The sequence below is a fragment of the Streptomyces sp. TLI_146 genome (assembly GCF_002846415.1).
GTDB lineage: Bacteria > Actinomycetota > Actinomycetes > Streptomycetales > Streptomycetaceae > Streptomyces.
Window position 1 is genome coordinate 7,768,552 of sequence record NZ_PJMX01000001.1, and the last position, 57,671, is coordinate 7,826,222.

At 72.4% G+C, this 57,671-nt stretch carries 46 protein-coding genes (2 of these 46 only partly in view); 20 read left to right on the forward strand and 26 right to left on the reverse strand.

Annotation, left to right across the window (positions count from 1 at the left end; all coding sequences use genetic code 11):
* A protein-coding gene (locus tag BX283_RS34570; protein ID WP_101391336.1) for a DUF4232 domain-containing protein crosses the window boundary here: on the forward strand, positions 1 to 249 show its final stretch. 414 nt of this gene lie to the left of the window's left edge; the window shows 249 of its 663 coding nt (coding positions 415-663); its start codon lies beyond the left edge, outside the window; it ends in the stop codon at positions 247 to 249.
* A gap of 30 nt (positions 250 to 279) precedes the next feature.
* Here BX283_RS34570 and BX283_RS34575 read toward each other — a convergent pair whose 3' ends face one another.
* Positions 280 to 1,398, reverse strand: a complete 1,119-nt coding sequence (locus BX283_RS34575; protein WP_101391337.1) for a sulfite oxidase — start codon at positions 1,396 to 1,398, stop codon at positions 280 to 282.
* A gap of 240 nt (positions 1,399 to 1,638) precedes the next feature.
* On the opposite strand from BX283_RS34575, the gene BX283_RS34580 reads away from it, so the two are divergent.
* On the forward strand, positions 1,639 to 3,021 hold the full coding sequence (locus BX283_RS34580; protein ID WP_101391338.1) for an FAD-binding oxidoreductase: 1,383 nt from the start codon (positions 1,639 to 1,641) through the stop codon (positions 3,019 to 3,021).
* A gap of 12 nt (positions 3,022 to 3,033) precedes the next feature.
* Here the strand turns inward: BX283_RS34580 and BX283_RS34585 are convergent, their stop codons facing one another.
* From BX283_RS34585 to BX283_RS34610, 6 genes are all read right to left on the reverse strand, one after another.
* Positions 3,034 to 4,383 carry a VWA domain-containing protein gene (locus BX283_RS34585; RefSeq protein WP_101391339.1) on the reverse strand — a complete coding sequence of 450 codons (1,350 nt, stop codon included), beginning with the start codon at positions 4,381 to 4,383 and terminating at the stop codon, positions 3,034 to 3,036.
* Positions 4,380 to 5,249 (reverse strand): MoxR family ATPase, encoded by an 870-nt coding sequence (locus tag BX283_RS34590; RefSeq protein ID WP_101391340.1) that lies wholly within the window; start codon positions 5,247 to 5,249, stop codon positions 4,380 to 4,382. The genes BX283_RS34585 and BX283_RS34590 overlap by 4 nt, the downstream gene beginning before the upstream one ends.
* Positions 5,250 to 5,397: 148 nt before the next feature.
* Positions 5,398 to 7,671 (reverse strand): SpoIIE family protein phosphatase, encoded by a 2,274-nt coding sequence (locus BX283_RS34595; RefSeq protein ID WP_101391341.1) that lies wholly within the window; start codon positions 7,669 to 7,671, stop codon positions 5,398 to 5,400.
* 186 nt (positions 7,672 to 7,857) lie between these two features.
* Positions 7,858 to 9,246, reverse strand: a complete 1,389-nt coding sequence (locus tag BX283_RS34600) for a hypothetical protein (RefSeq protein ID WP_101391342.1) — start codon at positions 9,244 to 9,246, stop codon at positions 7,858 to 7,860.
* A gap of 196 nt (positions 9,247 to 9,442) precedes the next feature.
* Complete coding sequence (locus BX283_RS34605) at positions 9,443 to 10,492, reverse strand: SDR family NAD(P)-dependent oxidoreductase (RefSeq protein WP_101391343.1); 1,050 nt, start codon at positions 10,490 to 10,492, stop codon at positions 9,443 to 9,445.
* A gap of 34 nt (positions 10,493 to 10,526) precedes the next feature.
* Positions 10,527 to 11,891 (reverse strand): amidase, encoded by a 1,365-nt coding sequence (locus tag BX283_RS34610; protein WP_101391344.1) that lies wholly within the window; start codon positions 11,889 to 11,891, stop codon positions 10,527 to 10,529.
* Positions 11,892 to 12,049: 158 nt separating this feature from the next.
* Between BX283_RS34610 and BX283_RS34615 the strand changes: the two genes are divergently transcribed.
* The 3 genes from BX283_RS34615 (at position 12,050) to BX283_RS34625 (ending at position 15,240) form a co-directional block, all read left to right on the forward strand.
* Positions 12,050 to 12,871 carry a maleylpyruvate isomerase family mycothiol-dependent enzyme gene (locus BX283_RS34615; protein WP_101391345.1) on the forward strand — a complete coding sequence of 274 codons (822 nt, stop codon included), beginning with the start codon at positions 12,050 to 12,052 and terminating at the stop codon, positions 12,869 to 12,871.
* A 183-nt stretch (positions 12,872 to 13,054) separates the two neighbouring features.
* Positions 13,055 to 13,570: a hypothetical protein gene (locus tag BX283_RS34620; RefSeq protein ID WP_101391346.1), complete on the forward strand. Its 516-nt coding sequence runs from the start codon at positions 13,055 to 13,057 to the stop codon at positions 13,568 to 13,570.
* Positions 13,571 to 13,734: 164 nt separating this feature from the next.
* On the forward strand, positions 13,735 to 15,240 hold the full coding sequence (locus tag BX283_RS34625) for an alpha/beta hydrolase (RefSeq protein ID WP_101391347.1): 1,506 nt from the start codon (positions 13,735 to 13,737) through the stop codon (positions 15,238 to 15,240).
* Between the two features lie 64 nt (positions 15,241 to 15,304).
* Here BX283_RS34625 and BX283_RS34630 read toward each other — a convergent pair whose 3' ends face one another.
* The gene (locus BX283_RS34630) at positions 15,305 to 16,309 is read right to left on the reverse strand and encodes a helix-turn-helix domain-containing protein (RefSeq protein WP_101391348.1); all 1,005 of its coding nucleotides are present in this window, start codon (positions 16,307 to 16,309) and stop codon (positions 15,305 to 15,307) included.
* 52 nt (positions 16,310 to 16,361) lie between these two features.
* Between BX283_RS34630 and BX283_RS34635 the strand changes: the two genes are divergently transcribed.
* The 3 genes from BX283_RS34635 (at position 16,362) to BX283_RS34645 (ending at position 19,977) form a co-directional block, all read left to right on the forward strand.
* Complete coding sequence (locus BX283_RS34635; RefSeq protein ID WP_101391349.1) at positions 16,362 to 16,751, forward strand: cupin domain-containing protein; 390 nt, start codon at positions 16,362 to 16,364, stop codon at positions 16,749 to 16,751.
* Between the two features lie 195 nt (positions 16,752 to 16,946).
* Positions 16,947 to 18,749, forward strand: coding sequence for a S8 family serine peptidase (locus BX283_RS34640; RefSeq protein ID WP_257584069.1), 1,803 nt, complete (start codon positions 16,947 to 16,949; stop codon positions 18,747 to 18,749).
* A 418-nt stretch (positions 18,750 to 19,167) separates the two neighbouring features.
* The gene (locus BX283_RS34645) at positions 19,168 to 19,977 is read left to right on the forward strand and encodes an endonuclease/exonuclease/phosphatase family protein (protein WP_218976539.1); all 810 of its coding nucleotides are present in this window, start codon (positions 19,168 to 19,170) and stop codon (positions 19,975 to 19,977) included.
* A 3-nt stretch (positions 19,978 to 19,980) separates the two neighbouring features.
* On the opposite strand, the gene BX283_RS34650 is transcribed toward BX283_RS34645, so the two are convergent.
* The gene (locus BX283_RS34650) at positions 19,981 to 20,865 is read right to left on the reverse strand and encodes a RimK family alpha-L-glutamate ligase (protein ID WP_101391350.1); all 885 of its coding nucleotides are present in this window, start codon (positions 20,863 to 20,865) and stop codon (positions 19,981 to 19,983) included.
* Between the two features lie 93 nt (positions 20,866 to 20,958).
* On the opposite strand from BX283_RS34650, the gene BX283_RS34655 reads away from it, so the two are divergent.
* Positions 20,959 to 22,956, forward strand: a complete 1,998-nt coding sequence (locus tag BX283_RS34655) for a glycoside hydrolase (RefSeq protein ID WP_101391351.1) — start codon at positions 20,959 to 20,961, stop codon at positions 22,954 to 22,956.
* A 185-nt stretch (positions 22,957 to 23,141) separates the two neighbouring features.
* Positions 23,142 to 24,032 carry a polysaccharide deacetylase family protein gene (locus BX283_RS34660; protein WP_101391352.1) on the forward strand — a complete coding sequence of 297 codons (891 nt, stop codon included), beginning with the start codon at positions 23,142 to 23,144 and terminating at the stop codon, positions 24,030 to 24,032.
* Here BX283_RS34660 and BX283_RS40875 read toward each other — a convergent pair.
* Both BX283_RS40875 and BX283_RS34665 read right to left on the reverse strand, forming a co-directional pair.
* Positions 23,986 to 24,147, reverse strand: coding sequence for a hypothetical protein (locus tag BX283_RS40875; RefSeq protein WP_180357342.1), 162 nt, complete (start codon positions 24,145 to 24,147; stop codon positions 23,986 to 23,988). The genes BX283_RS34660 and BX283_RS40875 overlap by 47 nt on opposite strands.
* 83 nt (positions 24,148 to 24,230) lie before the next feature.
* On the reverse strand, positions 24,231 to 26,426 hold the full coding sequence (locus tag BX283_RS34665) for a hypothetical protein (RefSeq protein WP_101391353.1): 2,196 nt from the start codon (positions 26,424 to 26,426) through the stop codon (positions 24,231 to 24,233).
* A 241-nt stretch (positions 26,427 to 26,667) separates the two neighbouring features.
* Here BX283_RS34665 and BX283_RS34670 point away from each other — a divergent pair, with 241 nt between their 5' ends.
* Both BX283_RS34670 and BX283_RS34675 read left to right on the forward strand, forming a co-directional pair.
* Entirely contained in the window at positions 26,668 to 27,585 is a 918-nt protein-coding gene (locus BX283_RS34670; protein ID WP_101391354.1) for a MurR/RpiR family transcriptional regulator, read from the forward strand.
* A gap of 326 nt (positions 27,586 to 27,911) precedes the next feature.
* Positions 27,912 to 28,301, forward strand: a complete 390-nt coding sequence (locus BX283_RS34675; RefSeq protein ID WP_101391355.1) for a hypothetical protein — start codon at positions 27,912 to 27,914, stop codon at positions 28,299 to 28,301.
* A gap of 37 nt (positions 28,302 to 28,338) precedes the next feature.
* Here BX283_RS34675 and BX283_RS34680 read toward each other — a convergent pair whose 3' ends face one another.
* Both BX283_RS34680 and BX283_RS34685 read right to left on the reverse strand, forming a co-directional pair.
* On the reverse strand, positions 28,339 to 29,793 hold the full coding sequence (locus BX283_RS34680; RefSeq protein WP_257584437.1) for a YfcC family protein: 1,455 nt from the start codon (positions 29,791 to 29,793) through the stop codon (positions 28,339 to 28,341).
* Between the two features lie 221 nt (positions 29,794 to 30,014).
* On the reverse strand, positions 30,015 to 31,388 hold the full coding sequence (locus tag BX283_RS34685) for a M20/M25/M40 family metallo-hydrolase (RefSeq protein WP_101391356.1): 1,374 nt from the start codon (positions 31,386 to 31,388) through the stop codon (positions 30,015 to 30,017).
* A gap of 175 nt (positions 31,389 to 31,563) precedes the next feature.
* On the opposite strand from BX283_RS34685, the gene BX283_RS34690 reads away from it, so the two are divergent.
* A complete protein-coding gene (locus BX283_RS34690) occupies positions 31,564 to 31,830 on the forward strand; it encodes a hypothetical protein (protein WP_101391357.1) in 267 nt (88 codons plus the stop codon).
* An 18-nt stretch (positions 31,831 to 31,848) separates the two neighbouring features.
* Here the strand turns inward: BX283_RS34690 and BX283_RS34695 are convergent, their stop codons facing one another.
* The gene (locus tag BX283_RS34695) at positions 31,849 to 32,847 is read right to left on the reverse strand and encodes a LacI family DNA-binding transcriptional regulator (protein ID WP_257584070.1); all 999 of its coding nucleotides are present in this window, start codon (positions 32,845 to 32,847) and stop codon (positions 31,849 to 31,851) included.
* A gap of 341 nt (positions 32,848 to 33,188) precedes the next feature.
* Between BX283_RS34695 and BX283_RS34700 the strand changes: the two genes are divergently transcribed.
* Entirely contained in the window at positions 33,189 to 36,344 is a 3,156-nt protein-coding gene (locus tag BX283_RS34700; protein ID WP_218976540.1) for a GH92 family glycosyl hydrolase, read from the forward strand.
* Here BX283_RS34700 and BX283_RS34705 read toward each other — a convergent pair.
* The 5 genes from BX283_RS34705 to BX283_RS34725 form a co-directional block, all read right to left on the reverse strand.
* Positions 36,332 to 37,894: an alpha/beta hydrolase gene (locus BX283_RS34705; RefSeq protein ID WP_101391358.1), complete on the reverse strand. Its 1,563-nt coding sequence runs from the start codon at positions 37,892 to 37,894 to the stop codon at positions 36,332 to 36,334. The genes BX283_RS34700 and BX283_RS34705 overlap by 13 nt on opposite strands.
* A 55-nt stretch (positions 37,895 to 37,949) precedes the next feature.
* Complete coding sequence (locus tag BX283_RS34710; RefSeq protein WP_101391359.1) at positions 37,950 to 39,002, reverse strand: SIS domain-containing protein; 1,053 nt, start codon at positions 39,000 to 39,002, stop codon at positions 37,950 to 37,952.
* A gap of 334 nt (positions 39,003 to 39,336) precedes the next feature.
* Positions 39,337 to 40,788: an amino acid permease gene (locus tag BX283_RS34715; protein ID WP_101392763.1), complete on the reverse strand. Its 1,452-nt coding sequence runs from the start codon at positions 40,786 to 40,788 to the stop codon at positions 39,337 to 39,339.
* A 171-nt stretch (positions 40,789 to 40,959) separates the two neighbouring features.
* Positions 40,960 to 41,916, reverse strand: coding sequence for a hypothetical protein (locus tag BX283_RS34720; RefSeq protein ID WP_180357343.1), 957 nt, complete (start codon positions 41,914 to 41,916; stop codon positions 40,960 to 40,962).
* Between the two features lie 301 nt (positions 41,917 to 42,217).
* Positions 42,218 to 43,351: a glycoside hydrolase family 88 protein gene (locus BX283_RS34725; protein ID WP_101391360.1), complete on the reverse strand. Its 1,134-nt coding sequence runs from the start codon at positions 43,349 to 43,351 to the stop codon at positions 42,218 to 42,220.
* Positions 43,352 to 43,560: 209 nt separating this feature from the next.
* Here BX283_RS34725 and BX283_RS34730 point away from each other — a divergent pair, with 209 nt between their 5' ends.
* On the forward strand, positions 43,561 to 44,502 hold the full coding sequence (locus BX283_RS34730) for a DUF389 domain-containing protein (RefSeq protein WP_101391361.1): 942 nt from the start codon (positions 43,561 to 43,563) through the stop codon (positions 44,500 to 44,502).
* Positions 44,503 to 44,566: 64 nt separating this feature from the next.
* Here BX283_RS34730 and BX283_RS34735 read toward each other — a convergent pair whose 3' ends face one another.
* Positions 44,567 to 45,013, reverse strand: a complete 447-nt coding sequence (locus tag BX283_RS34735) for a hypothetical protein (protein ID WP_101391362.1) — start codon at positions 45,011 to 45,013, stop codon at positions 44,567 to 44,569.
* 213 nt (positions 45,014 to 45,226) lie between these two features.
* Between BX283_RS34735 and tgmA the strand changes: the two genes are divergently transcribed.
* Positions 45,227 to 45,418 carry a putative ATP-grasp-modified RiPP gene (gene tgmA, locus BX283_RS34740; protein ID WP_101391363.1) on the forward strand — a complete coding sequence of 64 codons (192 nt, stop codon included), beginning with the start codon at positions 45,227 to 45,229 and terminating at the stop codon, positions 45,416 to 45,418.
* 15 nt (positions 45,419 to 45,433) lie between these two features.
* Entirely contained in the window at positions 45,434 to 46,354 is a 921-nt protein-coding gene (gene tgmB, locus BX283_RS34745; protein ID WP_101391364.1) for an ATP-grasp ribosomal peptide maturase, read from the forward strand.
* On the opposite strand, the gene BX283_RS34750 is transcribed toward tgmB, so the two are convergent.
* A complete protein-coding gene (locus BX283_RS34750; protein ID WP_373979325.1) occupies positions 46,348 to 47,724 on the reverse strand; it encodes a cytochrome P450 in 1,377 nt (458 codons plus the stop codon). The genes tgmB and BX283_RS34750 overlap by 7 nt on opposite strands.
* Before the next feature lie 110 nt (positions 47,725 to 47,834).
* Positions 47,835 to 48,821: a LysR family transcriptional regulator gene (locus BX283_RS34755; RefSeq protein ID WP_101391366.1), complete on the reverse strand. Its 987-nt coding sequence runs from the start codon at positions 48,819 to 48,821 to the stop codon at positions 47,835 to 47,837.
* 145 nt (positions 48,822 to 48,966) lie between these two features.
* Between BX283_RS34755 and BX283_RS34760 the strand changes: the two genes are divergently transcribed.
* Positions 48,967 to 52,455, forward strand: a complete 3,489-nt coding sequence (locus BX283_RS34760) for a M28 family peptidase (protein WP_373979656.1) — start codon at positions 48,967 to 48,969, stop codon at positions 52,453 to 52,455.
* Positions 52,456 to 52,535: 80 nt separating this feature from the next.
* Here BX283_RS34760 and BX283_RS34765 read toward each other — a convergent pair whose 3' ends face one another.
* Positions 52,536 to 53,897, reverse strand: coding sequence for an FAD-dependent oxidoreductase (locus BX283_RS34765; protein ID WP_101391368.1), 1,362 nt, complete (start codon positions 53,895 to 53,897; stop codon positions 52,536 to 52,538).
* Between the two features lie 236 nt (positions 53,898 to 54,133).
* Between BX283_RS34765 and BX283_RS34770 the strand changes: the two genes are divergently transcribed.
* The gene (locus tag BX283_RS34770) at positions 54,134 to 54,430 is read left to right on the forward strand and encodes a DUF4031 domain-containing protein (RefSeq protein WP_218976541.1); all 297 of its coding nucleotides are present in this window, start codon (positions 54,134 to 54,136) and stop codon (positions 54,428 to 54,430) included.
* A 33-nt stretch (positions 54,431 to 54,463) separates the two neighbouring features.
* Here BX283_RS34770 and BX283_RS34775 read toward each other — a convergent pair whose 3' ends face one another.
* Both BX283_RS34775 and BX283_RS34780 read right to left on the reverse strand, forming a co-directional pair.
* On the reverse strand, positions 54,464 to 55,687 hold the full coding sequence (locus tag BX283_RS34775) for an MFS transporter (protein ID WP_257584072.1): 1,224 nt from the start codon (positions 55,685 to 55,687) through the stop codon (positions 54,464 to 54,466).
* Positions 55,688 to 55,871: 184 nt separating this feature from the next.
* Positions 55,872 to 56,378, reverse strand: coding sequence for a DUF664 domain-containing protein (locus tag BX283_RS34780; RefSeq protein WP_101392765.1), 507 nt, complete (start codon positions 56,376 to 56,378; stop codon positions 55,872 to 55,874).
* 269 nt (positions 56,379 to 56,647) lie between these two features.
* On the opposite strand from BX283_RS34780, the gene BX283_RS34785 reads away from it, so the two are divergent.
* Positions 56,648 to 57,505 carry an arylamine N-acetyltransferase gene (locus BX283_RS34785; RefSeq protein WP_101391371.1) on the forward strand — a complete coding sequence of 286 codons (858 nt, stop codon included), beginning with the start codon at positions 56,648 to 56,650 and terminating at the stop codon, positions 57,503 to 57,505.
* A gap of 110 nt (positions 57,506 to 57,615) precedes the next feature.
* Here the strand turns inward: BX283_RS34785 and BX283_RS34790 are convergent, their stop codons facing one another.
* A protein-coding gene (locus BX283_RS34790) for a DUF5997 family protein (RefSeq protein ID WP_101391372.1) crosses the window boundary here: on the reverse strand, positions 57,616 to 57,671 show its 3' portion. 349 nt of this gene lie beyond the right edge of the window; the window shows 56 of its 405 coding nt (coding positions 350-405); the start codon falls outside the window, past its right edge; it ends in the stop codon at positions 57,616 to 57,618.

A 57,671-nucleotide genomic window follows, 5' to 3' on the forward strand; every position in this document is an offset into this window, starting at 1 on the left:
CACATCGGCACCGCCTCCACCGTCACGCTCGCCCCGGGCGCCCACGCCTGGACGAAGCTCACCTTCGTCCAGGTCCAGGGCGAGGGCGACGGGTACTGCGTGTCCGGCTCCACGCCGCGCTCGTATCCGACCGTCGTCCTCGGGGTACCGGGCGCCGGGCACCACCAGACCGCCATGGACGACGGGGTGTTCGCCGAGTGCGAGGACACCGTGAAGGTCACCGCGCTCTCCGCCACGAAGCCCTCCTGAGCCTGACTTCGCGCGCACACACCGTCCGGCTCAGCCGTCCGGCGGGCAGAACACGCTGACCCGCTGGACGAGGTTGTTGGCGAAGCCGCCCCGGTTCCAGGGCTGGGTGAGCGGCTGGGTGGCACCGTCGGCATCGGTGGCCCGGGCGCTCAGGACGTGGCTGCCGGGGGTGGCCCTCCAGGGCGCCCGCCAGCGGCGCCAGGCCCAGGCGTGGCCGTCCGCCGGGTCGAGTTCGGCCTCGTACCAACCGCGCCCGCCGTCCGTGCTCACCTCGACCCGGGTGACCGGCGCCCGCCCCGACCACGCCCGGCCCTCCAGCGGCCAGGGGCCGGGGCGTACGACACGTGTGCGGGACATGAAGTCGGGGAAGCCGGGCGGGATCATTAGCGCGCGCGGGGCGATCCGGGTGACCGGCTCGCCCCGGTCGTCGGCGGACTGCCGCAAGCGGTAGGCCACTTGCTGCTGGAAGCCGGTGAACGGGGTCGCGGTGAGCGTGATGTCACGCAGCCACTTCACGTGTGCCATGCCGTACCACCCCGGGACCACGAGGCGCACCGGGTGGCCGTGCTGCGGCGGCAGCGGGCCGCCGTTCATCTCGTACGCCACCAGCACCTCGGGATCGGGCCCGAGCGCGTCCGCCAGCGGCAGACTGCGCTGGTAGTCCTGCTCCACCCCGCGCTCGACGCCGTGGTCCGCCCCGGTGAACACCGCCTCGACGGCGTCCGGCTCCACCCCCGCCTCGGCGAGCAGGGTGCGCAGCGGCACCCCGGTCCACTCGGCGGTCCCCACCCCCTCGACCAGCCACGGCTGGCTGACCGGGCGCGGGGAGAGCAGCGCCCGGCCGTTGCCCGCGCACTCCATCGTCACCCGGTGGGTGACCGCCGGGAAGGCGCGGAGCGCCGCCAGGCCGAAGGTGAGCGCGGTGCGCACCCGGCCGCCTACGGTGAGCTGCCAGTCGTCCGCGTCGGCGTACGGGATGTCGTAGTGGACCAGGACGTAGTGCAGTCCGGGCGGGGTGACGTCGTAGCGCAGAGCTTCCAGGGGCAGCCCGTGGTTGCGGGCCGCAAGGGCGAGTTCCTCGGGGCTGACGCCCGCCGCCGGGTCGGCGAGGCGCCCCGGTGTGCTGATGTCACCGAAAGGGCCGTCCATGCCCCCCATCGTGCGCCCGGGAGCGGGCCCGGTCATCTCCGGAGCCGGGCCGCGTCCGCCGGGGATTGCGAGTCTCCGCCCGCGGCGAGACGCTTGAGGTGTCAGCCCTGTGGCGTCCGTGCCCGGCCGAGACCGGTGGGACGCCGGGGCACCGGCGCGCGCACCGACCCACCGGCGGCCCAGCAGGGGAAGGGCCGGGCGGGATCACGGACCGTACCGTGCGCTTGCTAGGAGATCGCCATGGACGGCACGACGCTGGAGGCGATGCGGACCGTACTGCGCGGTCCGGTCATCGGCCCGCAGGACCAGGAGTACACGCAGGCCCGCACCATCTACAACGCGTCGATCGACCGGCGGCCCGCCGCGATCGTCCGGTGCGCGGACGCGGGCGACGTCATCGACGCGGTCGACTTCGTCCGCGACCACGGCCTCGAACTCGCCGTGCGCGGCGGGGGCCACAGCGGCCCGGGCCTGTGCCTGGTGGAGGACGGCGTCACCGTCGACCTGTCGCCCATGCGCTGGGTACGCGTCGACCCCTCGGCGGAGATCGCCCAGGTCGGCGGTGGATCCCTGCTCGGCGACCTGGACCACGCGGCGCACGCGTTCGGTCTGGCCACCCCGGCCGGCATCATGTCGACGACCGGCGTCGGCGGGCTGACGCTTGGCGGCGGCCACGGCCATCTGACCCGCAAGTACGGTCTGACCATCGACAACCTGCTGGCCGCCGACGTGGTGCTGGCGGACGGCAGTTTCGTCACCGCCAACGAGCGCAACCACCCGGACCTGTTCTGGGCGCTGCGCGGCGGCGGCGGGAACTTCGGCGTCGTCACCTCCTTCACCTTCTCGCTGCACCCGGTGCACACCGTGGTGCTCGGCGTCACCGTCTGGACGCTGGACCGCATCGGCGACGTACTGCGCTGGTACCGCGAGTTCCTGCCGCAGGCGCCCGAGGACCTCAACGGGTTCTTCGCGGTGCTCGTCGTCCCGCCCGGGCCGCCGTTCCCGGAGGAGATCCACGGGCAGAAGATGTGCGGCGTGGTGTGGTGCTGGACCGGCGACCCGGACCAGGCCGACAAGGTCTTCGAGCCGGTCGGCGAACCCGGCCCGCCCGCCTTCCACTTCACGGCACCCATGCCGTACCCGATGGTGCAGAGCATGTTCGACGAGCTGATCCCCAAGGGCCTGCAGTGGTACTGGCGCGGTGACTTCTTCGACCGGATCACCGACGGGGCCATCGACGTCCACGCCAAGTACGCCGAGGGCATCCCCACCGACCTGTCGACCATGCACCTGTACCCGGTCGACGGCGCCGCCCACCGGATCAAGCCGGGCGACACGGCCTGGGGCTACCGGGACGCCGTCTGGTCCGGCGTCATCGGCGGCATCGACCCCGACCCGGCCAACGCCGAGACCATCAAGCAGTGGTGCGTCGACTACTGGGAGGAGCTGCACCCGCACTCCATGGGCGGCAGTTACGTGAACTTCATCGGCGCAGGCGAGGGCCAGGAGCGGGTCAGGGCCACCTACCGCGACCAGTACGACCGCCTGGCCGCCGTCAAGCGCGCCTACGACCCGCGCAACCTGTTCCACGCCAACCAGAACATCGAACCCGCCGGCGGCTAGGGCCCATTCGGCTCAGACCGGCAGCAGCCGCGCGACCAGGCCGCCGAGCTGGTGCGCGTTGCGGCACACGTGCATCTCGACCAGCTCGGCGTAGGCGAGCGCGGCCGAGTCCCCGGTGCCCCACTGGGACGCCGGTTCGGGGTTGAGCCAGTAGACCCGGCGGGCGCGCTCGGCGATGCGCCGCAGCGCGGGCAGGTTCGGGTCGGCCATGTTGGTACGGGCGTCACCGAGGACGAAGACGGCGGTGCGCGGGCCGACCGCGTCGAGGTGGCGCTCGGCGAACTCCCCCAGCGAGGTGCCATAGTCGCTGCTGCCGTGCCAGCCGGTCACCGCCGCCTCACCGGCGATACGGTCACCGAGGCCCGCCGGGTCCGCCGCGCCCTTGCGCAGCAGCCCGGTGACCTCGTCCACGCGGTTGACGAACGCGAACACCCGCACCTTGCTGAACTGGTCGTGGAGCGCCTGGACGAGCAGCATCGTGAAGTTCGCGAACCCCGCGACCGAGCCGGACACATCGCAGAGCAGCACGAGTTCGGGGCGTACCGGACGGCGGCGGCGCAGCACCGGGCGCATGGGGACGCCGCCGGTCGACAGCGAGCCGCGCAAGGTGCGGCGCAGATCGATCCGCCCGCGGGCCGCGCGGCGGCGGCGCGCCGCGAGGCGGGTGGCCAGTTTGCGCGCCAGCGGGTGCACCGACCTGCGCAGCTCGTCGAGTTGGGCGCGGCCCGCCACCAGGAAGTCGACCCGGTCGGCGGTGGGCCGCAGGGCCCGGCGCGCGATCTCGTCCGCGCCGCGCCGCTCGGCGACCCGGCGGCGCGCCTCGCTGCCCACCCGCTGCCGGAACCCCTCGATGCGGCGGCGGATCTCGTCGTCGGTGAGCCGGTCGGTGAAGTCGGCGCCCCGGGCTCCCTGGGCGAGCGTGGCCCGTACCCGCGCGAGCAGCGTCTGGGGCCGCAGCCGGTCCAGCGTCTGGTGCGCGGAGAAGCCGTCCGAGCCGGGCGAGGCGCCGTACCCCCCGAGGCTGTCCACCGCCTCGGCCGCCAACTGACCGAGGGCCGCCTGGTCGTTGGCGGCGAGGGCCGCGGCCAGCCGCTCGCGCAGCCCGGCCGTGTCACCGTCCGACGCGGCCGGTGCGCCGACGCGCAGCGGGAAGTACAGGTCGAAGACGGGGTCGAAGACCGCCCGCTGCCCCTCGTGGTGCAGCAGCGCGGCCGCCAGCCCCTCCCGCACCCGCTCGCGGTCGCCGAGGCCGAGCACCTCCAGGGCGGCCGCGGCGTCGACGGTCTCGCCCGGGCCGATGCGAAGGCCGTGCGTCCGCAGCGTCCGGACCAGCTCGGTGACCCGGTCGGGGAGCGCGGTCACACGGCGTCCAGGTCGAGTTTGGCGGCGGCCTTCAGCATGTCGTCCTGGTGTTTGAGCAGGACGCCGAGGCTGTCGCGCACCACGTTCTCGTCGAGGGTGCCGGCGCCGAGCGCGAGCAGCGTACGGGCCCAGTCGACCGTCTCCGACACCGACGGCACCTTGCGCAGGTCCATTGCCCGCAGCGCCCCGACCACCCGCACCACGGACGCGGCCAGCGCCTCGTCGAGCCCGGGCACCTTCATCCGTACGATCCTGCGCTCCAACTCCTCCTCGGGGAAGCCGATGTGGAGGAAGAGGCAGCGGCGGCGCAGAGCCTCGGAGAGCTCTCGGCTCGCGTTGGAGGTGAGCACCACGAAGGGGCGGCGGGTCGCCGTGATCGTGCCGAGCTCCGGCACGGTGACCTGGAAGTCGCTGAGGACCTCCAGGAGCAGCCCCTCGACCTCCACGTCCGCCTTGTCCATCTCGTCGATGAGCAGGACCTTCGGGTCGCCGCCGCGGATGGCCGTGAGCAGCGGGCGGGAGAGCAGGAACTCCTCGCCGAAGATGTCCGTGCGGGTCTCGTCCCACGACTCGTCGCGGCCCGCGGTGATCCGCAGCAGCTGCTTGGCGTGGTTCCACTCGTACAGCGCGCGGGACTCGTCGACACCCTCGTAGCACTGGAGCCGGATGAGCTCGGCGTCCGCGACCTGGGCGACCGCCTTGGCCAGCTCCGTCTTGCCGACGCCCGCCGGGCCCTCGACGAGCAGCGGCTTGCCGAGCCGGTCGGCGAGGAAGACGGTGGTGGCGACGGCTTGGGAGGCCAGATAGCCGGTCTCGGCGAGGCGCGCGGAGACATCGTCCACGGACGTGAAGTACCCGGTCGTCATGGGGCGTTCTCCTGGTCTCCCGCTCGGCACAGCGGCTTCGCGGCGCGCTCGTACGTGATGTCGTACGTACTTGATCAGCTCCCCGGGCCGGTCCACAACGGGCGGGCGCGGTTTGCGGCGAAGGTCACGGCCGCCGGGGCAGGGCACGTCAGCGGGTGGCGCGGCGCGTGGTGAGCAGCAGCGCGATGTCGTCCGGGCGGTCGGTGGCCTGGCGGGCCTCCTCGATGAGCAGGTCCGCGGTGCCGCCCAGGGAGGGGCCGGTGCGGCGGGTGGGGGTGGCGGCCCGGGCCAGGGCCGCGCGGAGCCGTTCGATGCCCTCGTCGATGTCGGTGCCGGGCCGCTCGACCAGCCCGTCGGTGTACAGGGCGAGCACCGCGCCCGGCTCCAGATGCAGGTCCACCACCGGGTACACGGCGTCCGGGGCCACCCCGAGCACCACGCCGCCGGGCAGGTCCAGGACCTCGGTGCGGCCGTCGGGGCGGCGCAGCAGCGGCTGCGGGTGTCCGGCGCGGGCGGCCCGGGCGGCGCCGGTCAGGGGGTCGAGCCGGATGTAGCAGCAGCTGGCGAACTGGCCCGGGTCGAGGTCGATGAGCAGCCGGTTGGTGCCGCTCATGACCTCCTCGGGCGGATGCCCGCCGAGCGCGAAGGCCCGTACCGCGCTACGGAGTTGGCCCATGGTGGCCGCGGCCTGCACCCCGTGCCCCTGCACGTCGCCGATGACCAGGGCGAGCCCGTCCCCGGCCTCGACGACGTCGTACCAGTCGCCGCCCACGTCCATGCCCTGGGTGCCGGGCAGATAGCGTCCCGCCGTCTCCACCCGGGGGTGTACGGGGAGGCGGTGGGGGAGCAGGGCCGCCTGGAGGCCGCGGGCGAGGGCGGCCTCCGTGTCGTAGCGCTGGGCCCGCTCCAGGGCCTGGGCGACCAGCCCGGCGAGCGCGGTGAGGACCGTGCGCTCCTGCGGGCTGAAGCCGCGCGGCCGGTCGAAGCCGAGGATGCACGAGCCGACCGGGCGTCCGGAGGCGATCAGCGGCAGGAAGGCACGGGCGCCCTCCTCGGCGTCCAGGGCGATGCCGGGATAGGCCGCCGCGAGCTGCTGCATCGACTCGAAGAAGAGGGGGCGGCCAGTGGTGAGCGTCTCGACGCCGGGCAGCCGTACGTCGAGCGCGACCCCGTCGAAGGGGTCCAGGAAGCCCTTGGGGAAGCCGCTCTCCCAGGCGAGGTAGAGGTGCCGGTCCTGGAGCAGATAGATGGCCAGGCGACGGCCGCCGAACGCCGGGAGCAGCTCCTGCATCACCACGGCGGAGACCTGGCGGGCGGTGACCGCCTCGCTCAGGGCCAGGGCGAGGATGACCGGAGGGTAGAGGGAGTCCGTCCCGTTCGCGGACGCGCCCGCCGCGGCCGGGACGTCGGCGAGCGCCGCCGGGGCCGTCAGCGGCCCGAACGGTGGGGCACCGTCCTCCCGCCCGTCGCGCCCGGGGTGGGAGGCGGCCGTGGTGGCCTGCGCCTCCCGGCCCACCGGGACCGCCGTGAACGTCAGACCGTCGGGGCCCGGGTAGACGGACAGCGAGAGCCGGTCGCCGTACCGCTCCCCGGACCCCGGCCCCGCACCGGGTGGCTGCGGGCGTCTGACCTGGAAGTGCACCGGGTCCCTGGACAGCAGGGCGCCGCGCAGCTGGTCGTCGTACGCGGGCTGCTCCAGCCACGGCACCGCGTGCCACAGGGACTGCCCGAGCAGCTCGGCGCGCGGCCGGCCGAGGAGCAGGGCGGCGCGCGGGTTGACGTAACGGAACCGGCCGAGCCGGTCCAGGGTGAAGACGCCGTCGGGGAGCAGCTCGGCCGCGCCGTCCCCGGGCGCGACGCGGCCCGTGCCGCCTTCCGGAGCCCCGTCGCCCGGGGGCGGTACGCACAGCGGCTCGCCGTCCCAGACGACGCCGGGGCCGTCCGCCTCCAGTTCGAGGAGGGCGGCGCCCAGGGCCTGCGCCGCCTCCGTGAGACGGTCGCGGTCCAGGGGCGCCGACGAGGCGTCCGCTGTCGCCGGGCGCACCACGCTGAGGACTCCGTACGCCGTCGACGCCCCCACCACCGGCACGTACACCGACCCGAACCGGAACGGCAGCCCGGCCGCGAGCTGCGGGTAGCGGCGCATGGTCTCGGTGGGGTCGGCGAGCTGGATCTCGACGCCGAGCCGGTGGGCGTCGGCCACCGGGAACGGCCGGTCCACGTGCATGCGCCACCAGGGGCGGAAGAGCGGTCCGGGCAGCCCGGCGAGCACGGCGAGCCGCAGCAGCCCGGGTGTGCTGGAGCGCAGGTACACGCCCCCCACGTGGCCGCCGACGGCGCGCATGGCCTCCGCCACGGCCCCGGTGAGCAGTGCGGTCAGTCTTCCCGGCGCCCAGTGCTGGCTCTCGGCGCTCTCAGTCATCGGTCTGCCCTCGCCCGCGACGCCGCGCGGTAGGTGATACAGCAAGAATGCCCCCCGGGCCCCGGGGCGCGCACCTCGTGGGCGGCGCCCGGGTGGCGACCACAGGGCTCCGACACCCACGTGCGGACATACGAGTGGGCCGGAAGGCGACCTGCCTTCCGGCCCACTCACACCTGTCCGAGGCGGCTACTTCTCCGCGTGCCCGCTCGCCAGCGGCCACTCCTTGTGGAGGGCGCCGAGCGGGATGCGGCGCTCGATGACCGGGGTGCCGAACAGGGACAGCTGGAAGTGGAGCCGGCCGCTCAGGTCGAAGCCGCCGTAGACGGCCCAGGCACCGGACACGGACGTCTTGCCGTCGGTGGACGCGGTCGCCTTGGCGTCGGCCTCGCCGCGCAGATAGGGGGCGAAGTCGGCGCTGACGCCGACGGCCCCGTACAGGCCGACCGACGCCTCGGCGCCGAGGGCGCCCTTGACGCGCCCGGACGCGGCGACGGTGGCGGTCACCGGAGTGCTGTGCACGGCGGAGGTGCTGACCGGGGTCCAGCCCTTGCCGGAGGCGTAGCTGCCGCCGACGCGGAAGTCGCCCTTGACGTCCTGCTGGACGTCGAGCGTGACGCGGCCGTCGGCCTCGACCTGGACATAGCAGGTCAGGTCGAGGTTGACGACGACCGGGACCGGGCCGACCTGGATGACGGGCGCGCTGTGCAGCTTGGCGAAGGGGATGCGCTTGGGCGCGCCGGTGCTCGCGGCGGCGCGGCCCTTGAGCGCCCACTGCGAGGACCAGTCGCCGCTCATGCCGAGGAACGCGGAGCGCGGCCCGATGCCGCCGGAGCCGCCGTCGTAGGAGAACTCCACCTCGGGGGCGAGCTGGACGAAGCCGGAGACCGAGGCGCCGGCGGAGGCGGGCGCGTCCTTGGCGGTGTCCACCGCGGCGTTCACGTCCAGGCGCAGGTTGCCCAGCGGCAGCTTGGCGCCCTTGGGCCCGAACGTGAGGCCCTTGGTCTTGGCCCAGGAGAAGGTGACGCCCTTCATCAGGGGCTCGACCTTGACCGAGGACGGGTCGACCGGGACCTTGCCGTCGGCCTTGTCGTCCTTGAGGACCGAGGCGAGGGTGGTGGAGGCGGTCTTCACCTCGGTGCCGCTGTCGGTCTTCCCGACGACCTCGGTGACCTTGGCGAGCAGTCCGTTGGGGGCGCCCGGCGCCGGAGCGCTGGCGATGACGTCGCCGACGGCGACGGGCTTGTCGGGCGCGGGGGAGTGGCCGGGCGCACCGGTGTGCCGCTGCGGGGCGCTGGATATGACGGCCCGTCGGCTCGTCTTGTCGTAGGAGGCGACCTTCAGCGAGGACTTCTCCGGGTGGCCCTTGCCCGTACGGGTGCGGGCCACGGCCGTCGGCGCCGACGCCTCCTGCGGCGCGGCGGCCACGTCGAGCTGCTGCGTGTCGGCGGCCGCCGCGGTGGTGGCGGTGCTGCCCGGCTGCGCCGTGCTGCCGGTTCCGGCCGAGGAGCAGCCGGTGGCGGCCAGGGCCAGGGTGGCCAGGCCGGGCACCAGGAGGCGTGTGGTGAACGTGCGCACGTAGATGTGACCTTCGGATGGGAGGAGGGGGGTCGTTACCCGGGAGTAACGCGAAGGCGATCATGCCATGTGCGCCCGGCGCCAGTCACCTTGACCGCCCGCCAACTCGCGGGCGACGCGGGACGGTTGAAGGTTCATTTACGTAGGTGGGGGGCGGTCGGGAGCGGGGATGCCCCCGACCGCCCCCGCTCCCGCGTCAGGCGCTTTCCGCGAACGCGTCCACCCCGGTCAGCTCGGCGGAGAGCCGCCACAGCCGGGCGGCCTGCTCCGGGTCCGTGGCGTGGGCGCCGACACCCGGCGTGAGTTCGTCGCGCGCCACCGTGCCGTCGGCGAGCTCGTCCCCGTCGGCGTCCGCGGGTTCCGCGATGTCGCAGTCCTCGCAGTAGACACCGCCGAGACCCGTCAGCCGGGGGGAGGTCGCGGCCCAGACCTGGGTGGCCGCACCCTGCTCCGGCGTCTTGAACGAGCCGGAGACGTTGCCCTCCTCGTCGACCCACCCCGCGTCGAGCATCTCCCCGCGCGAGACATGCCGCGTCAGAGGTGTGAGGATCTCGCCGGGGTGCAGCGCGAACGCCCGCACGCCCGCGTCCCGTCCCAGGGCGTCGAGGTGGACGGCGAAGAGCACGTTGGCCGTCTTGGCCTGCCCGTACGCCAGCCACTTGTCGTAGCCCCGGGCGAAGTGCACGTCGTCCCAGCGGATGCCGGAGAGCTGGTGGCCCCGCGAGGACACCGCCACCACCCGCGCCCCGCCCGCCACCAGCGCCGGCCAGAGGCGGTTGACGAGGGCGAAGTGGCCGAGGTGGTTGGTCGCGAACTGCGCCTCCCAGCCCGGCCCCACCCGGGTCTCGGGGCAGGCCATGACCCCGGCGTTGTCCATCATGATGTCGATGCCCCGGCCCGACGCCAGGAAGCGGTCGGCGAAGGCGCGGACGCTGTCCAGGTCGGAGAGGTCCAGGGTGTCGACCTCGACGCCTCCGGGGCCGGTGATGCCTGCCAGTGCCTCCTCGGCGGCGGCGCGCCGCCGGGCGGGCACCACCACCCGGGCCCCGGCGGCGGCCAGCGCCCGGGTCGCCTCCAGGCCGAGGCCCGAGTAGCCGCCGGTGACGAGGGCGAGCTTCCCCGTGAGGTCGACGCCCCGCAGCACCTCCCGCGCGGTGCTGCGGGAGCCGAAACCCGATCCGATCCTGCGCTGAGGAGTCGCGGTGGTGGTCGTACCGGTCGTGTGCGATGTCGTGTGCGTCGTCATGCCTCGGACGCTACGAATTGGAGTGCGCTCTCAGTCAACCCCGGCCCTGGCCGGTAGCCGGTGCCGTGCGCCTCCACGGGCGGGAGCGCTCCAACTGGGCGACCAGGCCGAGGAGTTGGTGCTCCGAGCCGGGGCGGCCGACGAGCTGTACGGAGCCGGGCAGGCCCGTCGGCAGCGAGCCGAACGGCATGGCGAGGGCGGGGTTGCCGGAGAGGTTCCACGGCGGGGTCATCGGAGAACAGGCCGTGTTGACCGCGATGTTGGCCAGCCAGCCGCGCTCGTGCCAGGCGTCGGCGGCCGGGCCGCGCCGGGCCAGCGCGGGCGTGAGCAGGACGTCGTACTCCTCGAAGAACGGCGCGAGCCGTTTGTTGAGCGCGCCCCGGTGGTCCGCGCGCAGCATCCCGAGCCGCCCGGCGGCCCGCCCGACGGCCGCGTGCCGCCGGGTGCGCGGGGCGAGCAGGCGCGGGTCGAGCCCCTCGGCGTCCTGCGCGGTGCCTCCCGTCCAGCGGGCCAGGATGACCGTGCCGAAGCTGAGGGGGTAGGGCGGATGGGCGGCCGACACCCGGTGCCCGGCCTCCACCAGCACCCGGGCCGCCTGGCGGGCGAGCGAGGCGTACGCGCCGCCGACGCGCACTCCGGCGATCGGGCTGCGCGTCGACACCGCGATCCTGAGCCCGCGAGGAGGGTCGGCGGGCTCGGCGCCGGGCTCCGTCTCGTCCGCGAGCACCGAGAACATCAGCCGCGCGTCGGCCGCCGTCGTGGCCAGCGGGCCGTTCTCCGACATCCCGAACCAGGCACCGCCGAGACTCGGCACCCGCCCGGTGCCCGGCTTGAGGCCGATCAGACCGCAGTGCGCGGCCGGGATACGCAAGGACCCCATGCCGTCGTTGCCGAGCGCGAGCGGCACCAGGCCCGCCGCGACGGCGGCCGCGCTGCCCCCGGAGGAACCGCCCGCCGTACGCGACGGGTCCCAGGGGTTGCGCGCGATGCCGTGCACCCCGTCGGTGGTCCCGAAGACACACAACTCCGGTACGTGCGTGAGCCCCACCACCACCGCGCCCGCCGCCCGCAGCCGGGCGACCGTGGCATGGTCCTCGGCGGCGAGGGCGGTGGGGGTGGCCGCGGAGCCGTTGCGGGTGGATTCGCCGCGTACGGGCAGGTTGTCCTTGACGGCGACCGGCACGCCGGCGAGCGGCAGCCGGGACAGGTCCGTACGCGCCCCGACCTCGTCCGCCTCGGCGAGCGCGGCGGTGGCGCGCACCACGCGGAACGCGCCGACCCGCCCGTTCCGCGCGGCGATCGCGGCCAGGTGGTCGGCGACCACCTCGCGGGGTGTGACCACCTTCTGCCGCACGGCCTCGGCTATCTCGGTGGCGGTCCGGCCTGCCCACTTGGTCACGGTGGCTCCTCGGCGCTGCTGGCTCGGTCACGACGGACGAGAGGCCACTGTGTACGACCCGCGCGTCTCCTGTCGATACCCGTGGATCTTCGTCGCCGCCGCGACCGGAACCGCCCGGCCCTGGACAGGCGGCACGGCCTGGGGCAGGCTCCGGCGCCATGAGCGCACACCAGTCGAGTGGGACACCCCTGCCGCCGGGGCTCGGGGACGCGATACGCGGCACCGCCGAGGACATCGCGCTGCTGCTGCGCGGGGCCCGCGACACGAGCGTCCCCGTACCGGGTCTCGAGTGGACGCTGGGGGAGACGGCCGCGCACCTGGCGCAGGCCAACCAGCTGATGGCCGAGGTCGCGGCGGGGCACGAACGCGGCCACGGGGACGGCACGCCCGGGAGCATCGCGGCGGCCAACGCGCGGGCCCTCGCCGAGTTCGGCGAACGGGCGGCCGAGCCGCTGGCCGAGATGATCGTGGCCGGGGCGACGGCCTACCTAGACGCGGCCGGAGCGGTCGGCCAGGGGGAAGCGGGGCCGCTGGCCACCCCAATGGGCACCATGGACCTGCCGACGCTGGGCGCGTATCTGCTCACGCACATGCTCGGCCACGGGTACGACATCGCCCGCGCGGTGGGCCGCCCGCACATGCTCGACCGGCGGCGCGTCGAGCTGACCCTGCCGTTCATGCTCGCGGCAATGCCACGGGTGGTGGACGCGGGGGCGGCGCGGGGGTGCGACGCGCGGTACACCGTCCGTCTGTGGGGCGGCGCCCGGTTCGGTGTGGAGTTCACCGAGGGCGCGGCCACGGTGGGTGAACGGCCGCCGGACCGCCCCGACTGCACCATCCACGTCGAGCCCGTCACGTTCCTGCTGATGGCTCTCGGCCGTCTCGAACCCCGCGCGGCCATCGCCCGGGGCCGCGTCCTGACCTGGGGCCGCAAACCCTGGCTGGCACCGCGCTTCCCCACCCTGTTCAAGCCACCCTGAACTGGGCGGCGAGATAATCGACGGCGAGATACCCGGCGGCGAGGCCGTGCCCACGGCCCGTGCCCGAGTCCCGTCCCCAAGTCCCGCCCCCGAACAGGAGTCTTCTTGTCCCCGCAGCAACCGTCCCAGCGAACCACCCGAACCGACCGAACCCACCGGAGCCGTACGGGAGCACGTGCCGTGATGCTGGCGTTGGCCCTGCCGTTGCTCGCGACCGCCGTCGCAGGCCCCGCGCAGGCACAGCCACGCCCCGCGGTCTCCGCCCACTCGGCGCCCGCCACCGCCACTGTGACGGAGGGTCAGGTCAGGGAGGTCGCCCGGGGCGGTGTGCTCACCTACCCCTCCGTCACCAGCTGTCTGACGGTCACGGTCCGGCTGCGCGGCGCCGGTCTGGTCGGCGCCCACGCCAGTCTGTTCCAGGTGCCGGGCGAGCTGAGGTCGGACGAGATCCTGCCCGCCCTGCGCAAGGCCGTGGCGGGGCGCCCGGTCGCCGCCGTCGAGGTCAGGGGTGCAGTGGGCGCCTGGCACCCCGGCTACTTCACCCGGGCGATCGAGGCGTACGGCGACGGGGAAGCGGTACCGCAGCCCCAGGGCCGGGACTTCGACGGCCTGGCCAAGGCGGTCGCGCTCGGGCTGAAGCAACCGCGTGCGTCGGTGACGGTGGAGGACGTGCCGGACGGCGACCAGATCGTGCGCTGAGCCAGCTTCAAAGGCGGGGCCGGACATCCGTGTCGTATGAGGGGAGCGTGCTCCACAGACACACCATGTGCCCCGGGACCGTGTACGGCCCCGGGGGCTGGCCCCACCCCGGTCGTCGTGCCTGCCGGATGGGATCGCGCACACCGCTCAACCACCCTTGTCCCATGACGACTTACCGCCGCAGAGGCCTCGCGATCGCCCTCTCCCTCGCGGCCGCCACCACCGCCCTGACCGCCACCGCCGTCCCGGCGGCCCAGGCCCGCTCCGGCGGCGCCGGGGCGCCCGTGCTCGACTGGAAGCCGTGTGCCGACGACGCGACCGGGCGGGAGTGCGCCCAGCTGCCCGTGCCGCGCGACTACGCCGATCCGCACGGCCCGAGCCTCACCGTCGCCGTCTCCCGGCTGCGCGGCGACCACCCGGACAGGCGGCGCGGAGCGCTCCTGGTGATCCCCGGCGGGCCGGGCGGGTCGGGGGTGCGGGAGGTGGCCGAGCGGGGGGCCGCGCTCCGCAAGGAGACCGGCGGCGCCTACGACATCGTCGGGCTCGACCCGCGCGGCGTGGGCGGCAGCACCACGGCGAGCTGTGAACTCTCCGACGACGACCGGATGATGGTGAGTCTGAGGTCGTGGCCCGGCGCCGGCGGCGACATCAGCGAGAACGTCGCCAGGTCCCGCCGCATCGCCCAGGCCTGCCACCGCAACGGCGGCGCGGACCTACGCAGCTTCACCTCCCGCAACGAGGCCCGCGACATCGACCGCTTCCGCCAGGCACTGGGCGAGCGCAAGCTGTCGGCGTACGGCGTCTCGTACGGGACCTATGTGGGAGCGGTGTACGCGCAGATGTTCCCGCAGCGCACCGACCGCTGGGTGCTCGACAGCAACGGCGACCCCGACCCGGCGCGCGTCGAGCGCGGCTGGCTGGCGAACATGTCACCGGCGGCCGACATCCGCTTCCCGGACTTCGCGGCCTGGGCCTCCGACCCGGCCCGGGACGCCCAGGGGTTGCGGCTGGCCGAAAGCACCGATGAGGTAAGGCCGTTGGTCATCGGCCTGGCGGCGAAGCTGGACGCGGAGCCGAGGAAGACGGCCAAGGACGGTGTCCTGCTCACCGGCAACCAGCTGCGCCAGGCGCTCCAGATGGCCCTCTACTCGGACGCCTCCTTCCCGATGCTCGCGCGGCTCGTCAAGGCGGCCCAGGACCCGGCGGCGACCCCCGTCCTGCCCGCCCCGCTCGCCGGGCCCCTGAGCGACCAGGAGGCCGCGGTCGTGGTGGCGGTGCTCTGCAACGACGTGAGCTGGCCGAAGTCCGTGCGCTCGTACGAGCGGGCCGTCGCGGCCGACCGGATCCGCCACCCGCTCACGGCGGGCAGCCCCGTCAATGTGCTGCCCTGCGCCTTCTCCAAGGACGCGCCGGCCGAGAAGCCGGTCCGGATCACCGATGAGGGGCCGTCCAACATCCTGATGATCCAGGGCCTGCGGGACCCCGCGACGCCGTACTTCGGCGCTCTGAAGATGCGTGAGGCGTGGGGCGACCGGGCCCGCATGGTCACGGTGAACCGCGGCGGCCACGGGATGTACCTGGACAACGGCAACGCGTGCGGCGACCGTGCGGTCACCACGTTCCTCACCACGGGAGTGCGCCCCGAGCGGGACACGTACTGCGCGAGCTGAGCTCCTACCCGGCCGCCGCCCCTCCGAGCGGCGCGCCTCCCCGGCACGGCCGCCCCCCTCGCGGTCAGCGCGGCGCGAGTGTCGGTTCCGGGCCGAAGCGGCGCCGGTACGCGGAGGGGCTCAGGCCCGTCTCGCGGCGCAGCCGGGCGCGCAGGTTGGCGGCGGTGCCCAGGCCGCTGAGCCGGGCCACCGCGTCGAGCCGCTGTTCGCCGCGTTCGATGAGCCGGCGGGCGAGGGTGACCCGTTCGCCGGTGAGCCAGGCCAGGGGGGTCGTGCCGAGCTGGACGCGGAAGCGGCGGTGCAGGGTGGCGGGGCTGACGGCCGCGCGGGTGGCGATGTCGGCCACGGTGAGGGGCTCGCCGAGCCGCTCCTGGGCCCAGGCGAGCACCGGCGCCAGCGACTCGTCCGGGGCGTCGGGCACGGGCCGCTCCACGAACTGCCGCTGCCCGCCGTCCCGGTGGGCGGCGAAGACCAGCCGTCGGCTCACCGAGTTGGCCACCTCGGCACCGTGGTCGCGGCGGACCAGGTGCAGCCCCAGATCGAGGGCGGCGGCGCTCCCGGCGGAGGTCAGGATGTCGCCGTCGTCCACGAACAGCACGTCCGACCGCAGCTCCACCTCGGGGAAGCGGGCCCGGAACGAGTCGGCCCACTGCCAGTGCGCGGTGGCCCGGCGCCCGTCGAGCACCCCGGCCTCGGCCAGGGTGAAGGCACCGCTGCACATCCCCACCAGCCGTGCGCCGCGCGCGTGGGCCCGGCGGACGGCGTCGAGGAGCGCGGGGCGCCGGGGCACCTCGGTGTCCGGCCGGTTGGGCACGATCAGGGTGTCCGCGGTGTCGGCCGCTGCCAGCCCGGCCACACCCGTGAGCGTGAAGAAACCGTCCCGCATCAGGGTGTGCGGCTCGGGGGCGCACAGCGTGAAGTCGTAGAGGTCACGGCCGAGTTCGGGCCTGCGCAGCCCGAACACCTCGGTGACACAGCCCAGCTCGAAGGGGTTGGAGTTCTCGTCGACGATCACGACGACCCGGTGGACGCGAGAGGCGCGGGGCCCCTGCGAGGAATCTTGCGGCATATGCGATTTCTAGCACTCGCGGGGGCCGGGCACCACGGCCGAGGATGAGGTCATGAGCAACGACCCCATCGCCCTGAGCCAGGCCCTGGCCTCCTTCGACGCCCTGTGGAGCCCCCGCATCGTCACCCGCGTCAACGACTACGACGTACGCGTCGCCAAGGTCGAGGGCGAGCACGTGTGGCACGTCCACGACCACACCGACGAGTTCTTCCTGGTGCTCGACGGGGAGTTGGACATCGCCCTGCGGGAGTCGGGCGGCGAGCGGACCGTGACCCTGGCCACCGGCTCGGTGTTCACCGTGCCGCGCGGAACCGAGCACAAACCGTCCTCGGCGTCCGGTGCCTCGATCCTCCTGTTCGAGCCCACCGGGACCCTCACGGTGGGCGACCGCCACGACGATGTGCCCGGCCACGTCGACGCCACGACCGGGCACGCGCTCTGAGCGTTTGCCGAGCTCACCGGGGGGTGTGTGTCGGCGACGACCATGTTTCCGGCACGTTTCGGCCGCACCGCCGGAACACCCGTACCGCGAAAGGTACTTCCCTCCCCGGGTGATCATCTGACATCTTGCGTCCACCACTCGTTTCGTACGACCCGGTAGGTGCCACCCGTACCCGCCGGGTCATCGGAGGACGCATTGATACCCCCCATATCCAGACGCCCCCGACGTTTCCTGGTCGGGGCCGCCGCCCTCGGAGCCGCGCTGACCTTCGCGGCTCCCGCCCTCGCGAGCACCCAGCCCGTCGCTCCGGCCAAGCCCGCCGCCCCGGCCCACGCGGCCGCGAAGGCACCGGCCCGGAGCGCGGCCTGGGTCGCCGGCACCCGCGCCTACCTGGTCATCACCGCTCCCGGTGACACCTCGGCGGTGCGCTCGGCCGTCACCGCCAACGGCGGCACGGTCTTCTCGTCCTTCGACGCGATCGGCGTCGTCGTCGCCCACTCCGCCTCCGGCACCTTCGCCGCCACCATGCGGGGTGTGAGCGGAGTCCAGCAGGTCGGCGCCACCCGCACCTCGGACGTCCCGGCCGACGCGTACAACCCGGCGCTGCCCGCCAACCCCGCGCAGTCCACCACTCCGACCGGTGAGCCGGTCCGCTGGGACATGAGCCAGATCAAGGCCGACCAGGCCTGGGCCGTCTCCACCGGATCCGCCTCGGTGAAGGTGGGCATCCTCGACACGGGCGTGGACGACCAGCACCAGGACCTCGCGGCCAACTTCGACGCCGCCGACTCGGTCTCCTGCGCCTACGGCAAGCCGGACACCCGCGCCGGTGCCTGGCGGGACGTGGACAGCCACGGCACGCACGTCGCGGGCACGATCGCCGCCGCCAAGAACGGCAAGGGCGTCGTCGGCGTCGCACCGGGCGTCAAGATCGCCTCGGTCCGGCTGGCCGAGCCGACCTCCACGCTCTTCTACGCCGAGAACACCGTCTGCGGTCTGGTGTGGGCCGGTGACCACGGCTTCAAGGTCACCAACAACAGCTACTACACCGACCCGTGGCAGTTCAACTGCCCGGACAACGCCGACCAGGCCGCCATCATCGAGGGCGTCCGCCGCGCCCAGGAGTACGCCGAGGGCAAGGGCTCCCTCCAGGTCGCCGCCGCGGGCAACTCCGACTACGACCTGGCGAACAAGACGACCGACACCGAGAGCCCCAACGACTCGACGCCGACCAGCCGCCGCATCACCAACGCCTGCCTCGACATCCCGACCGAGCTGCCGGGCGTCGTCACCGTCTCGGCGATGGGCAGCGGCAACGTGAAGGCGTCCTACTCCAACTTCGGCGACGGCGTCATCGACGTCGCGGCCCCGGGCGGCGACGGCTCCAACGGCGTCTACTCCACCCTGCCCGGCGGCAAGTACGGCACCAAGAGCGGTACGTCGATGGCCTCGCCGCACGTCGTGGGCGTGGCCGCGCTCCTGGCGAGCGCCAACCCCGGCATCACCCCGGCGCAGCTGCGCGACAAGCTGGCCGTCCAGGCCAACGACGTCGCCTGCCCGTCGGACAGCCGGTGCACCGGCACCACCGCCAAGAACGCGTTCTTCGGCGAGGGCCAGGTGGACGCGCTCAAGGCGGTCGGCGCCACCGTCCCGACGGGCAAGTACTTCGAGAACACGGCCGATGTCGCCATCGGCGACAACACCACCGTGGAGAGCCCGCTGGCGGTCTCCGGTGTGAGCGGCAACGCGCCGGCCGCGCTCAAGGTGGGGGTGAACATCGTGCACACCTACATCGGTGACCTGAAGGTCGACCTCGTCGCCCCCGACGGCACCGTGTACACCCTGCACAACCACACCGGCGGCAGCGCGGACGACATCCACCAGACGTACACCGTCGACGCCTCGGCGCGGGTGGCCAACGGCACCTGGAAGCTGCGTGTGAACGACAACGCGGCCGGTGACACCGGCCGCATCGACAGCTGGAACCTCACCTTCTGAGGCCTCTGAAGCCTCTGAACCGAGAAGGACCGGGCGTCCGCACCCCACCGGGGGGCGGGCGCCCGAGCGTTTTACGAGGTCGGCTCGCAGCGGAAGGAAGCCGGGCCCGGCCCCGCGCCCTGCGGCGAGCCGCGCGTATGCCCTCGAAGCGGGAGCGCACCCCAGGGGACGAATTTCCATCCAATCGGATGATTTTTGTCAACGTTGCTCGGTAAGTGGGGAGTTACACAGCAAGGCCCCCAAGCCCGCCCCCCGGTTCCCGTCCATGTCCACGTCGCCCGACAGCCCGAAGCAGCACCCGAGCCGTCAGGGCGCGTCGGCATGTCCCGAGTTGTGCGCGACCCCGTCCGACGACATCCGTAAACCCTCGTAAACCTCCGTGAACCTTCCCAGAAGACAGAGGTGTTCAGTGATCCGTGTGTGCGCCAGGTCCGCACTGGCTCTCGTCCTCACGCTCCTCCCGATGGCCGCCGCGTCGACGTCCTCGGCGGCGGCCGCGCCGCAGACCCTGACCGTGCTGACCTACAACATCCACCACGGCGCGGGCGCCGACGACGACCTCGCCCTCGATCGCGTGGCCCGCGTCGTGAAGGACAGCGGCGCCGACGTCATCGGCCTCCAGGAGGTCGACCGGCACTACGACACCCGCAGCGACTTCGTGGACCAGGCGGCCTGGCTCGCCCAGCGCCTCGGCATGCACGTGGTCTACGGGGCCAACCTCAGCCTCGACCCGCCCCGGCCCGGGGCGCCCCGGCGCCAGTACGGGACCGCGATCCTGTCGCGCTTCCCGGTCGTCGAGGCCCACAACACCCGGCTGCCCCGCCCGCGCGAAGGGGAGCAACGCGGCCTGCTGGAGGCGGACATCAACGTGGACGGCACGGCGGTGCGGGTCCTGACCACCCACCTGGAGCACACCTCGCAGACCGAGCGGCTCGCCCAGGCCGAGGCGATCAACGGCGTCATCGAGGACTCCAGCCGTCCCACCGTGCTGGTCGGCGACCTCAACGCCACACCGGGCACCCGTGAGGTCGGCGTACTGACCAGGCACCTCGGCGACGCGTGGCGCGCGGCCGGCGAGGGCGCCGGATACACCTTCGACGCCCGCAGCCCGCACAAGCGCATCGACTACGTCCTCACCTCGTCGGGCATCGCCGCCCGGCAGGCGGAGGTCATCGACAGCGAAGCCTCCGACCACCTGCCGGTGAGCGTCGACATCACCCTGCCTTAGGCGCTAACCCACGGCCGCCACGGCAGAGACGAACCGCTCAAGTGCGCGCGGATCGCTCTGAAGAAACAGGTTCGGCTCGATGAGCTCCAGCTCCATCACCACCGGTGCCCTGCTGTCGTCCAGCGCGAGGTCCACCCGCGCGAACAGCAGGGCGTCCGGCGCCGGAACCGCCGCGAGCGCGTCCAGCGCGGTACGGATCTCCGCCCCGGTCGGCTCGTGGGGAACCAGGCCGGGGTGCGCGTCCCGGAAGTTGTCGATCACATTGGGTTCGGTCAGCACGGGCTGTTTGCGGATGGCGTGACTGAACGTCAGTCCGTCCCGGGCGGCGAGGAAGACCAGCGCGCGCTCGCCCTCCTCCACCAGCGGGAGATACGGCTGGACCATCGCGCTGCGGCCCTGGTCGAGCAGCATCCGGGCGTGGCGTGCGGCATCCGCGTGTCGGCCGGGCTCGTACCGCGCGGTGTCCCGGGCGCCGGCGGACACCGAAGGCTTGACCACCGCGCCGGTGGGCAGATCGAAGTCCGCCTCCTCGCACCGCCCGCCCGGGTCGATGACCCGCGTCGGTACGACGGAGACACCGCGCCCGGCGAGTTCCGGCAGATAACGTTTGTCGCTGTTCCAGCGCACCACCGGCAGCGGATTCCACAGCCGGGTGGCGCGCCCCGCCTTGTCGGCCCACGCGAGGAACTCGTCGAGGCGTCCCGAGTAGTCCCAGGTCGAACGGATCACCGCCCGGTCGAATCCGCCCCACTCCACGCCGTCCGCGTCCCAGGCCACCGCCTCGGCGGCCAGGCCGTCGGCACGCAGCGCGTCGACGACCAGCGGGAGGTCCACGTCGTACGCGAGCCCGGCGGCGCTCGTCACGACCGCGACCTTGGCAGCACCCATGGACACTCCTGGTTGTCTCACACGTCGGACCGGAGCTCCATGGTGGACCGGAGCTCTTAGAACCCTCTTATGGTGCACGACTATTCACGACCCATGAGATCAATCTTCTCGACCCGCAGCCAGTCCCGGGGCCGCGCCGCCGCCCACGGGCTCGCCGTCGGCCTCGCCCTCGCCGCGCTCGCCGGATGCACCACGGCGGCCGGCGCCGAGGCGTCAGCCGCCCGTGCCGGGGACGGCGAGGTCACCGTTCCCGTCCGGGGCGGCACCGCCGTCATCGACACCGGCTCCCTCGCCGTACGGGCGCGCCCGGCGTCCGGGGGAGAGCTGGAGCTGTCCGCCCCGGCCGCGACCGACCTCGGCCGGCCGGGCCCGGTCACCGAGATCCACGGGGGAGCCCGCTGGACGTACCCCGCGAAGGATCTGACGGTCACGGCCGTCGCCGAGCACGGGCGGCTGCGCGTGAGCATGGCCGCGGGGCGGGACGGCGAGGTGCGGTGGCCGGTCACCGGCACCGACGCGTCCGCCTCCGACCTCCAGCTCCCGCGCGGCGAGGGCCTGAACATCCCCGTGCGCGACGCGTTCTGGAGCGCGCCCGAGCGCGGACTGACCGGCGAGCCGATGGACCTGGGCTCCGGCGCCCTCACCATGCCGATGTGGGGCTATACGTACGGCAAGCGCGGCGCGAGCTATCTCGTGCCCACCGACATCGGCACCTCGTTGGTGTTCGCCTCCGACCGGGGCGCTCTGCGCGGCACGGCCACCCACACCTTCGACGGCGGCGACGACACGCGCGCGTACACCGTCACCTTCGCCCTCACCGACGGCGATCCGGTCGCCCCCGCCGTCGACTACCGCGACTGGCTCTTTGAGCACGGCCGCCTCGGCAGCCTCCGCGACAAGATCAGGGCCAACCCGGCCGACCGCAAGCTGCTCGGTGCCTTCCACGCCTATCTGTGGGGCGACGCGCGGACACCGCAGGGCATGGCGGAGCTGCGCAAGCTGGGCGTGAGCCGGATGTGGCTCGGCTACGACGCCGGAACCGACCCGATGAGCGCCCAGGCCGTCGGTGCCGCCAAGAAGAACGGCTATCTCGTCGGCCCGTACGACTCGTTCGCCAACGGGCAGGACGCCGCCACCGCCGACTCGCCGAGCTCGGCCTGGCCCGACCGCGTCTACCCCGACTACTGCGTGATCGACGCGAAGGGCAAGCCGGAGACCGGATTCGGCAACCGGGGCTGCTACCTCAGCTCGCAGGCGTTCGAGCAGGCCGAGCCCACCAGGCACTACCTCGCCGAACGCACCCGCCACATGGTGGCCAACGGCGCCGACAGCTACTTCCTCGACGTCGACGCGGCCGGGGACCTCTTCCGGGACCACAGCCCCCGGCACAAGATGACCAAGGCCCAGGACCGGGCCCACCGCCTGGCCCGGATGAAGCGCCTCCAGGACGGCGGGCTCGTCCTCGGCTCCGAGTCGGCCGGAGGCTGGGCCAACCAGGTCGTCGCCTTCGACCACGGGTCGGCCACCCCCGTCGGCGGCGGTCTGTGGGCGCTCCAGCGCAACAAGGAGGTGTGGGGCGGATACGCCCCCGAGAAGGCGCCGAAGACCTTCTTCAAGCCGGTCGACCTGCCCGCCGACCTCGCCCGGGAGATGTACGACCCCAAGTACCGCGTCCCGCTGTACGAGACCGCCCTGCACGGCTCACTGGTCAACGTCGAGCGCTGGGAGCTGTCCTTCGGCAAACTCCCGCAGCAGAAGGGGACCCGCGCGCTCCTCGCGATGCTCTACAACGTCCCGCTGAACTACGTCCTGGACGGGCCGACCCTGAAGCAGGACGGTCCCGAACTGGCCGCCCTCCAGAAGTACTTCGCCCCGCTCCACGAGAAGGCGGGCACCGAGCGGCTGACGTCCTTCCGCTGGCTGACCGCCGACCGCGCCGTGCAGCGTACGGTCTTCGGCGACGGCGTACTGAGCGTCACCGCCAACTTCGGCACCACCGCGTCGCACGGTGTGCCCGCCGGATGCGTCAGCGCGAAGCTCAAGGGCGACCGGCAGCCGAGGCTCCTCTGCCCGGGGAAGGCGGTCCGCTGATCCCCTGGCCTGCCCCTTGACGGGCCAGTCGCGGCTCGATCCACGGTGTGCCGTCACCCGCGCGCGATGACGGCCGCCGTGGCCGAGCCGTCCTCCGGCGGGACGCCTTGACCTTCTCACCGGTGTGAGGGTTGGAGCATGGCAGCACGTTGCCGCACCAAGTAGCAGACACGAGGTGAGAGTTGATGGACAACCGGCTCTATGACTACAGCCCGATCGTCGACCGCGAGCCGATCAGCTGGCCGGGCGGGGCCAGGGTCGCCTTCTACGTGGGGCTCAACGTCGAGCACTACGAGGTCGACCGCCCTTCGACCAGCACCTTCGAGGGCACCGCGGGCCTCAAGCCGGACCCGCTGAACTACGGCTGGCGCGACTACGGGCCCCGGGTCGGCATCTGGCGCGTCATCGAGAGCCTCGACCGGCACCGGATACGGGCGAGCGTGCTGCTCAACTCCGACGTGGGCGCGCGCTACCCGCAGATCGTCGAAGCGGGCCTGGCCCGGGACTGGACCTGGCTCGCCCACGGCAGGAACAACTCCATCTTCCAGGCCGACATGAGCGTCGAGGAGGAGCGCGCCTATCTGACCGAGGTGATCGACACCATCGAGAAGGACACCGGACGGCGGCCGCGCGGCTGGATGGGACCGGCGCTCACCGAGACCTTCCGCACGCCCGAGCTGCTCGCCGAGCTCGGCCTCGACTATGTGCTGGACTGGACGAACGACGACCAGCCGTACCGCCTGAACGTGCCCGGCATGCTGAGCGTGCCGTACTCCGTCGAGCTCAACGACATCGGCCTGTTCGTCAGCAAGGGCCTGACCGGGCCCGACTTCGTCCAGATCGTCAAGGACCAGCTGGACCAGCTCCACGAGGACGCGGCGGACAGCGGCCGGGTGATGGCGCTGGCCCTGCACCCCTTCGTCATCGGCCAGCCGTTCCGCCTCAAGTACCTGGACCAGGCCCTGGAGTACGTGGTCAACCACCCCGGGGTGTGGGTGACGACCAGCGACGAGATCGCCGACCGCTACGTCAGCGGAAGTAGCCCGGAGCGGGCAGGTTCGGACGGAACGGCATGATCACCCGCTCCAGGTTCCGCTGGATCTGTTCGGCCTCCCGGCGCACGTCGCCAGGGACGTCACCCCGTTCCCGTATGAGCTGGGCGTAGATCGGTACGTCACTGTCGCTGTTCACCGCGCGCTGTCCCTCCTGGCCGCCGGCGCGTCCCGCCGGCGGCACGATTTTAGGCGGTGCGGGAGGGCGGTCGCGCACGCCGGTCAGTCGGTGGCCGCGATCGCGCTCGCCGTGGTGCCCAGCGGGACCCACTCGGAGCCGCGCCCGGTCCACCGCGAGACGGCCGGACCGTCGGCGGCTATCCGGTACACCGAGTTGCCGGTGACGGCGAGGGCGGCGCCCGCCGCGCCGATGGGGGTCCACGAGCCCGGAACACCGCCGTACTTGAGGATCTGCCCGCTCACCGCGTCGGTGGCGAACAGCCCCGCACCGCCGGCGTGCAGCTTGACGGCTGCGCCGCCGATCCGCCGCCAGCCGCTGCCCCTGCCGTTGGCCTGCCAGATCTCCTTGCCGTCGGGGGAGAGGCGGGCCACGTAGTCGGGGCCCACGGCGAAGTCGGCGCCGGGGCCGCCCGCGTCGACCCAGGTGTCGCCGTAACCGGAGTAGCGGAACAGGGCGCCGGTGTCCGGGCTCGCGGCGAAGAGGCCCGCGCCCCCCGCGTACAGCCGGGCGGCGGGCCCGCCGATGCGCACCCACTCACCTCCCACACCGGTCCAGCGCACGACGGCGTCACGGTGTTCGGTGATCGCGTAGAGGCCGTCCCCGGCGGTGACGAACTGCTCGCCGGGGAACCCGATCTGGGACCAGGACCGGGACGGCTCGTCGTACTTGGAGATGCGCCCGTCGCCGGGGTTGGTCGCGAAGAGCCCCGCCGCGCCCGCGTAGATCTGGTCGGCCGCCGGGCCGATCACCTTCCAGGAACGGTCCTCGGTGGTCCACCGCAGGACGTTCCTGCGGTCCTGCGAGATGACGTACGCGGTGCCGGACGCCCGCTCGGACGGCGGATTCGGCGGCGGTACGAGCGAGGGGAGCGGGGGAGCCGGGGCCCGGCCGGAGGGCGTGGGCGCCGACCGGCTGCCTGGGGCGCGGGTCGAGCGCTGCGACGGCGAGGGCGAGGGCGACGCCGAGAGAAGCGAGGCGGACGCCGACGGGCTCGGCGCGGCGGGCCCGGTGCCGGACGGCAGGGGCACGGATCCGGGGGCCTGCCGGACCGCCGTACCCGGCGCGGACGCGGTGTGGTGCCGGCCGAGGAGGACCCCGGTCAAGGTGGCCGCGGCGAGCAGGGCCAGGACGGTGACGGTCCCCAGCACGGCGAGCGTTCTTCTGCCGCGCTGCCCGGGTCGTGGGTCCCGGACGGCCGGGAGGGCGGCGCGGGGCGCGGGAGCCCTTGAGGCGGGTACGACGGACTTGTCCAGCCGCTCCAGGACCACGCCCTCGACGACGTACGGGCGGAAGGAGGCGGGTGCGACCGGCCCTGGCAGAGCGGCGGACGGAAGCCGCCGTACCTGCTTCCACAACCACCGGGCGTCGGACCGCTGTTGCTTCAGGGTGTTCCCGATGCGTACCAACTCGACGGAGAGCGTGGCGTCTGCGACGGGCGGAATCCGGTGGCGGGCGGCCGGTGGGGCGGACCCCGGAGGCTCGGCGTCCGGTGAGGTGCCCGCGGGCACGGGTCCGGCATCGGGCAGGGGGCGGTCATGGAGGACCGTGCCCGCCTCCACCAACTCCTCGTTCTCCGGCCGGAATTCGACTGGCCGGTCGCTCCCCGCCTCTCTCTGGGCCTCGGCATCCGCGACTGCCCGTCGGGCCGCCGCCTGTACGGACCGGGCGGCCGCCAACTGGTCGACGGCCTGGTCCAGTCGCAGCCGCACCTGCTCGGCCGCAGCGGATTCCGCTTCCTCGGGCGGTGTGTCCGCGGACCGCCCTTCCGAGGGCGCCGAGGAGGTGCCCGGCCGCAGGGCGTCCGCGCCCGCGGACCCGGCCCCGCCGTTCTCCACCCGCTCCCTGAGCAGGGTCACCATCGCCAGCAGGTTCTCCACCAGCCTGCCCGACTCGGCGAGGTCGGCGCGGGACTGACGCAGTGCCTCCTCCACGCTCGGCACCGGCCGGGCCGCCGCCTCGGCCGTGAGCGCCAGATCGTGCAGCCGTCGGGCCTCGGTGAGCAGCCCCTGGAGCCGGGGGGTGCGGATCTGGTCCTTGAGTACGGTGTTCAGCCGCCCGAGGGCGATGATCCGGGCGCCGGAGCGGTATTCGCTCCAGGCCGTCTTGCCACCGCCGTACCGCTGCGCGAGCTCGCGCACCGTCAGGCCGCGGGTCACCTCGCACAGCAGGCGCGCGAGTTCGTTGGCGGCTTCCGTTCTGCCCTTCGGGGCACCCTGCGGACGTCCTGCTCTGGCCATGCCTCCCCCTGTTCCACGAACCGGCCACCCGGCCCGTGTGTTGGCCGTCGCGCGTGCGGCCCCCGGCCGCATCCCCCGCGCGAGCGCGGCACAGGGAACACCTTCCGGCTTGGCACGTCCAGCACAAGAAGCCACCGCTGTCTCAAACAGATGCCTGCCGCCACCGGCTGGAACGGGCGCCGGGCCGCCACGGCGGTGAGCTATGTTTTGAACACACATGGCATGAGAAGGAGGCCCGCCGGTGTCATCGGGGCAGAAGGCGCGCGCCCAGGCGGCCGCGATCACGCCGAGCGGGCAGGCGTCGGACCACGAGCGCCCCGCGGCGGACCGCGTGCGCGCCCTCTTCGACGGCCACCGCCTCTCCCCGGGGCAGCGGCGCATCGCGCAGTATCTGATCGACCACCTCACCGAGGCCGTGTTCCTGTCGATCACCGAGCTCGCGGAGCGGGCCGGGGTGAGCCAGCCGTCCGTCACCCGCTTCGCCGTGTCCCTCGGCTACAGCGGCTATCCCGCCCTGCGCGACGTGCTCCAGCCGATCGCCCTGAGCGCGGTCGCGGGCTCGCCCGAGACCCGCGAGGAGATCCGGCACAACGAGCTGCAGGCGGCGGTGGACGCCGAGATCGAGAACCTGGAGAACGTGCGCAGGCTGGTGGCCAACACCAACCAGGTCCTGGAGATCGGCCGCGAGCTGGCCCACTCGGTTCCGCTGACCATCCTCGGACTGCGGATCTCGGTGTCCCTCGCGGAGTACTTCGCGTACGCGGCCCGGCGCATCCACCCCGATGTGCGGCTGGTGACGCGCGGCGGCAGCGTCGCCTACGACGCGCTGCTCCAGTCCCGCTCGGCGGGCGGCACCTGGGTGCTGGCGTTCGCCATGCCCCGGCACGCCAAGGAGACCCTGGCCGCGCTGCGGGCCGCCCGCAGCGCGGGGCTGCGCATCGCGCTGATCACGGACACCACGCTGGGGCCGCTGGTCGACGAGGCCGATGTGGCGTTCACCGCGGGCACCGGGTCGCGGCTGGTGTTCGACTCGTACGCGGCACCGAGCATGCTTGCCGCGGCCCTGCTCCAGGCGATGGCGGACGCTGATCCGGAGCGCACACAGGCGCGGCTCGAGGAGTACGAGCAGGCCGCCGACCAGCACGGTTTCTTCCTCTAGGACCCGATTCGCCCGCCCGGCTCCCCGGGATCTTCACACCTTTCGGGTGCATGAATTTTTTCATACCCTTGTTTACTCAACGGTATATATGTTTACTGAGGCGGTGGCGATCCCCTGATCCCCCAGATGCCAAGGAAGGCGACCCCACGCCTTCTCAGAGCGAACAGCCGACGTGACGCCCCCCTCCTCGCGTCAGGCCGGTTGTTCGATTCGAGGCTTTCGGATCCGGGCGGACGCCCACGGGCGGCCTCGGCTAACCCCTAGGCCGGGGCCGCCCCCTCCTCCCACCTCTCGATCAGAGTTCGACAACTTCGGAAGCGACGAGAATGCCCCACACGGCCCCCGCCATCGCGCTCAGCCCGGACTGGCCCTGTCAGGTCAAGGAACCCGGGACGCGTGACTGGGAACGCACGGCCACCCGCTGGCTGCGCGACCTGCTGCCGGCCCGCTACGCCGGCTACTCACCGCTGACCCGCCACCACGTCATCCTCGCCCGGCACGCGCAGCTCCAGCTCCAGCACGAGATGCGCGCGGTCCGGGTGGCCCTCCAGACCAGCCGGGCCGAGCTGCCCACGCTGGGCGTGGCGGAGGCGGTCATCGAGAACACCATCCGGATGTACGCGATGGAGCTGGACCAGCTCGGCCGCCTCGCCCGAGGGGTGCGTCTGGTGACGGACGCGCTGATGGGCGACCACCCGGGCCACCGGCGGCCGTAGGCCGCGCCACCAGGCCGCGCCACCAGGGCCGAAGCCCTCACGTCAGCGCCGCCCCCAGCGCCACGAATCCGCAGATCAGCACGAACAGGATGACCAGCAGGGGCCAGACGAAGCGCAGATACCTGTCGTAGCCGACCTTGGCGAGCGCGACGCCACCGATCGTCACGGCCGTCGTCGGCACCCACAGGTTCATCCAGCCGCTCGCCGACTGCCAGGCGGTGACGACCACCGCGCGCGAGACGCCCGCGAAGTCCGCCAGCGGGGCGAGGATCGGCATGGCGAGGGTCGCGTGCCCCGAGGTCGACGGGATCAGGAAGGCCAGCGGCAGGTTCACCACGAAGACGATGATGGCGAAGAGCCCCGACGAGGTGCCCTTCACCACGCCCTCGATGGAGTGCAGGACCGTGTCCGTGATCCTGGAGTTGTTCATGATCACGGTGACACCGCGGGCCAGCATGATGACGAGCGCGGGGGAGATGAAGTCCCCCGCGCCCTGGATGATCGTCGAGCTGGTCTTCTGCTCGCCGAGCCGGGCCACCAGGCCGACGAGCACCGCCGCGCACAGGAAGAGCGCCGCCAACTGCGGGAACGACCAGCCCAGTTCGAAGGAGTACGGGGTGGCGTCGGCCTTGCCCGTGAGCGCGCTCGACCACGGCACCACCGAGAAGATCATGAAGGCGAAGACCAGTCCGAGCACGACGAGCACGGCCTTGTGCGTGCCGGTGAGCTGAGGGGCCTCGCCCGCCTCCGTCGCCGTCCGCTCCCGGTCGCCGGGCAGGAAGCCGCTGAGGGACCGCGCGGGAACCTTCTGCACGCGCCGCGCGTAGCGTACGACGTACGCGATGGTCACCGCGGTCAGCACCAGCCACATCGCGAAGCGCAGCGCGATGCCGTCTCCCAGCGAGATGTCGGCGGCGGAGGAGGCGACGCCCGTGGCGAAGGGGTTGACCGTCGAGCACAGCACGCCCACCCCCGCGCCGAGGATGGCCGTGCCGACCGCCACCATCCGGTCGTAGCCGAGCGCGAGCATCATCGGCACGAGCAGCCCATAGAAGCCGAGCGTCTCCTCGGCGAAGCCCTCCACGGTGCCCAGGACCGAGAAGACCACCATCACCCCCGCGATCAGCAGGGCCCCGCGCTCGCGCAGCCGGTGGGCGAGGCGCTCGATGCCCCGGTCCAGGGCGCCGGTGGCGAAGACGACGGTGATGAACGCGCCGATCGCCAGGACGAAGAGGAACACCCCCGCGCTGCCGTAGAGATCACCGGTCAGGCTGGGGCCGACCTCGCCGGAGGAGGTGTCCCGGATGCCGTACAGACCGTTGACCGGCGCCAGGAAGAGGTCGTTGAGGCGGTCGACGAAGCTCTGGCCGGAGGGGACCCGGTGGTAGGTGCCCTGGACGGGCGCGCCCTTGTCGTTGCGGTCGTACTGGCCCGACGGAATGAGGAACGCCAGCAGCCACACGGCGACAGTGACGATCGCGAGGACGGTCAGCGCACTGGGAAACGCGAGCTTCCGCTTCGACGGACCGGGCGGCTCGGTCGAGGCGGTGTCCCCGGGCCCCGGCGGCCCTTCCGGGCCGGCCTCGCCGTGCCGCAGCGGCCCACTCGGCTCACCGGATCCGCCCGGCTCCGTCGGCCCGCCGGGCCGGCCGGGATCGCGAGGCCAGGCGGACCCGTCCGGCTCCACCGGTCCCGCCGCCCCGCCCGCGCCGCTCACGTCCCGGCCCCCGCACGGCCGCGAGCGTCGCCACCGCGGAAGTCCTCGGCGTATTCGCGGACGAAGGCCGACATGGCGATCACGGTGTTGCGCAGTTCGGAGAAGAGGACCCGTTCGTTGGGGGCGTGCAGGTTGCACATGCTGTCCTGGGCCCCGAACAGCAGCACCTCCGCTCCCGGCGCGGCCTTGGCCAGGCCGTTGACCAGCGGGATCGAGCCGCCGGTGGCGACATACGAGGCCTCTTCGCCCCAGGCCTCCTTGAGCGCGGTGAGCGCGGCGCGGTAGGCGGGCCCGCCGGTGGCCGCCTCGTATCCGGGGCCGGTGTCGCCGGGGGTGACGGTCAGCGGGATGCCGAAGGGCCGCAGCGCGCGCAGATGGTCGACCAGCTTGCGCTGGGCCTCGCGCGGGTCCTGGAGCGGGTGGAAGCGCAGGTTCAGCTTGGCCCGGGCATAGGGGACCACCGCGGAAGCCGCGTGCTCGACGGCGGGCGCGTCCAGGCCGATCACCGTGATCGCGGGCCCGCTCCACAGCCGCTCGCCGAGCGATCCGGACCCGATCAGGGGGAGCCCCTCCCGTACGCCGGCGAGGGAGCGGAACTCCTCCTCGGTGTACGTCGTTCCGGTCCAGGGCTCGCGGCGCAGGCCCTCGACGGCCACATCGCCGTGCACGTCGTGCAGGGTGGCCAGGGCCTTGAGCAGGGCGAGCAGCGCGTCGGGCGCCGCGCCGCCGAACTCGCCGCTGTGGCGCGGCTCGTCCAGCGTGCGGACCTCGACCGTCACCTCGGCGGCCCCGCGCAGCCCGGTGGTCAGGGTCGGGGTGCCGGGGCGCAGGTTGCCGAGGTCGGCGATGACCATCGCGTCGCAGGCGAACCGCTCGGGATCGGTGGGCGGATAGGTGTCGAAGGCGCTCCCGTACTCCTCCTGCCCCTCGATCACGATCTTGACGCCGACGGGCGGCCGTCCGTCGTACACCCGCAGCATGCCGAGGTGGGCGATGACGTTGGACTTGTCGTCCGCGATGCCCCGGGCGCGCAGACCGCCTTCGACGGGGGTCGGTTCGAAGGGCGGGGAGAGCCACAGGGCCCGGTCGCCGGGCGGCTGGACGTCGTAGTGGCCGTAGAGCAGGACGGTGGGCGCGTCCGGGGTCGGGGCCGGGATCTGCCCGTAGACCACCGGGGCGGTGTCGGGCAGGTCGAGCCGTTCGACGTGCGGCACTCCGGCGTCGCGCAGCAGCTGCGCCACCACGTCGTGCGCCTGCTGGACGGGTTCGGGCGGAAAGCCCGGGAAGGCGATCGAGGGGATCGCCGCCAGCCGTTCCAGATCGGCGCGGAGCCCGTCCATGAGGCCGTCGACCCGTGTTTCCAGCTCCATCGCACGCCGCCCTGACTGCCGCTGAGCCGCCGTGCCCGGCGCCCGGGCCGACGGATTCGAATGCCATCGGGACACCACGATTCGCGATCGGGCGCACGGCCGCACGCCGGGTGGCGCACCCGGGTCACCTCGGCCGCGTCCGGCGTTGTCAGTGGTGGGTGGCACGCTGGCGGGTATGGACGAGCTGATACGGCGGCGGGTCTACGGAGCCGACCACGACGATCCGGATCCCGGGCCGCGACCGGGGCGTGTCTACCGCGAGCTGGTGGCGGGCCCGCTGGACGGGCTGCTGCTCGACGTCACCGGCTGGACCGACGGGCAGCTGAGCGAAGGCGCCGCGCTCGCCACGGAGATCGGCTCCCACGGCCCGGGCGGCCGCGCCTGGTACGGGCCGCGGCCCGGCGATCCGCGCCACTGGGACTGGGCGGGCGACACACCCTGACCGTGCGAGGCCCGGCCGTCAGGAGTTGCGCTGTCCCGGCCCGCGCACGATCAGCCGGGTCAGCAGCACCACGGACCGGGGCGCCGAGCGGTCGCCGTCGATCCGGGAGAACAGCAGATGGGCGGCGGTGGCGCCGAGCGCGACCGGATCCTGGCTGACCACGCTGAGCGGCGGGCTGAGGCGGTCGGCGAGCGGGAAGTCGTCGAAGCCGACCACCTCGACGCGGTCGGCGGGGCCGAGTGCGCCCATCACCCCCATGGTGATCACGTCGTTGGTGGTGAACAGGGCGGTGGGCGGTTCGGCCAGGGCCCGCAGCGCGGCCAGCGCCGCCGCCGCGTCCGACCGGCTGCGCAGATCGTGCCGTACGAGCGCGGGGTCCTCGGGTATGCCGTGCGCGGCCAGCGCGTCGAGATAGCCGGCGTGGCGCTCGCGCTGGGTCCAGATGCCGAACCGGTCGCCGAGGTAGGCGATCCGGGTGTGCCCCTGGGCGAGCAGATGGCGCACCGCCCGCTCCGCGCCCGCGCGGTTGTCGACGGTGACGGTGTCCACGGCCAGGCCCTTGGCCGGCCGGTCCACGCACACGACGCGCGTGCCGCCCTCCATCGGCTGCTTGAGGAAGCCGTGGCCGCCGATGGTGGGGACCAGGAGGAGGCCGTCGACCTGGCGGGCGGTGAAGGCCGCTATGACCTCGCGTTCGCGGCGCGGCTCGTCGTTGGTGCTGCCGACGAGGACGAGACAGCCGCGCCGGTGCGCCTCGTCCTCCACCGAGCGGGCCATCAGCGCGTAGAACGGGTTGGCCAGATCGTCCACGACGAGCCCGATGGTGGACGTCCCGGGGTTCTTGCGCCGTAGGTTGCGGGCGTTGTCGTTGCGCTGGTAGCCCAACTGCCGTACGGCCTGCTCGACTCGGGCGGCCGTCCCGGGGGAGACCCCGGGCTCGCCCGACACCGCGCGCGACACGGTCATGGGGCTGACCCCGGCGGCGCGGGCCACGTCCTTCATCGTCGGGCGCTTCACGGGCCTCCTCAGCGGCGGATCCCCCTGCGGGGACGGGCACGGCGACGCCTCGATGATTGCAGACGGAGCCGCATGTCAGGCCGGATGAGCGGACCTTGGTGCCGCTGGTGCGGCCTGGGCCTCGGCGCGAGCCCGGCTTGGTAACGTTCCCATCCTCAACTGCCCCCTCCGGGGCTTGTTTACGTCCCACGGTCTTGACGAGTCGTCAGGGACACCTCAACAATCCTGAGTTGATTGGTAACGTTCACACGCGCACTCCGCACCCGCACTCCGAGCATCCCCGTCCCCGAGGCAGCCCGCCGGACGGCGAGCGGGCCTCCGCGAGAAGGTGGTCCCCCCTCGTGCTCCGAACCGTGCACCCCTCCAGATCCCCGCTCCGCGCCCGGTACGCGGGGGCGTTGAGCGCCCTCGCCCTGGCCGCCTCGGGCCTCGTCGGCCTCGGCGCGGCGGCGCCGGCCCACGCGGCGGCGCTGCCGCTGACCCAGTACGTCGATCCGTTCATCGGCACCGACGACAGCAACGCCCCCAACCCCGTGCCGGGCGGCGCCGGGGGCAGCACCTACCCCGGCGCCGTAGTGCCGTTCGGCGGTGTGCAGTTCAGCCCCGACACCCCCACCGCCTCCCCGTCCGGCTACCGTTACAAGGACACCTCCGTCGAGGACTTCAGCCTCACCCACTTCGACGGCGCCGGCTGCGCCAACAACGAGGACCTGCCGCTGCTCCCGGTCACCGGCGCGCTCGGCACCTCACCGGGCGCCAACTGGACCGGCTACGCGTCCGGCTACACCAAGGCGAACGAGGTGGCCAGGCCCGGCTACTACAAGACCCGCCTCGACCGGTACGGAACCGACGTCGAGCTGTCCGCCACCACCCGCACCGGCATGGGCAGGCTGACCTACCCCGCCTCCACAACCTCCCGCCTGCTGGTCGCCACGGGCCGCAGCGCCACCGGCAGCCGCGCCGGAACCGTGCGCGTCAACGGCAACGAGCTGACCGGAAGCGTGACGGCCGGAGGGTTCTGCGGCTCGGCCAAGACGTACCAGATCTACTTCGACATCCGCTTCGACCGGACCCCGACCGGCTTCGGCACCTGGTCCGGCGCCACCGTCACGGACGGCTCCGCGAACGCCTCGGGCACCAACACCGGCGCCTACGTCACCTTCGACACCACCAGTAACACGACGGTCCAGTTCAAGGTGGGCCTGTCGTACGTGAGTGTCGCGGGTGCGCAGGCCAATGTGGCGGCGGAGAACAGCGGCTGGGACTTCGGCGCGGTGCGCACGGCGGCCGACGACTCCTGGAACCAGATGCTCAACCGGGTCCAGGTCTCGGGCGGCAGCACGGCCGAGCGCCAGAAGTTCTACACCTCGCTCTACCACGTCCTGCAGAGCCCCAACGTCTCCAGCGATGTGAACGGCGACTACCGGGGCTTCGACAACGCCGTGCACCAGTCGGCCCGGCCGGTGTACCAGAACTACTCGGGCTGGGACATCTACCGCTCCTGGGCGGCGCTGATAGGGCTGATCGCGCCCACCGAGGCCAGTGACATCGCCAAGTCGATGGTCCTGGACGGACAGCAGGGCGGGCTGCTGCCGAAGTGGTCGCAGCAGACCAACGAGGACCTCGTGATGACGGGCGACCCGGGCCCGATCATCGTCGCCAGCCTGTACGCGTTCGGGGCGCGCGACTTCGACACCAGCGCCGCGCTCGCCCTGATGGAGAAGGCGTCCAACGGCGGCACCACGCAGGGCAGCGCGATCCGCGGACGCCAGTCGACGTACACGAACCTGCACTACCTCGACGACCCCTCCGACTCGCTCGAATACTCCGCGTCCGACTTCGCGGTGGCCCAGTTCGCCAAGGCGCTCGGCAACACCTCCAGCTACAGCACCCACATGAGCCGCGCGCAGTGGTGGCGCAACACCTTCGGCCAGGAGTCGTCGTACGTCCAGCAGCACCGGAGCGACGGCTCCTGGACCTGGCCGCTGGACCCGGCGAGCCAGTCCACCTTCACCGAGGGCAACGCCTCCCAGTACACCTGGATGGTCCCGTACGACTTCGCCGACCTGATCAACGCGATGGGCGGCCGGCAGACCGCCGTGCAGCGCCTCGACCACCACTTCACCGAGGTCAACGCCGGTCAGAGCAGGCCGTACTACTACATCGGCAACGAGCCCGAGCACGGTGTGCCGTGGGCCTACAACTACGCCCGCCACCCGGCCGGCGCCACGGACGCGGTGCGCAAGGTGATGGCCGAGTCGTTCACCACCGGCGCCGGCGGCCTGCCGGGCAACGACGACCTCGGCGCCACCTCCGCCTGGTACGTGTGGGCGGCGCTCGGGATGTATCCGGCGACGCCGGGCGCGGACACGCTCGCGCTGCACGGGCCGCAGTTCCCGTCCGTGCTGATCCAGCGCGCGGCCGGGAACATCACCATCAACACCACCGGCTCCGGACCCTATGTGCAGGGGCTCGGCGTCAACGGCACCGCCACCGGCCACAGCTATCTGCGCTATCCGGACCTCGCGGCCGGCGCCACCCTCACGTACACCATGGGCGCCGCCCCCGGCGCCACCTGGGGCACCGGGGCGTCCGACGTGCCGCCCTCCTTCCAGGACGGCGCCACTCCGGTACCGGCCGCGCCCGAGCTCGGCGCCGACCTGGCCCAGGGCGCGACGGCGACCGGAACGGCCGTGTGCGCGGCGGCCGAATCGCCCGACAAGGCGGTGGACGGCGCGCTGAGGAACAACAGCAAGTGGTGCTCGGCCGCGAGCGGCCCCTCGCTCCAGGTCGACCTCGGGTCCGCCCGGACGGTGTCGTCGTTCGTGGTGAAACACGCCGGTCTCGGCGGTGAGAACACCGGCTGGAACACCGGTGGCTTCCAGATCCAGACCAGCACCGACGGCTCCTCGTGGACCACGGCGGCCACCGTCACCGGCTCGCGCTCCAGCCGGACCTACCACCCCGTCTCCGCCCGCACGGCCCGCTATGTCCGGCTGCTGGTCACCAGCCCGTCCAACACGTCGGGCAGCGCGGCCCGTATCTACGAGCTGGAGGTGTACGGCGGCGGGAGCGGCAACCTCGCCCTCGCGCGGCCGGCGAGCGGTTCGGCGCCGTGCAACGCGTCGGAGACCCCGGACAAGGCGGTCAACGGCAGCGTCAGCGGCGGCAACAGCGACAAGTGGTGCTCGCTCGCCTCCGGCACCAAGGACCTCCAGGTCGACCTGGGCGCCTCCCACCCGCTGAACTCGATCACCGTGCGGCACGCGGGCGCGGGCGGCGAGAGCGCAGCTCTGGACACCAGGGACTTCGACCTGAGCGTCTCCGCCGACGCGGCGACCTGGACCACGGTGGCCCAGGTGCGCGGCAACAGCTCGGACGCGACCACCAACCCGGTCGCCACCTCGGCCCGCTATGTGCGGCTCTCGGTCGTCACGCCCACGCAGAACAGCGACCAGGCGGCCCGGATATACGAGTTGGAGGTCTACGGCACCTGACGTAGGGGCCCGCTCGACGGGACGTCGTCGCGGGCTGCCGGGCACCTGAGGTCGGTGCCCGGCAACCGCCCGTCGGCCAGGTAGGCGTTGACCGCGCCGTTGACGCAGGCGCTGCCGTACGCGAGTCCGTACACGGCGTGCCGGTAGGAGTTCTCGACCGTGATTAGCCGGGAGCTCGGCCACCTGGTGTGCATGGCCAGGGCCTCGGTGTACGGGACGCGCGGATCGCCGGTGGCGTTGACCATGAGCGCCGGGACGTCGTTGTCCACGGCGGTCGGCCGCTCGCGCGGCGCGGGCCAGAACGGGCACGGGGTGATGTCGTTGAGGACCGGGCCGAACAGCGGATGGGCCGCGCGGCTGCGCTCGACGGCCAGCCGGTAGACCTCCGGGTCGCGCGGGCCGGGGGTGTCGGCGCACAGATACGCCGTCTGGGTGCTGCCGTAGGCCGAGTACTGACCGGTGAACAGCCCCGGCAGCATGTCCGCGAGCCCGGGGTCCGGCTCCGCGTGGCCGGTCTCGGCCGCCTGCTTGAGGGTGGCGACCATCACGGCGATGTCCGCGTCGCTGCGCGCCAGGTCGTCGCCGAGGACTCCGTACACGAGCACCGGCAGGAGGTGCGCGTCGATGCGGTACGTCCCGACGGTGAACGGGCGGCGGGCGGCGGCCGTCCGGATGCGGTCCACCGTCGCCAGGACCGCGTCGGCCGTGGCACCCAGGCCGTAGGCGGCGTCGCGCGGCGCGGCCCACCGCGCCCAGTGGCGCAGGGCGTTCTCGTTCACCTCCTCCGTGCCGTACTCGGCCCAGGGGGCGAGGCGGTGCGGCTCGTGCACGCCGTCGAGGACCATCCGGTCGGTGCGGCCCGGGAACATCGCCGTGTACACCTCGCCGAGGTACGTGCCGTAGGAGATCCCCAGATACGAGATCCGCCGCTCGCCGAGCGCCGTGCGCACCAGGTCGAGGTCGCGGGCGGCGTTGCGGGTCGAGGCGTACGGCAGCAGGGCGGCCGCGTTGCGGCGGCACTTGGCGGCCAGGTCGCGCTGGAAGGCCGTCATACGGTCGAAGCCCGCGCGGTCCTCGCCCGCCCCGCGGAAGTACGTGCTGGTGGGCCAGCGGCAGTCGAGGGGGGCGTTGCGGCCCGCGAACCGGGGGTCGACTCCCACCAGGTCGTAGCGGGCCGCGAGGTCGCCCAGCGCGGCCCGGCGCTCCAGCAGGTAGTCGATCACCGGGTCGGCGGGGCCGCCCTCGTTGACCACGAGCGCGCCGATCCGGTGGGCGGTGTCGGTGGCTGGGATACGGGCGATCGCGACGGTGAGGGAGGGGCCGCCGGGGCGGGTGTGGTCGAGCGGGACCTTCACCTCGGCGCACCGGGCGCCCGCCTGGTCCAACTCCTGGCCGGCGGTGTCCTGGGCATCGCGCGCACAGCTGTGCCACGCGGGAGCCGGGCGCGCGGCGGCCGTCGACGGCGGGGCGGCCGTCAGGGCGAGGAGGGCGGTCACGGCCGTGGCCGCCCCCAGCCTGACGCGGGTGTCCTTGCCGCACGCGAGCCTCATGTCACCGAGGGTAGCGGGACGTTTCGCCACTCCGCCGTCGAAAGCGGAAAATCCGTCAGGAGACCGCCACGGGGGCGGCCCGCACGAAGTCCGCGAGGACGATGCCGCCCTCCTTGGTGTCGTCGTTGATGAAGACGATCGACTCGATGGGTACGTTCCGTTCGTCGCTCAGCGCCGCCACCAGCTCCTGCGCCACGACCGTCTCCAGGACGACCCGGGCGCCGGGCGAGCTGTCGGGCAGCCGGACGACGGCGAGGTTCTCCGATGCCTCGACCCGCGCGGTGGTCACCAGCAGGGTCAGATGGCCGGCCGCCGACAGGGACCGGGCGAGCGCGACCTCGCGGCCGCAGCCGAAGACGAGGTGCAGCGTGTTGCCCGCCGACTCCATCTCGCCGTGCAGGTAGTTGCGGGTGACCGAGGCAGAGGCCGGCATCCGGGGCACCTCGCGCAGCAGCAGCGCCGCCTCCTCGGCGGTGCACCGGGAGGCGCCGGAGGCGACGCAGTCGGCGGCGACGCACCGCGCGGCGCGGGTCCGCAGCGAGGCGAAGGCACGGGCCGCCCGCCTCCGCACGGCCTCGGCCTGCTCGGGGACGCCGTCCCAGGCATCCCCGTCGCGGCCCGCGATCACCCCCGCGATCAGGTCGAGGGCGATGACCGTACCGGTGAAGCCGACCGTCGAGGCGCAGGAGTCGGGCTCGTTGCCGAGGTCGACGGTCAGCCCGGCCAGGGTGCCGAGGGAGGACGGGGTGACGTTGAGGACGGCGAGGGTCGGCACGCCGCGCGCCGCCCGGAACGCCGCGATCGTCTCCGAGCTGCGGCCGCTCTGCGACACGCCGACGAGCAGATCGGTCTCGAAGCCGCCGAGCCCTTCCTCGATCTCGCTGGCGAGCACCCGCTGGGCGGGCACCCCGTGGCCGCGCAGTACCTCGACCGGCAGCGCCAGCGCCGCGTACGAGGCGCCGATGCCCGCGAGGAGCGGGCGCCGGACGTCACGCAGCCGCTCGCCCACGGGACCGTCCAACTGCCGCCGCACATGGGCGATCACGCGTTCCAGCGCCTGCGGCTGGCCGGCCTGGCCGTCGAGGAAGGTGATTCGCGTTCCGGACATGAGGAGTCCTTTCGTGCGCCCCCGGCGTGAGCGGGCGGGAGCGCGGGGCGGGGGACAGAAGGCGGACGAACCGGGCAGGCAGGACGGTGAAGGCAGGATCATCCTGCGAAGTGCGGACCGGGTAAATGGCGCCCGGGGAGCGCACGGTGGCGGACGTGTCCGCCGTGACCGCAGGCGCCTCATCCGCAACGGTGGCGCGCCGGGGGCCACGGCGCTCGGCGCCGTGTGTCCGCCGTCCGGCCGGGCGCCGCCCGTCCGCCCATGTACGCGGGCCGTCCCCCGCTCCGCAGAGTCGGGGGACGGCCCGGAAGGTCAGGCGTGGGACGCCAGGGCGTCAGATGAGGTCCATCGCGGCCACCTCGTCGGGGCTGCCGTAGCTGACCGGGCCCTGGAAGCGGCGGCGGGCGGTGGCGAACCACCACAGGGTGGCGATGAACAGCACCGTGCCCAGCGCGATCGGCGCGTAGTTGAACGAGTCGGTGGTGATCGGCGAGGTCTGCGGCAGCATGAACAGCACACTGCTGAGCGCGATCCAGGTCACGGCGACCGCGGCCACGGGCTTGCCCCAGCGGCCCAGATTCCACGGGCCGGGCTCGAAGTCGTCCAGGCGCAGCCGCAGGAAGATGGGCACGCCGTAGGCGAGGTAGAGCCCGACGACGTTGACGCTGACGATCGCGGTGAAGGCGGTGTGCGACCACCAGCCGGGAATGATCAGTACCAGCGAGCAGGCCGCGGCCAGCCATACGGCCTTGACCGGGGTGCGGGTGCGCAGCGAGACCGAGTGCCACAGGCTGGAGCCCGGCATCGCCCCGTCGCGCGAGAAGGCGAAGATCTGGCGGGTGTTGCTGGTCATGTTGGCGAGGCCGCAGAACAGCATGGCGCCGATCACGATCAGCAGGAGCAGCTTGGCGGTGCCCATGCCGAGCGCGTCGATGAGGATCTGCACCGGCGGCGCCGCCGCGCCCGCCTCGCCCGCGTAGTCGCGGATCGCGTACACCAGGGCGAGCATCAGGACCAGCCCGGCGAGCGCCGAGTAGATGATCGCGCGCATGATGCCCTTGGGGGTGTTGACCGTGGCCTTCACGGTCTCCTCGGACATATGGAAGCTGCCGTCGAAGCCGGTGAACGTCCAGCTGGTCACCAGCAGGCCCAGCATCGCCGCGTACAGCCCGTTGCTGAACCCGGTGGTGTTGACGAAGTGGTTGGCGAACGAGGCCGACTGGTGGTGCGAGGGCTTGAAGGTCAGGGCGGCCACGATGACCACCATGCCGACCAGCAGCCACCACACGGAGATCCGGTTCACCACGGCCACCAGCTGCACGGTGTACGTGTTGGCCAGCGCCTGCACCACCAGGATCACCGCGGCGATGCCGACGGTCTGCTGGGGCGTCGGGTCGTACGACGGCCACTGCATCGACACGAAGGCCTGGATGAAGGTGGCCGCCGCGTAGTTGGTGGCGGCCGTGCCGCCCACCTGGCCGACGAAGTTCAGCCATCCCGTGTACCAGGACCAGGCGCCGCGGTGCCGCTTGGCGAGCTTGCCCGCGGAGAAGTACAGTGCGCCGCTGGTCGGGTAGGCGGAGGCGATCTCGCCCATCGCCGCGCCGACGAACAGCACCATCACCGACACACCGATCCAGCCGAAGACGAGGATGCGCGGCCCGCCGGCGCCCATTCCGAATCCGAAGGCGGAGAATATACCGGAGATGATGTTGATGATCGTGAAAGATATCGCGAAATTGTCGAACGCGTGGAATCTGCGGGTGAGTTTCCGCGGGTAGCCCATCGCGTGCAGCGTCGCGTCGTCGTCGAGGGCGACGGGTGCTTCACGGCGAGGGGCTTTCGAGCGGAGCGAGGACGTGCGCTCGGACACTGGGGCAGCCTTTCCTGGTGGGGGTGGACAGGACGCGTCGAGTCTCGTACGGGTGCCGTGGGGCGGCGCGAGCGTGGGAGCGGATCAGGCCGGGCCGGGGGTGGGGAGGCCGCACGACCGCCGCGCCCTGGTCAGGCGTTCCTCGGGGTCGCCGAACGCGCTCCAGGGCATACGGGAGGCGTAGGGCCCCATGGCCGTGAGCACTTCCCGGGCCTCGAACTCGCGCTTGGCCATGTACAGCGCGTGCGCCAGATACGCCAGGTCCAGGACCGGGGTGAAGCGGTAACTCGCGGTGTGCGGGAACCAGTTCTGGTAGATGCCGAGCGCGGTGGCCGTCCACTGGGGCTGGAGCCAGGTGCTGTCCGCGAGCAGGGCGTTCGGGTCGTAGTCCTCCACCAGGGCGACCAGGGGGAGCAGCCGCAGCGCCGAGTTGAGCGGTGCGCGGTGGCTGAGGAAGGAGGCGACGTCCCAGCGGGCGCTCGCCGAGCCGCCGTGGCGGGTGAAGAAGAAGGCCAGGAACCGGTGGTGGGCCTCGCGGTTCCACGGGTCGAGCCGCAGGATGTGCGAGAAGAGCAGCCAGGGACCCGGCGGCGCGGTCAACAGCCCTTTGGGGGCCGGGTCGTGGGAGCGCTCGAAGCGGGCGAGGGCGAGCTGGGCGACCCACGGGGTGGGGTCCTGCGGGAGCAGCTTCGCGGCCCGGCCGCACGCGGCCGTCGCGATGCGCACCAGCGCGCCCGCCCGGCCGTCCTGCGCGTCGGCCATGCGTAACGCCCGTACCATCGCGACGCGCGCGGCCAACAGCGCGGCCTCCGCGCTGGGTTCCTCGGCGAGCCACCGCTCGGCGAGGTCGGAGTCGGCGGCCTCGGACGCGAGCACCAGCGAGCGGTGGGCCCGCACCTCGAAGTCCGTGCGCGCGTCCTTGAGGACGTTGTGCGCGCTCAGATACCGGCCGGCCCGCACGTCCGTGCAGGCGCGCGCCAACTCGCGGTCGTCGGCCGCCGGATGCCACACGTACTGTCCCTCGAACGAGCCCGCAGTCACGATCCCCTCTCCATCCCGAAGACGACGCCACCCGCATGCGCATTCCGGCCATGGCGAATTCGGCCAGGGGACGTAACCCCTACGCAGGCTCACTGACAGCGAGGCACACCTTACTCATCATTAAGTCGTATCGAAACTCGTCGTCCGGAATATCTGGTTCCTTGTCATTTATGGGCGGGGTGAATGGGGTTCGCTCCGCCGGTGCGGCCGTCCGGTATTGGCGGGACACCGGTCCGGGGTATCCATACGGCATATTCCCCGGCCGATCGAGCCTTTTCGGCCGTGGCCGGATTCGGTGGCCTCAGCGGCAGAGCGCCACCAGTTCCGTACCGGCCAGCAGGAAGGCGCCGACGCCGAAGTCCGCCGTGGTGTCGTACGTGACGGGCCGGCTGGAGTCGGGGCGGTCGCCGACGCCCTGGACATAGCCGAGGAAGCCGTCGGGGTGTACCGCGGTGGAGACGAGGCCGCGCCAGGCACGGGCGGCGACGGGGAGGAAGTCCGCGCGGGAGACGAGCCCGGCCCGTACCGCGTGGGCGGTCGCATAGGTGAAGAAGGACGTGCCGCTGGTCTCCGGGCCGGGGAAGTGGCCGGGGTCGGCGAGGTTCACGTTCCAGAAGCCGTCGGGGCGCTGGACCCGGCGGACGGCGGTGAGCAGGCGCACCAGCGTCTCGCGGTACTCGGGCACCCACGGGTCCTGCGGGGGCAGCGCCTTGAGGGTCTTCACATGGGCGCCGGCGACCCAGCCGTTGCCGCGCGACCAGACGACGGGCCTGCCCGAGGGCGAGGTGATCGCGCCGGGCAGGCCGGGGGCGAACCGCTTGTCGCGGAACCACAGGCCGCTCGCCGCGTCGTACAGACCGGGGCCGCCCTCGGTGCGCTTGGTGTGGGTGTAGAGGCGGTGGAGCTTGTCGGTGTACGCGGTGTCCCGGCGCAGCACGCCGAGCCGGGCGAACGGCGGCATCGCCATGTGCAGCGCGTCCGCCCACCACCAGTCGTCGTCCTTGGCGGGACGGTCGACGGCGGTCATGCGGTGCAGGCACTCCTCGATGGCCGCGATCTTCGACGGCTCGGGTTCCAGGCGGTGGAGGTCGAGGTAGGTCTGCCCGGCGCACTGGTTGTCCGCGTGCCGGGTGGTCACACCGCCGATGAGGCCGTACGCATGGCTCTCGGCCCAGTTCCGTGCGTACGTGAGGTAGCGGGCGTCGCCGGTCAGCCGGTGCAGTGCCATGAGGCCGCTGAAGAACGTGGCCCGGGCCCAGCCGTTGTCACCGGGGTCGGTGTGCGTCGCCAGCCAGTGGTCGGCGACCCTCCGAAGGACGGCCACGATCTCGTACTCGGACGGGAGGCCGCTGTGGGCGTCTGCCGCGGAGGGTGCCGTGAAGGGGGTCGCGGTCGCCAACACGGCACTTGCTGCGAGCAGTTGACGACGATTCATCCTCGGGCACCTCTCCATCCGTGGGGTTCCGTATCCTGCACGGGAATCAGAGGTGTGTCCACGGGGCGCGGGCGAGAGGGCTTCCCCGGGTGGCGCGCGTGACGCGGGTGCGCGGCGCGTGTCACCCTTGGCCGTCTGTGCAGGCCCTGGTCACGGGGCCGGGGGCCGGTGGTGGCCGGTCCGGGGAACCGATTCCTGGAGTAGGGCTGTTGCTGCATCTGCGTCTGAACGTGCCCGCCGATCTGACCGACGAGGTGGTGCGGACCCTGGAGGCCACGGTGGGCACCGCCCATCTGGCCGTCGTCCCGGGCGCCTCCCGCAACCCCGCGGGCGATCTGGTGCTGTGCGACGTCGCCCGCGAGGCCGGGGACGAACTCCTCGGCGACCTGCGGGCCCTCGGTCTCGACCGGTCCGGGGCGATCGCCGTCGAGAACATCGACCTGTCGCTGTCCAAGCGCGCCGAGAAGGCCGAGGCGGAGGCCCCGGGCGAGGGCGTGGACGCGGTGCTCTGGGAGCAACTGACGGACGCCACCCACGAGGAGTCGACGCTCACGGTCACCTATGTGGCGTTCCTGGCGATCGCCACGATGCTCGCGGCGTGCGGTGTGATGCTCGACAACGCCATTCTGATCGTGGGCGCGATGGCGGTCGGTCCCGAGTTCGGGCCGCTGGCCGGGATCTCCACGGCGCTCGTCCAGCGTGCGCCCGGACTGGTGTGGCGCTCGCTCACCGCGCTGGTGGTGGGCTTCGCCGCGGCCATGGTGCTGACGGCCGGATTCGGCTGGCTCCTGGACCAGGTGGGGCTCTTCGACAAGGCCATGCTGGAGGCGGACCGCCCGAACACCGCGTTCATCTGGAAGCCGGACTGGATGTCGTTCGTCGTGGCCTTCCTGGCGGGTGTCGCCGGAACCCTCTCGCTCACCTCGGCCAAGTCCGGGGCGCTGATCGGGGTCGCCATCTCGGTGACCACGGTCCCGGCGGCGGCCAACGCCGCCATGGCGTTCACCTACAAGGAGTACGCCCAGACCTGGGGCTCCAGCGGTCAGCTCCTCGCCAACCTGGGCGGGATCGTCCTCGCGGGCGTCCTCACCCTGCTCACCCAGAAGTCACTCCTGGCGAGCGTGCGCCGACGCCGTACACCGACGCGCTGAGGATCCGTGCCGCGTGGCGCGGGGCGGGGGCAGACCGTCGCTCCCGCGCCACACGTGAGGCCGGTCAGTACGTCTCGTGGTGACCCTTCTTGGACCAGCCCGCCGAGTCGCAGTCGTGCTCGTAGTACGAGCCCTTGTTGGCGTTGCTGCCCGCCGCCGTGTGGCAGCTCTTCTTGTAGCCGCCGTCCTCGCCGTGGCCGCGGCCGTAGTTGTCATCGTGGTCGCGGCGGTGGTCGCGACCGTAGCCGTGGTCACGGTCGCGGCCGTAGTCGCGGCCGTACTTGTCGTTGTGGTCCCGGCCGTACTTGTCGTCGTGGTCGCGCCCGTAGTCGCGGCCGTGGTCGCGCCCGTACTTGTCGTCGTGGTCGCGGCCGTAGTCACGCCCGTGGTCACGGCCGTAGCTGTCCTTGCGGCAGTGGTCGTCGTTGTCGTGGGCGAGCGCGGCCGACGCGCCGCCGAAGACGATGCCGACAGTCAGGACGCTGGCGGTGATCGTGGTGCGCAAACGCATAAGTGCTCCTCTGAGTGGGAGGGGATGATGACGTCCTCAGCGATCACCGATATGGGCGGTGGCGAAACCTGAGTTCACCCGACTGCCCGGTGTGTGACTACCGGTGTGTGACGTCCTTCACGTCTATGTGGCGGAACGTGATGAATTCCTTACAGGGGCACTACGTACAGGTGTGCACAAGGCTCGGCATGACGTTTCTGCGGGAGGTTCCTCATGAGGCCGTTCACTCTGCGTTACACGGTGCCGCATGAGCCGGAGGCGGTGGCGGTCCCCTACCGCTTCGACGCCTCGCGGCAGTTGAACGTGCTACCAGACGGGCGTCCCGCGGTGGCCGACCGCGCGGTGCTCAGGGCGACCGGGACCACCGCGTCCACCGCCGGTTCCCAGACCCATTTCGACGACTGACGGCCCGGCAGTCGGATGACGGTTCTCATCCTCACCTGCGAAGGCGACGTCACCACGGACATGGTGGTGACCGAGCTGCACGGGCGGGGTGTCCCGCTGGTGCGCCTCGACCCGGCCGATCTGCCCGGCCGGGCGGTGCTGTCGGCCGAGTACGCCCACGGGGACTTCACGGGGCACCTGTCGGTCGACGGGTTCCTGGTGAGCATGTCGGGGCTGCGCTCGGTCTGGGTGCGCCGGCCGGGGGAGCCCGCCGCCCATGCGCCGGAGCCCTCCCGGTGGCTGACCGCCGAGGTCCGCCAGGCGCTGTTCGGCATGCTGTACTCGGCCTCGGCGCGCTGGATGAACCATCCGCGCGACGCCGAACAGGCCCGCCACAAGCCCTGGCAGCTGCGGGTCGCCCACGCCGGCGGGTTCGCCGTGCCGCCCACCGTCGTCACGACGGTTCCCCGGGTGGCCCGGCAGTTCGCGCAGGAGTACCGGGACGTGGTGGTCAAGAGCGCCGCAGGGCCGCCGCCGGACGAGCCCCTGATGGCGCTGCCGACCACGCTGATCGGCCCCGACGCGGACTTCTCCAGCGTCCGGGCGGGCCCGGTGCTGCTCCAGCGCTACATACCCAAGAAGGCGGACATCCGGCTCACCTGCGTGGGTGCGCTGCTGTTCGCCGCCCGGAAGGTCTCCGACCCCGATCAGGTGGACGGGCGCTACGACGACAGCGGCCGCCGCTGGGAGCCCACCGGGGTGCCCGACCGCATCGCCGAGTCGGTGCACGCGTACACCCGCCGCACCGGGCTCGCCTACGCGGCGTTCGACTTCGCCGAGGACGCGGAGGGGGTCTGGTGGTTCCTGGAGTGCAACCAGGGCGGGCAGTTCGGCTTCGTCGAGCTGGACACGGGCCTGCCGATAGCCGCCGCGGTCGCCGACTGGCTGGCTCAGTGAACCGCGGCGGGGCGGCGCGTGCGCACGGTCGCCACGAGCGGCACCTCCGGCTGGAGCAGCAGTGCGGCGCGGGGCGTCACCTCGGCGGCCGGCAGGTCCAGGCGGCAGCGCTGGGCGAGGGTGGCGAGCACCAGGGCGGCCTCGACCTGGGCGAAGCGGGCGCCGAGACAGGTCCGCTGGCCGCCGCCGAACGGGTACCAGGCGTGCTCCGGCACCGCCTCGGGCGCGTCGGCGCCCCAGCGCTCGGGCCGGAACTCGTCGGGGCGCGGGAACCAGCGCGGATCGCGGTGCGTGGTCCACTGGCTGCACCAGACGATCGTCCCGGCCGGAACGCGCGTGCCGCCGAGCGTGGCTCCCGCGCGGGCGACCGCGGGGACGAGCCAGACCGGCGGGTACAGCCGCAGCGCCTCCTTGACGATCTGCCGGGTCCACACCAGCCGGTCGTAGTCGTCGACGGTGGGCGGGCGCCCCGCCAGGACGTCGTCCAGCTCGGCTTCGAGCCGGGCGCGGGCCGCCGGGTCGCGGGAGAGCAGGTGCAGGGTCCAGGTCAGCGCCGTGGAGGTGGTCTCGTGACCGGCGGCCCAGAGGGTGACGGCCTCGTCGCGCACCTCCTTGGGCGACAGCGGCCGCCCCTCCTCGTCGCGGGCCGCGAGGAGCCTGCTGAGCAGGTCGTCGTGCTTGTCGGCGGCGTCGGGCGCGCTCAGCCGCTCCTGGATGAGCCGGTGCACCTCGGCGTCCATGGTGGCCACGGCGTTCAGCAGGGCCCGCCGGGACGGGGTGCGCACCCAGGCGGGCAGGAACAGGCCGATGCCGCGCAACTCCGCCCCCACCGTCCGCCCGGCCAGGTCCATCGCGTCGGCCAGCGCCCGGGTCTGCTCCCCGAGGTCGTTGCCGAACAGGGTGCGCAGCACCACCCGCTGGGTGATGAGCGCCATCTGCTCGCGTACGTCGATGCGCTCGCCCTCGCGCCAGGCGTCGGCCGCCGCGCCCGCGCAGTCCACCATCGTCGCGGCGTACGAGCGGACCTGGCGCGGCCGTACGGTCGGCTGCACCAGTGAGCGCTTGCGCCGCCAGTCGCCGCCCTTGCTGATGATGACGCTCTGCCCGGTGATCTGCTTGAACGCCCAGCCGATGTCGAGGATGTCGAAGGTGTGCTCGCGCGCCGCCAGCAACTCCACGATGTGCTGGGGATGGGAGAGGAACAGGCTGCGCCTGGGGCCGAGCGACCAGGTCACCGCGTCCCCGAACTCGTCGCGCAGCCGGGTCAGGAAGGCGAGCGGATCCTTTCCGAAGGCGAACAGGTGGCCCAGCGGCCGGGGCAGGCCCCGGGGGCCGCGGACCGGGTGGAGCGGCGGTGCGGGCAGGGGCACGGGGACTCCCGGTGCGGGCCGGTGAGAGCTCGACATAGTGTTTCTCTGCCCGTGCGCCCGGCGCGGCAAGCCGCCCGTACGAGCCATTGCGGGCCGCGCCCCCCGAACGCTCAGGCGTCGGAGGCCTGGAGCTCCTGCGGTTCGTACGGCGGGTGCAGTTCCGGGTGGGTGTCCCACCAGGCGCGGTGGAACGCGTTGTTGTCGACGTTGGACAGATACGCGCAGACCGCCGCGCGGTAGAGCAGCCGCGCCTGCTGCGCCGTGACGGCCGAGCGGTTCCAGGCCAGGCGGATGCGGCCGTGCAGCGGGGCGCCGGCGAGGGGGCGCACCACGGTGCCCTCCGCCCGTGGCGCGGTCGGCTGGCTCAGGGCGACGGCGCGGCCCCCGGCGATCAGCGCGTACTGCATCTTGCGGTCCGCGATCCGGTGCCGCAGCCGGGGGACGAACCCGGCGCGCGCGCACGCCTCCAGGAATGCCTCCGGGCCGCCGTCGTCGTCCTCCACGAGGGTCATCCACGACTCGTCGGCCAGGTCGGCCAGCTCGATGTGCTCCCGGTCGGCCAGCGGGTGGCGGGCCGACATCCGGATGGAGAACGGTTCCTCCGGGATCAGCGTCCTGGCCAGGACCCCTTCGGGGAGTGGTACTTCGTGGTCGTTCACCTCGCCGTACACGATGGCGTCATAGCGTCCGGCGCCGAGCATCCGGGTCAGCGCGGTCACCGAGTGCTCCAGGTCGACGGTGATCTCCTGGCCGCAGAGCGAGAGGCCGGTCTGCTCCAGCAGGCCGTCGACCAGGACGAGCAGGATGCAGCCGAGCCGCATCGGGGTGTCGGCGGCGACCGTGCGCGCCCCGGTGCCGAGCGCGTCCATCTCGCTGAGCACCCGGCGCGCCCTGGCGAGCACGAACCGGCCCAGCGGGGTCGGCTCGGTGCCGTTGCGGCTGCGGACGAAGAGATCGCCGCCGGTCACGCGCTCGATGCGGCGCAGCTGGGCGGAGAGGGAGGGCTGGGACACCCCGAGACGGCGGGCGGCGCGTCCGAGACTGCCCGCCTCCGCAATCTGGCAGACGGCCTGTAAGTGCCTCAACTCCAGCTGCATCTTCCGAGCGTACGCAGCGGCCCCCCGGCGCACCATAACTCGCGCCGTATGACCAACTGGTATGTACCACGTTTGCCATGTCCACGCCCATACTGCGCGGAGAACAGGCCCCCCACGATCGGAGTGGACGTTGCGCCCCTTCAGATTGACGGCCGCCGTGGCAGCACTGGCACTGACCACGAGCCTGACCGGCGCTTTGGCCGGTACGGCATCGGCCGCACCCCATTCGCAGTCAGGGCCGGACCAGCGGCCCACCCCCCTCTCGCGCGCCGTCGCCGCCGCCGACAAGGCGGTCCGCAGCGGGCTCGACACCTTGGTCAACTCCCCGCAGGAACAGTACGAACGGCGCATGGTCACCCCCTGGGTGAAGAACCTCTACTCCGTCGCCTACGAGCGCAGCTACCGCGGGCTGCCGGTCGTCGGCGGCGACGCGGTGGTGCTCGCGGACGGCGACGGTGACATCCGCGCCGTGCAGTCCGCCTCGGCCGTACGCGTCGACGTGGCGACCACCCCGTCGGTCACCGCGAAAACGGCCGAATCCACCTCGCGCACCAAACTGGCCAAGGTCGACAAGGTGGTCGACAGCCGGCTCGTCGTCCGGCTCGCGGACGGCAAAGCGGCCCTCGCCTGGGAGACCGTGCTCGCCGGACGCACGAAGTCCGCGCCCAGCAAGCTCCACGTCTTCGTGGACGCACGGACCGGCAAGGTCCTCGCCACCCACGACGACGTCGAGGCGGGCACGGCCAACAGCAAGTGGAACGGGCCCAGTCCGCTCACCATCGACACCACCGGTTCGGGCGGCACCTACTCGCTGCGCGACCCCAACCGGCCCGGCCTGAGCTGCGCCGACTACAGCACCGGATCCGTCTTCAGCAAGTCCTCGGACTCCTGGGGCACGGGCAACCCCACCAGCAAGGAGACCGGCTGCGCGGACCTCATGTTCGCCGCGCAGAAGCAGTGGAACATGCTGGGCCAGTGGCTCGGGCGCAACGGCGTCGACGGCAGCGGCCGCAGCTTCCCCGGCAAGGTCGGCCTGGGCGACCTCAACGCGTACTGGGACGGCAGCTCGGTCACCATCGGCCACAACAGCGCCAACGAGTGGATCGCCGGAATCGACGTGGTGGCCCATGAGTACGGGCACGCCATCGACTCCAACACCCCCGGCGGCACCAGCGGCCAGGAGGCCGGACTCGGCGAGGGCACCGGTGACATCTTCGGCGCGCTGACCGAGGCGTACACGAACGAGCCCGCCCCGTACGACACCCCGGACTACACGGTCGGCGAGATGATCGACCTCCAGGGCCGGGGCCCGATCCGGAACATGTACAACCCCTCGCTCGTCAGCAACGACCCGAACTGCTACAGCTCCTCGATACCCGGCACCGAGGTGCACAAGGCCGCGGGCCCGATCAACCACTGGTTCTATCTGCTCGCCGAGGGCAGCAACCCCGGCGGCGGCAAGCCCAACAGCCCCACCTGCAACAGCTCCACGGTGACGGGCGTGGGCGTCCAGAACGCCGGCAAGATCTTCTACGGCGGCATGCTCCTCAAGACCAGCAGCATGTCGTACAAGAAGTACCGTACGGCGACGCTGAGTTCGGCCAAGACGCTCGACCCCACATGCGACCTGTTCAACAAGACCAAGGCCGCCTGGGACGCGATCAGCGTGCCCGCGCAGACCGGTGACCCGACCTGCACGCCGAGCGGCCAGAACGACTTCTCGATGGCGCTGAACCCGGCGTCCGGCACGGTCCAGCAGGGCGGATCGGTCACCACCACGGTGAGCACGGCCGTCACCACCGGCAACGCCCAGTCGGTGGCTCTCACCGCCTCCGGCCTGCCGTCCGGTGTGACTGCCTCCTTCAACCCGGCCACCGTGCAGTCCGGCCAGTCCTCGGTGCTCACGCTCTCCGCGACCAGCAACGCGGCGCCCGGCGCGTCCACCATCACCGTCAAGGGCCAGGGCACCACGCTCTCGCACACCGTCGACTACGTGCTCAACGTCGGCGGCACCCCGCCCGGCACCGACCCGCCCAACATCGACGTCGCCAACATCCAGGCGCACCTCTCCCAGCTGGGCACCATCGCCACCCAGAACGGCGGCAACCGCCGCGCGGGCAGCGGCGGCTACACCCAGTCGGTGGCCTACATCAAGGGCAAGCTGCAAGCCGCCGGATACACCGTGGCCGAGCAGAACTGCACCAGCTGCACCTACCCGTCGAACAACCTGATCGCCGACTGGCCCGGCGGCCCCGCCGACCAGACCATCATGCTCGGGGCGCACCTCGACAGCGTGTCGGCCGGACCCGGCATCAACGACAACGGCTCGGGCTCCGCGACCCTGCTGGAGAACGCGCTGGTCCTGGCGCAGAAGAACCCCACCATGACCAAGCACGTGCGCTTCGCCTGGTGGACCGACGAGGAGCAGGGCCTCAACGGCTCCAAGTTCTACGTCAACCGGCTGAGCACCACCGACCGCGCGGCGATCAAGGCGTACTACAACTTCGACATGGTCGGCTCGCCCAACGGCGGCTACTTCATCAACAACCTCAACTCGACGGCGGGAGCACCGCTCAAGGCGTACTGGACCTCACTCAACCTCGCCCCCGAGGAGAACGTCGAGGGCCAGGGCCGCAGTGACGACGCGTCCTTCCAGGCCGCCGGCATCGCCACCTCCGGCTACGCGGCCGGCGCCAGCGACCGCAAGACCTCGGCACAGGCCGCCAAGTGGGGCGGCACGGCCAACGCCGCCTACGACTCCTGCTACCACAGCGCCTGCGACACCCCGAGCAACATCGGCCCCACGGTCCTGGACCGCAGTGCCGACGGTGTGGCGTACGCGATCTGGAAGCAGGCCGTCGGCGGGACCACCCCGGCGCAGGACTTCTCCCTCGCCACCAACCCGCCCTCCGGCAGCGCCAAGCCGGGCGACAGCGTCACGAGCACCGTGAACACCACCACCGTCAGCGGTAACCCGCAGACCGTCGCCCTGTCGGTCTCGGGCGCGCCCAGCGGTGTGACCGCGACGCTCAACCCGACGTCCGTGCAGTCCGGCAGCTCCTCGACGCTGACCGTGCAGGTCGGTGCGAGCACCGCACCGGGCACGTACACCCTGACGGTCACGGGCGCCGGTACGGTCAGCCACAGCACCACCTACACGCTGACCGTCGGCGGCGGCACCTGCACACCGCGCCAGCTCGTCGTCAACGGCGGGTTCGAGGACGGCTCCAGCCCGTGGACGGCCACCTCGGGCGTCATCACCAACCAGGCCGGCGAGACGCCGCACGGCGGCTCGTACATGGCATGGCTGAACGGCTGGGGCTCGCCCCGCACGGACAGCGCCTCCCAGTCGCTGAGCATTCCGTCCGGCTGCTCCCGCTACCAGCTCTCGTTCTTCCAGCACATCGACACGGACGAGAACGAGAACGTCGCCTATGACGTCTTCACCGTCTCGGTGGGCGGCCAGACCCTGGCCACCTTCTCCAACCTGGACGCCGAATCCGGCTACACGCAGAAGTCCTACGACCTCTCGGCGTTCGCCGGACAGACCGTCACCCTGAAGTTCAACGGAGTGGAGGACCAGTCCCTGCAGACCTCGTACGTCGTGGACGACGTCACCCTCCAGGTGAGCTGACAGACACCTGAGAGTGCTGTGAACAGCGTCGGCCCCCGCCTCTCCCGGCGGGGGCCGACTCGTCTGTCCGGGGTTCGCGACTACGCGCCGCTGGCCCTCAGCATGTCCTCGCGCTCCACGATCTTGACGCGCTCGCGGCCCTGCGGCTCGCCCAGCGCCTTCTCGGCGGCGTCAAGGCGGTGCCAGCCCTCCCACGTCGTCCAGCGCACGCCGCGCTCGGCGAGGAAGGCGTCGACGGCCTCCGGCTCCGGTGCGGAGGGGGTACGCAGGCGTCCCTGGGCGTGGTCGTCCAGGAGGTTGGCGACGGTCTCGTTGGCGTCGCCCTTGGTGTGGCCGATCAGACCGACCGGGCCGCGCCGGATCCACCCGGTGACATACGTCGACGGCAGGTGCTGCCCGGCTTCGACGACACGGCCGCCCTCGTTGGGGACGGTGCCCGACTCGACATCCCAGGGGAGTTTGGGCAGTTCGTCGGAGAGGTAGCCGACGGCCCGGTAGACGCTCTGGATGTCCCAGTCGTGGAATTCGCCGGTGCCGTGGACGTTGCCGGTGCCGTCGAGGCGGGTGCGTTCGGTGCGCAGGCCGACAACCGTGCCGTCCTCGCCGAGGATCTCGGTAGGCGACTCGAAGAAGTGCAGGAACAGCTTGTGCGGCCGTTCACCGACGTCGCGGATGGCCCAGTTCTCCAGGGTCTTGGCGACCATGTCGGCCTGCTTGTTGGAGCGGCGGGTGGCGATGGAGCCGTCGTCGTAGTCGATGTCCTCGGGGTCGACGATGACCTCGATGGTCGGGGAGTGGTCCAGCTCGCGCAGCTCCATCGGGCTGAACTTGGCCTGGGCGGGCCCGCGCCGGCCGAAGACATGGATCTCACGCGCCCGGTTGGCCTTGAGACCGTCGTAGACGTTCGCCGGGATCTCGGTGGGCAGGAGTTCGTCGGCGGTCTTGGCGAGGATCCGGGCCACGTCCAGGGCGACGTTGCCGACACCGAGCACGGCGACCTTGTCCGCGTGCAGGGGCCAGGTGCGGGGCGCGTCGGGGTGCCCGTCGTACCAGGACACGAAGTCGGCGGCGCCATAGGAACCGTCCAGCTCGATGCCGGGAATGTCGAGCGCCCGGTCGGCGTCGGCACCGGTGGAGAAGATCACCGCGTCATAGAAGTCGTGGAGTTCGTCGAGGCTGATGTCACCGGGGTAGTCCACGTTGCCGAACAGCCGGATCTGCGGCTTGTCGAGCACCTGGTGCAGGGCGGTGACAATGCCCTTGATACGCGGGTGGTCGGGAGCAACGCCGTAACGGATCAGCCCGAACGGGGCCGGCATCCGCTCGAACAAGTCGATCGAGACACCGGGATCCACAGCGGCCGCGGACTTCAACAGCGCATCCGCGGCGTAGATCCCGGCGGGACCTGCGCCCACGATGGCTGTCCGCAGGGGGCGGGGCATGACTGTTTCCCTTCGACCGACAACGAAATGGCTCGTCGGACACCCTAAGCTTAGGTAAACCTAAGTGAGTACCCGCCCCCTGTTTATGACCTCATAAGCCAACCTTATGACATCCCAAAGCGAAGGTGATGGGCAGGGTGGCAGACGACGCAAAACGGTCGTCGTGGCGGGGTGTCCCGGGCACGCTCCGGGGCAAGGAAGAATACAAAGCCTCAGCAGGAGTGGGAGGTTGCCCCTTGACCGTCTACGTGGACGACGTGAAGGACTACGGCGCTCTCGCGCGACGACGAGGTCTGCCGTCCGCGCACTGGTGCCATATGACGGCCGACACCGAGGACGAACTGCACGCGTTCGCGGCCGCCCTCGGCATGCGACGCGCCTGGTACCAGCGCAAGGGCCCACAGGACCACCGGTGGCACTACGACATCACCCCGCCGACCCGCGCCCAGGCCGTCCGGCTGGGCGCCCGGGAGGTGGACCGGCGGTTCATGGGCAACCTGATGATCAGCCGCAGCGACGACGTCCGGGTCTGACCCGGCAGGGTGCGACGGCCCCGGCGCACCGGGCTACGGGGCCGCGCTCCGCCCCGGCTCGACCGCCCGCAGGGCCGGGGCGATGACGGCGGGGTGCTTGCGGCGCGTCGCGAAGCCGTGCCGGACCAGGGCCGCCCCCGTCAGCAGCGCCACCAGGGCGCACACCGCGGGCCAGCCGAACGCGGCGTACGCCCGCGCCCCGGTCCACGAACCCACGCTGCCGCCGATGTAACCGCAGGTCATATACGCGGTGTTGAGCCTGCTGCGGGCCTCGGGGCGCAGTGCGTAGAACCGCACCTGGTTGGCGACCATGCCGGACTGCATGCCGAGGTCGAGCAGCAGGGTGCCCACCACCAGGGCGGCCATGCCGAGCGCCCCGCCGACGCCGCCGAGCGCCAGGACGGCGGCCGCCGCCAGGACGCCGAGCATGCTGACGAGGTTGACCGCGTCGGGCCCCCGGCGGTCCGTCTGCCGTCCGGCGAACGGGGTGCAGAGCATGGTCGCCGCGTTGACCAGGGCGAGCGCCCCGACCGCCCGCGCGCCCATGCCGTACGTGGAGCTCGTCAGCAGCAGGGCGACGCCCGTCCAGACGGCCGAGAAACCACCGAACACCATGGCCTGGTAGAAGCAGGACCGCCGCAGCTCGGGCTCGGCGCGCAGCAGCCGCAGCGGCTCGGCGAGCAGCGCCGGATACCGCTGCCGCGACGGCGGCGACGTCCTCGGCAGCACGCGCCACAGCAGTGCCGCGGTGATCAGGGCGAGCGCGGCGGCGATCAGATACGGCGCGCGCCACCCCAGCCACTCCCCGACGGTCCCGCCCAGTGTCCGCGAGAGCAGCATGCCGCCGATGGACCCGCTCAGCAGGGTCCCGCTGACCGCCCCGCGCCGGTCCTCGGCCACCAGGCCGACCGCCAGCGGCCCCGCGATCGGGGCGATCACCGTGGTGATGCCGATGAGGGCGCTCGCGCCGACCAGCGGCCCGAGCCCCGGCGCGGCCCCCGCGGCGAGCAGTCCGAGCCCGGTGAGGCCGAGCAGCGTGACGATGAGCGACCGGTGCGGGATCCGGTCCCCGAGCGGCACCAGCAGGAAGATCCCCGCCGCGTACCCGAACTGCGCCGCCGTGACGGTGAGGGCGGCCGCGTCCGGGGAGACGTCCAGCGCGGCGGCGACCGTGGGGCTGATCGCCTGCGGGAAGTAGACGTTGCCCACGGCCACGCCGCAGGTGATGGCCAGGAGGAGGATCACACGGGGGCTCACCTGGACTCCGTCCCGAACGGCGTCCACGGGGCGGGTTCTGCGGAGATCACTCATGGGCGCAAGTCCACGGCGTCGGCGTCCGGATGCCAAGTGAATTAGCGCCCCGCGTCAATCGGCGCCCGCCAGAAGGGCCGGGCACCCTGCCGTGCCGGTCGTACGCCCCGACGTCCGCCGGGGGCGCCGGTCAGCTGCGGGAGAGCACACCCCGTACGAACGCGGCCTGGCCCGCGTGCTGGAGGTCGTCCGAGACGACGCTGATCAGCCGGACCGCCAGGGTGACCGGCGGGTCCCACGACGTGTCGACGACCCGGGCGAGCGCCTTGCCGTCGAGCCCCGCCAGATAGCCGACGGTCTGCGCGTGGACGGCGTCGTGGTAGCCGGTCAGCTGCTCGGCGGTGGCGCTGACCGAGGCGACCTGGGCCGAGGTGTGTCCGTAACCGGTGTCCGAGTCCGCCAGCGGCAGCCCGAACCGCTGCGCCCAGCCCTGCCCGGTCCACACCTGTTCGAGTCCGGCCGCGTCCGCGATGTGGTCGTCCTGGATCCTGGTCAGATGCCAGACCAGCCAGGCGATGGAGTTGGCCGAGCCGTCGACGCGGAACGCCAACTCCTCGGTGCTCAGGCCTTCGACGGCCTCCGCGACCGTTTCGCGGATTCTGCCGAACGCGTCGACGAGGAGATCGGAACTGCTCACCGTGGTCACGGTTGCCAACGTAGTGCACGGGCGAGCGCCTGCGCCGGTTCGCGGCGGGCCCGCGCGGGGGTGTCGCGAGCTTTCCCGGACCGTCCCGAGCCTCTGGTCCTAGGACCAAAAGGTGAGGTCGGCACCGTCTTCGAGCAGAGGTTCTGGCACGTCACACGGCGTAGGGTCGAGCTCGTAACGGATGATCGTTGTGAAGCCGACGAGGTGTTGACACCATGCGTACGGATACACCGGCGCGGGGGTCCGGAGGAGGGGGAGCCATGACCGAGGCAGGAAACGACGGACGCGGCTGGTCGGGCGACCGGCTGGATCTGGACGCCTATCTGGCGCGTATCGGCTACGAGGGCGAGCGCACGCCGACACTCGGTGTGCTGCGCGCGCTGCAGCGGGCGCATGTGACCTCGATCCCGTTCGAGAACGGCAACGCCGTGCTGGGCAAGCCGGTCGCGCTGGATCTGGAGACGGTTCAGGACCGACTCGTGCGGGGCGGCAGGGGCGGCTACTGCTACGAGCACGTCGTGCTCTTCGCGAGCGTGCTGGAGCGCCTGGGCTTCGAGTTCACCGCCCTCATCGGACGTGTGACGCTCCGCAACCCCAAGATGCTGCCCGCGACCCACGCCCTCATCGCGGTGCGCCCGGCCGACGACGACCGGCTGTGGCTGTGCGACGTGGGCTTCGGCAGCGGGCCGCTGGAGCCCATCGAGATCCGCGACGGCGTCGAGGTGGACCTGGACGGCTGGAAGTTCCGCGTGGAGCGCAGGGACGGGGTGCTCGGCATCGACGAGTGGTGGCTGCACCAGCGCGGTGAGGAGGGCTGGATGGACCGGCACACCTTCACCCTGCTCCCGCAGTACCCCATCGACTACGCGGTCGGCAGCCACTTCGTGAGCACGCACAGCCGCTCGCCCTTCACGGCCCGCCTCTTCGCGCAGAAGTTCAGCGCCACCCACCACCACCGGCTGGACGGGGCCACCTGGACGACGTTCCGCCCCGACGGCTCCTTCACCGAGCGCAAGATCGAACCGGCCGAGCTGGGGCGCGTACTGGCGGAGGACTTCGAGATCGTCGTCGAGAAGGAAGAACTCGCGCGGCTGGAGCAGGGCCTCGCCTCGGCCTGACCCGCCGGGGTCTGCCGCAGGGCAGAAAAAAGGCCGGTGATCCTCGCGGTGGCGAAGATCACCGGCAGCGTCCGGGACCCGGTCCCGGACGGTGATGCCCGTGGCGGAGCTCAGGCGCGCTTGTCCTGGGACTCCTCGGCGCGCTGGGCGTTCTTCTCCTTGATAC

Coding starts and splice junctions, on each gene's coding strand:
- BX283_RS34715 (WP_101392763.1), bottom strand. CDS start 40,788: ATGGGCTACCCGCGGAAACTCACCCGCAGATTCCACGCGTTCGACAAT.
- BX283_RS34660 (WP_101391352.1), top strand. CDS start 23,142: ATGGACAACCGGCTCTATGACTACAGCCCGATCGTCGACCGCGAGCCG.
- BX283_RS34725 (WP_101391360.1), bottom strand. CDS start 43,351: ATGAATCGTCGTCAACTGCTCGCAGCAAGTGCCGTGTTGGCGACCGCG.
- tgmA (WP_101391363.1), top strand. CDS start 45,227: ATGAGGCCGTTCACTCTGCGTTACACGGTGCCGCATGAGCCGGAGGCG.
- BX283_RS34575 (WP_101391337.1), bottom strand. CDS start 1,398: ATGGACGGCCCTTTCGGTGACATCAGCACACCGGGGCGCCTCGCCGAC.
- BX283_RS34630 (WP_101391348.1), bottom strand. CDS start 16,309: ATGCCGCAAGATTCCTCGCAGGGGCCCCGCGCCTCTCGCGTCCACCGG.
- BX283_RS34620 (WP_101391346.1), top strand. CDS start 13,055: ATGCTGGCGTTGGCCCTGCCGTTGCTCGCGACCGCCGTCGCAGGCCCC.
- BX283_RS34675 (WP_101391355.1), top strand. CDS start 27,912: ATGCCCCACACGGCCCCCGCCATCGCGCTCAGCCCGGACTGGCCCTGT.
- BX283_RS34615 (WP_101391345.1), top strand. CDS start 12,050: ATGAGCGCACACCAGTCGAGTGGGACACCCCTGCCGCCGGGGCTCGGG.
- BX283_RS34635 (WP_101391349.1), top strand. CDS start 16,362: ATGAGCAACGACCCCATCGCCCTGAGCCAGGCCCTGGCCTCCTTCGAC.
- BX283_RS34710 (WP_101391359.1), bottom strand. CDS start 39,002: ATGTCCGGAACGCGAATCACCTTCCTCGACGGCCAGGCCGGCCAGCCG.
- BX283_RS34595 (WP_101391341.1), bottom strand. CDS start 7,671: ATGACTGAGAGCGCCGAGAGCCAGCACTGGGCGCCGGGAAGACTGACC.
- BX283_RS34590 (WP_101391340.1), bottom strand. CDS start 5,249: ATGACGACCGGGTACTTCACGTCCGTGGACGATGTCTCCGCGCGCCTC.
- BX283_RS34605 (WP_101391343.1), bottom strand. CDS start 10,492: ATGACGACGCACACGACATCGCACACGACCGGTACGACCACCACCGCG.
- tgmB (WP_101391364.1), top strand. CDS start 45,434: ATGACGGTTCTCATCCTCACCTGCGAAGGCGACGTCACCACGGACATG.
- BX283_RS34785 (WP_101391371.1), top strand. CDS start 56,648: ATGACCGAGGCAGGAAACGACGGACGCGGCTGGTCGGGCGACCGGCTG.
- BX283_RS34580 (WP_101391338.1), top strand. CDS start 1,639: ATGGACGGCACGACGCTGGAGGCGATGCGGACCGTACTGCGCGGTCCG.
- BX283_RS34665 (WP_101391353.1), bottom strand. CDS start 26,426: ATGGCCAGAGCAGGACGTCCGCAGGGTGCCCCGAAGGGCAGAACGGAA.
- BX283_RS34650 (WP_101391350.1), bottom strand. CDS start 20,865: ATGGGTGCTGCCAAGGTCGCGGTCGTGACGAGCGCCGCCGGGCTCGCG.
- BX283_RS34690 (WP_101391357.1), top strand. CDS start 31,564: ATGGACGAGCTGATACGGCGGCGGGTCTACGGAGCCGACCACGACGAT.
- BX283_RS34705 (WP_101391358.1), bottom strand. CDS start 37,894: ATGAGGCTCGCGTGCGGCAAGGACACCCGCGTCAGGCTGGGGGCGGCC.
- BX283_RS34755 (WP_101391366.1), bottom strand. CDS start 48,821: ATGCAGCTGGAGTTGAGGCACTTACAGGCCGTCTGCCAGATTGCGGAG.
- BX283_RS34735 (WP_101391362.1), bottom strand. CDS start 45,013: ATGCGTTTGCGCACCACGATCACCGCCAGCGTCCTGACTGTCGGCATC.
- BX283_RS34765 (WP_101391368.1), bottom strand. CDS start 53,897: ATGCCCCGCCCCCTGCGGACAGCCATCGTGGGCGCAGGTCCCGCCGGG.
- BX283_RS34655 (WP_101391351.1), top strand. CDS start 20,959: ATGAGATCAATCTTCTCGACCCGCAGCCAGTCCCGGGGCCGCGCCGCC.
- BX283_RS34685 (WP_101391356.1), bottom strand. CDS start 31,388: ATGGAGCTGGAAACACGGGTCGACGGCCTCATGGACGGGCTCCGCGCC.
- BX283_RS34625 (WP_101391347.1), top strand. CDS start 13,735: ATGACGACTTACCGCCGCAGAGGCCTCGCGATCGCCCTCTCCCTCGCG.